This is a genomic window from Undibacterium sp. 14-3-2 (assembly GCF_016595265.1).
GTDB classification, from domain to species: Bacteria; Pseudomonadota; Gammaproteobacteria; order Burkholderiales; family Burkholderiaceae_D; genus Undibacterium; species Undibacterium aquatile.
Genome location: NZ_JAENGS010000008.1, coordinates 57,672 through 115,342, shown reverse-complemented (window position 1 = coordinate 115,342; position 57,671 = coordinate 57,672). Strand labels below are relative to the sequence as shown.

Sequence of the window (57,671 nt, the reverse complement as noted above, 5' to 3'; positions counted from 1 at the left end):
CCAGAATGGTTTCCGTTCAGTGTGAATGAAGATCAGTTGTCCGCAGTGACGGATTTCAGCGCAATGAATAACCCGCTGACGCACAGCGATCGTTTGTTTGTGAAACAGGCGCATTTTTATCGCATCGGTGCCGACAATAAAATCAACACCGCAGACGATCAGCGCATACGCCTGTTCGGTATCAGCCTCAGCGGTGCCGCGAATTTCCCGCCGGAAGAAGATGCCCCCAAAATCGCGCGGCGTTTGCGGCGTCTGGGTTTTAACGCAGTCAGATTACATCATCTCGATTCTGTGCTGAGTGACAGCGATGCACAGCCACAGGGCATATTAAATAGCGGCGCGTTTCCCAGCTTTAATCCAGTTGCTTTGCAACGCTTGCACACCCTGATCGAAGCGCTGAGGCAAGAAGGCATATACGTTAATTTGAATCTGCATGTTGGCTACACCTTTCGCTATGCGGTTGACCGGCTGACGCCGATGTTGCCGGGCGAGACCATGCCATACGCTAGCCACCCTCTGCATGTATTCGAGCCGCGCATGATTGCGCTGCAAGTTGAGTATGCGCAGCAGTTGATCCGGCGTTTGCAGCTCAATGATGACCCCGCGCTGGCCATGATAGAAATTAATAACGAATCCTCGCTGGCAGGCGCGTGGCAGCGCAAGGAACTTGATGGTTTATCCGGTGAATACGAACGTTTGTTGCAGCAGCAATGGCAGCACTGGATTACACGCCAGCACGGCAGTCTGAAGCAGGCATGCGAACTCTGGCGCAGTTGCGGCCTCACCAAACAAGGTGCCTTACTCGTCAAAACTGATGAAGCGCATGTTTTGGCGCATGGCGAAGGCTGGTTTGCGCGGTTCAAGTATTTTTTGCAGCGTGTTGCCAGCAAGTTAGGCTGGTCTTCTTCCGCGTTCTTTCAGCAAGAGTATGAAATGCATGAGCAGGGCGCTGGTCGTCGCGTTCTGGATTTCACCCGCTTTCTGGTCGAGATGGACAAGCAATATCTGGATACCATGCGTAAAGCGATACGCGCAGAAGTGGGCCCGAATCTGCCGCTGACCGGCACGCAAGTGTACTTTGGCGGATTGCTGAATACCGATGCCCAGCAGGAAATGAATTACGTCGATGAACATTTTTATGTTGATCATTACGATTTCCCGCATCAAGCGTGGGACAGAAATGACTGGCGCATCCGCGATCATTCTGCCTTGCGTGAAGGCTGGGAGCCCTTGTTGAAAAGGGCGTTTTATCGCGACGCCAGAAAACCATTTGTCGTCAGTGAATTTAATCAGGCGTATCCGAATCGCCAGAGCGCAGAAATTATTCCCGTCATGACCGCGATCGCCAGTGCGCAGGATTGGGATGGATTATTTTTCTTCCATTATGTCGACGGCAATAGCTGGCAAGCCTTGCCGGATAGCTTTGGCCTCAGCGGGCAAAGCGGGCAACTCGCCACGGTGGGCATGTCGGCCGCCATGTTCCGTTATTTTCAGATTCCCGTTTTGCGCGAACAGTTGCGCATTCCTATCAGCGCAGAACAGCGGCAATTGTTTGGCGCGCTGGGCGATGGCGTGTCGTCTGCGGCGTACACCGATTATTTGAAAAGCAAGCGCAACATCGATATCAAAGACGCTTTTTCCAAACGCATTACCGTCAGCGATGCGTCGCATAACAACGAACAAGCCTTGCAGTCGAAAGAAGAAACCCAGGCATCGTCAACGGATAATTCAGCAGTCTGGTCTGCCGCTGGTGGCGCTATGCAGTTTCATCCTGATGGCCCGAATTTGCGCGTTACGACGCCATACAGCGGCCTGTTTGCCGGGTTTGGCCCGGCAACGGATAAGCCCGTCGCAGAACAATGGATGTCGCCCGTTTTTGCTAAAAATACGCGACAGTTTGGTGTGATGCTGGCGATGAGCAGAGACGGCAAGCCTTTAAGCTCGTCGCGGCGCGTGTTGCTGAGCCTGAGCGGCGCAACGATGGGCAGCCAGCCGGATGAAATCCCAACCCGACCAAAGAAACTGGTGCCGTATGCCGGTGATCATCAATGGTGGACATTGGAGCCGGATAGCCGCAATGCAGGCAAACCATCTGGCCCCCGCGACGCAATCGGCCCGGTCTGGCAGGAACGAATCGCAGCAAGCATTTTTTATCCGACCAAGGCACATAAAGTCCAGATTTACCCACTCGACGGTCAGGGTCAGCGCCTGAGCGCGATTGTGGCAAACGACATTAGCCGTGTCGCAGGTGGCTTTCAGATCACGTTGAATAAGCCGACCGTGTGGTATGAGGTGTTGATTGAGGGGCGGTGATGTTGCTCTTGGAAGATGATAGCAGTGAAGTGTAAATTGCTCCTCTCCAGCGTGACTTTAGGTTCTTTTACTTGCGGATGCTTTTTGATTTCCATCGACAAACCAAATATCGGACGCTTTGCCAAGCTGTTTTATGAAATCAGTTCGCAACTTTTGAACTTCATCATATTTTCTTCCAATTCCACCGACATCAATAATTAGAAAAACGCCTGAATTTGTATCTTCAGCTTTCTTGTATATTTCTAGTTGTTTCTCATATCCATGAACTAAGGTGCCGTTAGTAGATAACTTAATTTCAACTACTAATTTTGAGTTGAAGCCTTGGGAAAGTTTGAAGTCTACAGGTCCATTTCCAGAATCTGCTTCAGGAGTTAAATCAATGTTATTCGCTTTGCAGTAACTATATGCAACTGCAAAGAAAAGCCTCTGGGAAGCTTTTTCTTTTCTGGGTTTTCCATTTTCATCCCAAAGCTCTTTCCATAGACCCTTATTTTCGATTAGATCTTGAAACTGATTTAATATTTTGTTTACTATTTCTATTACATCCGAAGGTAGTAACTTTCTTCCCGCGTACCTAGACAGATCGTAAGGATAGTCTTTTGAGATTTTGTTTAAGAGTTCCGTCCAAAATGACTCACCATTCCTGTCACTTTTAAAGTCATATGGTTTTGGCTCTACTTCACGAATCATGTCTATTACTTGCTGAAAAGCTTCTTTGCTCTCCAGTGCCGCTTTTTTCAGATTTTGCTTGTCCTTTTTAGTCATCGTAGCCCAAATTTCACCTACGTGGTCATTGACCCTTTCTCTAAGTTCTTCATTTTCTCTGACAACTCTTGATATATCACTCCAATCTGAGGCTATCGGCAGGTCGCGGACTATATCATTTGGTACAAAGATTAGAGGTTGGTCTGAATAGGGATTAACGACCAAATCATGTGTATTAACCCCAACCTTAAATTTTTTTGTCGGTATTTTTAGCGTCTGATTGATTTTATTTGAGAAGGAAATTAAATCTTCCAAAATAATATTGGTTGTCATGTCGCTTATTCGATCTGGCCCAATACCTTCTTCGAATAACGCTAGAGCCATGAAAAGGTCTATATCATTAACACCAAGAGCTACAATCTGTGAAGCAGTATTTAGGGTGCTAGATACTAAATCCTTTCCGAATCCAGATCCTTTAACGGTTGTGCCGTAACCCAAGCAGGTCCAGCTAATTTCTGAAAAATGGAAGAGTCTCCTAGCATTCCTCCAAGGAACATCATTCTCAGTTTTCGAAACAGCTAAGAGTTTAATGATTGTTTCAAATCTTGCTCTGTATGATTGATAGGCTCCAACACTAATTTCTTTGTGAGCACTACCTTCTAGAAGTAGTGGGTCAATGAAAACTAAGGTGTCTGTATTTAGCAATACGTTCACAATCCCAAGCTTGTCCAGATCAGCCAAATCGATACCAAATTCACTCGAAATTGTGGCTGGATTTTTTAGTTTTCCCATTTGCTAATCCTTAAGTATTGGGTGGTACAAGATATAACTTGTTTTAAAGTTAAAAATTCAAAGCTAACATGTTTGTGTAAAGTAAATAAATTAGTTTCAATTATTTCAAAAAACTGATGTTTATTGTTTTATTTTTTTCTATGTAAGATCACCTTACGCACTCTACTTCCTTGTACCCGTTTTAGTGTACAAATCGCCCTTTATAAATCGCTATTTTGATAAAAATAGGGAGTATGTGCCAAAAAACCATTATTCTCAGCGTATTCATTGGGCTTTTAAAAATACTCCCCCCCAGTATATTTTTGCCGTTAACAGGCAAAAAACGATGAAACCGGTGCCATTGGCAGGCTCCGCGGCTTTTCGGGCAGGTGTGTGGACTAGGGTGGCAAGCGCAGGCGTACTCAGAGTGTCGCCTCAACCATGCGCCTGATCTTTGCTGCTTTTTCAAAGTGATCTAGTTTGTTTTCCAGTATCCACCACCTTGCTGCCTCCATAAGCAGTTCAGGGTCATCGTTTTTGTTGGCAAAGAAAGCATAAAAGGACAGGCCAACGCTGTCGCCTTTAGTCTCGATTTTCTCATCACAGACTTGGATGATCTTTCTTTTCAGTGTGTCTCTCATGAGCTCAGTATTCCTGCGTGTGTTTGGTTGGCCGGCTTAGCGGTGAAGAGATCGACGTTAACATGCTTGTGTGAAATTGACAACGCAGTCCTCACTGATACAAAAGGCTGACATGCATTACTTGCTGTTATTTCGTTGAGCGCACGATCTTCAGCCCTAAAAAATACCGTGATATGAAATCAGCTTGCCGCATTATGAGAAATCCTGTTTCGGCGCATCAATCTGCTTTCTCATTTTAAGAAAAATACTTCCGCATCGCGAAATTAAAAATTTAAGCTATTGATTTTAAACAGTTAAATATCTGTTTTCTGTCTTATATAAGACATTGTTGCTGCGCAAAAAAACTCCTATGATTTATATCAATAGAAATCGAATTTAATTGATCAGCAGGGGATAGTATGAGTACACGCGAACAGCAAATCGCTGCTTTACAGGCAGACTGGGATGCCAATCCACGTTGGCAAGGCATTAAACGCAATTACACGGCAGCGGATGTGGTGCGGCTGCGCGGATCGGTGCAGGTGGAACACACGCTGGCGAAAAACGGCGCGCTCAAATTGTGGGATCTGCTGCACCGCGAGCCGTTTATTCACGCACTCGGCGCGATGACAGGCAATCAGGCGATGCAGCAGGTAAAGGCGGGGCTGAAAGCGATTTATCTATCTGGCTGGCAAGTGGCGGGCGATGCGAATGTCGCTGGCGAAATGTATCCGGATCAATCGCTGTATCCGGCCAATTCTGTGCCGCTGGTGGTGAAGCGCATCAATAACACCCTGACGCGCGCCGACCAGATTCAATGGGCGGAAGGCAAAGACGAGATTGACTATTTCGCGCCCATCGTTGCCGATGCGGAAGCCGGTTTTGGCGGCGTGCTGAATGCGTTTGAATTGATGAAGGCGATGATAGATGCAGGCGCGGCGGGCGTGCATTTTGAAGATCAGCTGGCGTCGGTGAAAAAATGCGGCCACATGGGCGGCAAAGTCCTGGTGCCGACGCGCGAAGCGCTTGAAAAGCTGAATGCAGCGCGTCTGGCGGCGGATGTGATGGGTGTGCCAACGCTGATACTGGCGCGCACCGATGCGGAAGCTGCCGATTTATTGACATCGGATATCGACCCCAACGACCAAACCTTTTGCACCGGCGAGCGCACGGTCGAGGGCTTTTATAAAACCCGGCCCGGATTACAACAGGCGATTTCCCGTGGTCTGGCGTATGCTGAATATGCCGATCTGATCTGGTGTGAAACCGGCAAACCTGATCTGGCTTTTGCAAGGGCGTTTGCCGAAGCGATACATGCGAAATTCCCCGGCAAATTACTCGCGTATAACTGCTCGCCATCGTTTAACTGGAAGAAAAATCTGGATGACATCACGATCGCCAAGTTTCAAAAAGAACTCGGTGCGATGGGTTATAAATTTCAGTTCATCACGCTGGCCGGATTCCATGCGCTGAATTACGGCATGTTCCATCTGGCGCATGGTTATGCGCGCCGCCACATGTCGGCCTTCGTCGAATTGCAGGAGCAGGAATTCGCCGCCGCAGCCAGAGGTTTTACTGCGGTCAAACATCAGCGCGAAGTGGGGACGGGTTATTTTGATGCGGTGACGCAGGCGATACAACAAGGCCAGTCGTCAACAACCGCTTTGCATGGCTCGACTGAAAATGAGCAATTTTTGGAGCCGCTGAAACAGATTGCCTGATTCATTACGGCAAAAGCTGAGGGCGATAAAATCTGGAAAATCTCAGGCTTGCATGAAAAAAAGACCGCACTGTGATGACTGTGCGGTCTTTTTTTTTTTGTGATGTCTGTTCAGGGCTGGTGTCGCTGCTCTTATTGCTGTCGTTGCTGTCGCTGCGCACGACGTTCCCGCAGCACGATGCCAAAAAATTTTGAGCCTTGCGTCGTGTAACGCTGCCACAAGCGACGCGGTTCGCTGGCGAGACGCCAGAACCATTCCATGCCGATTTTTTGCATCCACAGCGGCGCGCGTTTTTTCTGGCCGAGCGCAAATTCCATCGCAGCACCGACGCACAGCAACAGCGGTGCATTAAGAGTGGCTTGTTCGCGGCGATAGCGAAAGGCGAAGTATTCCTGTTTTGGCATACCGAGGCAGATGAAAACGATATTCGGTTGTGCCTGTTGTATCAGGCCAATGGCGGTATCGGCCTCGCTGCCATCGGGTGTGAATTGCATCGATGGGCAGAAAATCGAGACTTTCAATCCCGGGTAGGTCTGTGCAAACGACTGCAGCAGCATGTCTTCCTGCCCCGGCATGCCGCCGACAACAAAGATGGACATGTTTTTTTCAACGCAGCCCTTGCATAAAGAAACAAACAAATCAGCGCCGGTGACGCGCTCTGGCAGCGGGTTTGCCGACATTTTGCTGGCCCAGACGACAGGCATACCATCGGCAAAAATATAATCAGAGGTTGAATAAACCTGTTTGAATTCAGGCTGACTGTCGAGCCGTACCACGTGATCAACATTCGGTGTGACCACCACCCGCGCTGGATGCTGGCGATCGGCGGCAACATCTAACAAATGCTGATTTGCCTCTGCAAAAGACATATTGTGGATGTTGAGCCCGAACAGGCGTGTGCAGGAATTGCCGATGTGGGATTGCGATGCGGTGTTTGTCATAGTGCTGAGCCTGAAAAGATGGCCTGATTATCTCAGAACTCTGGTGCTTTGCCGCGTTATCGCGGGTGAAAAACATGAGCGAAAGAGTAAAATAAGTTTTCCTCCATTTTGCGGGCAGATGATGCAACACAGAACCAGAATAAAAATTTGCGGGCTGACTAATCTTGCGGACGTGAACACGGTCGTTGCCAGCGGCGCTGATGCGCTGGGATTTGTGTTTTATCCGCCCAGTCCGCGTTATGTCGAGCCTGATATGGCGACGACTCTGTTGCAGGCGTTGCCGCCGTTTGTGGTGTCGGTGGGTTTATTTGTGAACGTGACAGAACAGGATTTGCGGGCAACGATAAAGAAAGCGCCGTTGCAGCTATTGCAATTTCATGGCGATGAAACGCCGCAGCAGTGCGCCGCGCTGGCCGCCAGTGTGCAGCGTCCGTTTATCAAAGCTTTTCGCGTCAGACCTGACACGAGCGCAGATGATTTGTTAGAATGTGAGCGTTCATATCGTGACGCAAGTCCTTTATTTAACGGTTTGCTGCTGGATACTTTCGTCGAAAGTTACGGTGGTAGTGGAAAGGTTTTTGATTGGTCTCTCATCCCAAAAGAGCTCGCGCCTCGGGTCGTTTTAAGTGGTGGCTTGAGCGTTCAAAATGTGACTGGCGCAGTTAGTCAGGTGCGTCCGTTCGCGGTCGATATCAGCAGTGGTGTCGAGCTGTCGAAAGGGCGCAAGGATGAAATCAAAGTACAGGCGTTTATCGCCGCTGTGTATCGAGCTGACAAACCAAGCTGATAAGTCAGTTTGAAAGCGCAGCCTGATATGCAGCTAACATGCGGCTGATATGCGACTGACAATAAGCCCGAAAAATGGCTGATCAATAATCTGTAAGCGCCTTGCTGATGCAGCAATGGCGGCAAAACTACTAAAGAGTCCGGCGCTTCCGTTAATACGACGTGTTAGCGCAGAAACAGCGTTGGTCTCAGCAAAGGAATGATATGACAAATAAAATCCCCGGTTCTGCTAGTACCGAATATCCAGACGTCGCCCATCAGGCGATTTACCAATCTTCCGATTACCATTTACCCGATCAGCGCGGCCATTTCGGCCCGTATGGCGGTACTTTCGTTTCCGAAACGCTGACGCATGCCTTGAATGAGCTCAAGGATGCTTACGCCAAATACCATAACGACCCGGATTTCATAGAAGAATTTCGCAAAGAATTGAAATATTTTGTCGGTCGTCCATCGCCTGTGTATCACGCAAAACGCTGGTCTGATCTGATGGGCGGCGCGCAGATTTACTTTAAACGTGAAGACCTGAATCATACCGGCGCGCACAAAATCAATAACGTGATCGGTCAGGCCTTGCTTGCCAAGCGTATGGGAAAACCGCGCGTGATCGCCGAAACCGGTGCCGGCCAGCATGGTGTGGCGACTGCCACGATCTGCGCCCGCTTTGGCCTCGAATGTGTGGTGTATATGGGTTCGGAAGACGTTAAGCGGCAGGCGCAGAATGTGTATCGCATGAAGTTGCTGGGGGCGACGGTGGTGCCGGTGGAATCGGGCTCCAAAACTCTGAAAGATGCGCTGAATGAAGCGATGCGCGACTGGGTTGCGAATGTCGATAACACGTTTTACATCATCGGCACGGTGGCAGGCCCGCATCCTTATCCTATGATGGTGCGCGATTTCCAATCGGTGATTGGCGAGGAATGCTTGTGGCAAATGCCTGAGCAAACTGGCCGTCAGCCTGATTATGTTGTGGCATGCGTCGGTGGCGGCTCGAATGCGATGGGGATTTTTTATCCTTACATCGATCAGAAAGACACAAAGCTGATCGGTGTGGAAGCGGCGGGTGAGGGCGTTGACACCGGTAAGCATTCCGCTTCGCTGACTGCCGGTTCGCCTGGCGTCTTGCATGGCAACCGCACGTATCTGCTGCAGGATGAGAATGGTCAGGTCATCGAAACCCATTCGGTTTCCGCTGGGCTGGATTATCCGGGCGTTGGCCCCGAGCACGCATGGTTAAAAGACAGTGGTCGTGCCGAGTATGTGACGATTACGGATGACGAAGCATTAAAAGCGTTCCACGATTGTTGCCGCATCGAGGGCATCATTCCGGCGCTGGAATCGAGTCATGCGCTGGCGTATGGCGCGAAACTGGCGGCAACGTTGCCGAAAGATCAGATCGTGCTGGTGAATTTGTCAGGACGCGGCGATAAAGACATGCATACCGTGGCTGAACGTGCGGGGCTGAAGTTTTAACAGATTGTCTTTGTCATCAGGGTGCAAACCGGGCGCAAAAAAGGCTGAAATAAGGCCATAAATAAGGCCATAAACAAGGTTGAAATCAGATACTCCCCCATGAATTTGGGTTTTCCCGCTTGAAGTCAGCATAAATAAAGGGCTTCAAAATATACCCGGGGGAGTATCTGGATGCCTGATTTGAGTGCCCGGATTGCACTATCTTTTATCCGGGCGGCATTTGCTCAGTATCGTCATCACGTGATGCCGTCGTTCACTTTCTTACTTAATACTATGTCAAAAATTCAAGCTACTCTCGCCGCGCTCGCTGCGCAGCAAAAAAAAGGTCTGATTCCGTTTATTACTGCCGGTGATCCGGCGCCTGCTATGACCGTGCCGCTGATGCATGCGCTGGTCGAAGGCGGTGCCGACATCATCGAGCTGGGTGTGCCGTTTTCTGATCCTATGGCCGATGGCCCGGTGATTCAGCGTGCTTCTGAGCGGGCGCTGCAATTTGGAATTGGCTTGCGTGATGTATTACAATTCGTCCGCGAATTTCGCCTGAGCAATCAGACAACCCCAGTGGTGCTGATGGGATATGCCAATCCTATCGAACGTATGGGGCAGGATGCTTTCATTGCGCAGGCTGCCGAGGCCGGTGTCGATGGCGTGCTGGTGGTGGATTATCCGCCCGAAGAATGTGAAGATTTTGCTGCCAGAATGCAGCAACAAGGCATGGATACGATTTTCCTGCTGGCGCCGACGTCGACCGATGAACGCATCGCGCTGGTGGGTAAAATTGCCAGTGGCTATGTGTATTATGTGTCCCTCAAAGGGGTGACCGGTTCCGGTAATCTGGATCTGGATGCCGTGGCAGAGATGATTCCGCGCATCAAGAAACACGTCAAAGTACCGGTGGGCGTTGGTTTTGGTATCCGCGACGGTGCGACCGCCAGAGCGATTGCTTCGGTATCGGATGCCGTGGTGATCGGTTCGCGTATCATCCAGGAATTAGAGAATACGCCGCATGAAAACGGTGTTGCCGCAGTAAAAAGTTTTATTTCTGGTGTCAGACAGGCCTTGGACGAGTAAAATACGCGCCGAACGTACCTGAAAGTACACCATGGTTCCTGTATCAGAATGAACCAGATGCCGGTTTGCAGCGATTGCAGACTGGCTGTTACGAGGAGAAAACATGAGTTGGTTAGAAAAATTGTTACCACCGCGCATACAGCGCTCGGAATCTGCAAATCGCAAATCTATCCCCGAAGGTCTGTGGGTAAAATGCCCCTCTTGCGAGGCAGTGCTGTACAGATCAGATCTGGAAGCCAATGTTCATGTCTGTCCTAAATGTAGCCATCACATGCGTATCGGCGCACGTGAACGTCTCGATTCCCTGCTGGATGCTGGTGGTCGTTACGAAATCGGTCAGGAAGTCTTGCCTGTCGATACTCTGAAATTTAAAGATAGTAAGAAATACCCGGATCGTCTGAAAGACGCGCTCGAAACGACGGGTGAAACAGATGCGATGGTCGTTATGGGTGGCTCGATTATGTCGATTCCCGTTGTCACCGCTTGTTTTGAATTCCAGTTCATGGGCGGCTCTATGGGCTCCGTTGTCGGCGAGCGCTTTGTGCGCGGTGCGCAGGCAGCGTTAGAGCAAAAAGTGCCATTTATCTGCGTGACAGCCACAGGTGGCGCACGTATGCAGGAAGGTTTGCTGTCGCTGATGCAGATGGCGAAAACAACTTCGATGCTGACAAAATTATCTGAAAAGCGTTTGCCTTTCATTTCTGTGCTGACTGACCCGACGATGGGCGGCGTTTCCGCTTCATTTGCGTTCCTCGGTGACGTAGTGATCGCTGAGCCAAAAGCGCTGATCGGTTTTGCCGGCCCGCGCGTGATTGAAAATACCGTGCGCGAAAAATTGCCGGAAGGTTTCCAACGTTCTGAATTCCTGCTGCAAAAAGGCGCAATTGATATGATCGTTGACCGCCGTAAAATGCGCGAAGAAATCGCCCGTTTGCTCGCGTTGCTGCAAAATCAGTCGGCCGATGCAGTTGCTTAATTAATTTAAATTTTCTCTATAAGCCCGACATCATGTTGTTCGGGCTTTTTTTATCCTATGTCCAATTTGCCTGCGAGCTTGCCTGAATGGCTGGCTTTACTCGAAACGCGCCACTCCAAAGAAATCGATATGGGGTTGGAGCGCGTTGCGTCCGTTAAAAACCGTCTGGGTTTGCAGTTTTCCTGCCCGGTCATTATGGTCGGTGGTACCAACGGTAAAGGCTCCACTTGCGCGATGCTGGAAGCGGTGTATCTGCAGGCGGGTTATCGCGTCGGTTTATACAGTAAGCCACATTTTCTGGATTTCAACGAGCGCGCCCGGATCAATGGTGAAAACGTCGATGACGCCAGTCTGATCAAGGCTTTCACCGCCGTTGAAAACGCCCGCGAATCGACCTCGCTGACCTATTTTGAATTTACCACGCTGGCAATTTGCCAGTTACTCGCCGAAGCGCCGCTGGATGTCGTGATACTGGAAGTCGGTCTGGGCGGACGTCTGGACGCGGTGAATGTGATCGATGCCGATGTCGCGATTGTCACCAGTGTTGATATTGATCACACCGATTATCTGGGCGATACGCGTGAAAAAATCGGTTTTGAAAAAGCGGGCATTTTCCGCCCCGGCAAAGCGGCGATTTGCAGTGATCCGGTACCGCCGCAATCCTTAATCGATCATGCGAATGCGATAGGTGCAGATTTATGGCTGTTTGGGCGTGACTTTAATTACGCCGGCGATAAGCAACAATGGAATTTTGGTGGCCGTACCCAGCGTCGCAACTCTCTTGGTTATCCCAGCTTGCGTGGCGCGAATCAGTTGTTGAACGCATCCGGTGTGCTCGCGGCGTTAGAGGTGTTGCGCAATGAATTGCCGGTCGGGGCACAGGAAGTGCGTACCGGGTTGGTGATGGTGGAATTGCCCGGTCGTTTCCAGGTGATGCCGGGGCGTCCGGCGGTGGTGCTGGATGTCGCGCATAATCCGCACGCAGCGGCAACGCTGTCACAGAATCTCGATAACATGGGCTTTCACGCCTACACCTATGCCGTGTTTGGCTCCATGCTGGATAAGGATATTGACGGTGTGATCGCGCAATTGAAAGATAAAGTCGATCACTGGTACGTGACTGGCTTACCTTTGCCGCGCGCTGCGACTGCTGCACAACTGAAACAAAAATTGCTGGATGCCGATGTGTTAAGTGATCCTGAAAAAACCATCGTCGCTTTTGAATCGCCGGAAGCTGCCTATGCAGAAGCCATCAGCAAGGCGGGTGAAAATGATAGAATAGTGGTCTTCGGTTCTTTCCTGACGGTCGCCGGTGCAATGCGCGCCAGAAGGACTGCACTGCATTGATGTGATTTTTGTCGGTTTGCTCCGGATTTTCCGGGCAAACAACGCTAACTAACCAGATTATTTGCACATGGGTTTGCTCTCGCGCTTTAAACAGAAGCAAGAAACTTCCGACAGTCAGGACAGCGGTGAATTCCGTTCCCGTTCTGAGGAGGACAGTGTTCAGTCCCGGGCTCGCAGTAAAAAGACAGAGAGTGCCCGTAAAAATAAGATCAACGACCCGATACTTCCGGAAAAAAAACGTGCACGTCGCCGTCTGATCGGCGCGATGGCATTGGCGCTGGCGGCGATTATCGGCTTACCGATGATTCTGGATTCCGAGCCTAAGCCGCTGGCGGACGACGTTAATATCCGTATTCCTGCAAAAGATAAAGTGACAGATATTGCTGCGAATCAGGTCGCTGAGCCAGTGGCGCCGCGTAAATCGGCTGTCACCAACAGTGATGCTGTAGAAGAAATCATTGAGCCTGTCAGCAGCGCTAAAAGCAAGCCAGCAACTGACGTCGTCAGCAAGGTCGCGCCAGCGAAAACCGATGTGGCGACGGTAATTGCCAAATCCGACAAGCCAGTCGTTACAGAGCCACGGCCCGAGCGCAAAGTCGAAGCAAAAACGGAAGTTAAGCCAGAAACGAAGTCAGAAACTAAGCAGGAACCTAAGCAGGAACCTAAGCCAGTAGCGAAACCGGCAGAGAAAGATTCCGCCAAAGCTGAGCGCAAAGCAGAGCCTAAGCCTGAACACAAAGTGGATGTCAAACCGGAACCAAAAGCTGAAACCAAACTCGTGAAAACGAACGGTAACGATGACGATGCAGCGCGCGCATTAGCGATTCTCGAAGGCAAGGCGCCACCCAAAGTAGCGAAACCTGAAGCCGCTGATAAATCCTCCTTCGTCGTGCAGGTCGCGGTCTTGTCCACCCAGGAAAAAGTGGATGAATTGCAAGCCAAGCTCAAGAGCGGTGGCATCAAATCTTATACACAAAAGGTACCAACCGCCTCTGGCGATAAAACCCGTATCCGCGTCGGTCCGTTTGAATCCAGAGACGAAGCAGAAAAAATGCGCGCCAAACTGACGAAATTAGGTTTAAGTGGTTCACTGGTGCCGAACTAAGCGGGGCGCGGATCTTGACTCTGTTTGACTACGTCGTGCTGGTGATATTGATTTCCTCGATTGTGATCAGCACGATGCGTGGATTAATCAAGGAAATTTTGTCATTGGTCAGCTGGGTCGTCGCTTTTGTGGTCGCCAATGCGTACAGTGAAATGCTGGCAGGGTGGTTGCCCGCCGTGTTTCCGGGTCAGATTATTCGGCTGATCGTGGCTTTTCTGGTTTTGTTCATCGGCGTGCGCCTGCTGATGGCGCTGGTGATGATGGCGGTGGACGCGGTCATTAAAGCCAGCGGCTTATCGCTGGCGGACCGTGGACTCGGTGGTTTATTTGGTCTGGCGCGCGGTTGTGTGCTGGTGTTGGCAGCAGTGCTGGTGTGCGGGATGACGAGTATGCCGCAGCAGGCATTCTGGAAAAATGCCTTGTTCAGTCCTCTGGCAGAAACAGCGGCGCGTACGGTGATCCCGTTTCTGCCTGCGTCGGTTTCAGACCATGTCCGGTTTTAATTTGTCTTTTTAGGAGTCCACCATGTGTGGCATCGTAGGTGTAGTTTCAAATAGTCCTGTCAATCAGCTCATTTATGACGCGTTGCTGTTACTCCAGCATCGCGGTCAGGATGCGGCTGGTATTGCCACCAACCACGGCAATAAATTTGCCATGCACAAAGCGAATGGCCTGGTGCGCGACGTTTTCCGTACCCGCAATATGCGTTCCTTGCCGGGGAATGTCGGCATTGGTCAGGTGCGTTATCCGACCGCTGGCTCGACCAGCGAAGAAGAGGCGCAACCGTTTTATGTCAATGCGCCGTTCGGTATCGTGCTGGCACACAATGGTAATCTGACGAATGCGGTTGAACTGAAAATCGAATTATTCAAAAATGACCGTCGTCATCTGAATACCGATTCCGATTCGGAAGTGTTGCTGAACATTCTCGCGCATCAGATTCAGGAAGTGACCAGCGGTTATTCGCTCGACCCTGAAGGCTTATTCCGCGCGGTGTCCATGTTGCATCGCCGGGTGCGTGGCTCGTATGCTGTCGTGGCGCAAATTTCCGGCTACGGCTTGCTGGCTTTCCGCGACCCGCACGGCATTCGCCCTTTGTGCCTCGGTATTTCTGAAAATGCCGGTGGCACCGAATACATGATCGCCAGCGAATCCGTGGCGCTCGAAGGCTTGGGCTTTAAGTTTGTGCGCGATGTCGAGCCTGGCGAAGCCTTGTTCATCGACCTCGATGGCAAGCTGTATCAGCAGCAATGCGCAGATAATCCCAGCCTCAATCCTTGCGCGTTCGAATACGTGTATCTGGCGCGTCCGGACTCCATCATCGACGGTGCGTCGGTTTATCTGACCCGCCTGAAAATGGGTGAATATCTGGCGGAAAAAGTCCGCAAGCAATTCAACCTCGGCGACATCGATGTCGTGATGCCGATTCCGGATTCTTCGCGTCCATCGGCGATGGAGCTGGCGGAAAAACTGAATCTCGATTATCGCGAAGGCTTCATCAAAAATCGCTACATCGGTCGTACTTTCATGATGCCGGGACAAGCGGTGCGCCGTAAATCTGTGCGTCAGAAACTCAATGCGATCAGTTCCGAATTCAAAGGCAAGAGCGTGTTGCTGGTGGATGATTCCATCGTGCGCGGCACTACCAGTCGTGAGATCGTGCAGATGGCGCGTGAATCCGGCGCGAAGCGCGTGATCTTTGCATCCGCTGCGCCACCGGTACAATTCCCTAACGTCTACGGTATCGATATGCCGACTCGTAGCGAACTGATTGCCTTTGGTCGTTCCGAAGAAGAAGTCTGCCGCGAAATTACGGCGGATGCGCTGGTGTATCAGGATGTGGATGCGATGAAGCGTTCTATTTCTGACGTGAATCCTCTGCTGAAAAACATCGAAGCATCTTGCTTTGATGGTTTTTACATCACGGGCGACGTGACACCGGCGTATCTCGATAAACTGGAAGCCGCACGCAACAGCCCGCGTCCGGACACGGAAGATTTGCTGCGCTCACAACTCAATCTGAATCTGGCGGCGCGCGCAGACTGATCATCTGTTTGCTTCGTTGTGCCGTTTTAAAAAAGCCCGCCCGGGTGTTTCCGGCGGGCTTTTTTTATGTGATTTATCTGCTTTTCAGGGGAGTATGTGTCAAAAATGCCTTTATCTCCTTATAAATAAAGGGTGTGTAAATATACTGGGGGGAGTATATTTTGGCCGGAAAACGCTAAAAAATGTGCTTCTGTATGCTTACCGTGCGTCTGTCAGTTGCTGTTGGCGGAGGCCGGGCAGGGTGTGAAATTCGCTCCGGTACATTGCTTACGTATCGCAAAGTATCAGTGTCGGCGTTGGTGTTTCAATTCCATACAAAACTGGCCCGGCTGCGGGTGGCGTGCGAGGCGGTATAAAAATACAATGATCCCATCTCGTCAGTGTCTTGCGCAGCGTTGTGTCCTGATTTTTTTGCCGACCTTGTTGCCGACCTCGTACGTTCCGTTTTGCGCCAATTTACGCTCATTCACCCCCATTTTTGACATCATGCTGATACCTTTCCGTTTTTCTCCTGTTGCAATCGCGGTCGCTGCTGCTGTTGCGTCTATCGCATCGGTTGCATCTGTTCCTTCGGCTTATGCGCAAACAGAGGTAGTCAAGCCCGCCAGTGCTGAGGAAGCGGCAAAAACACCAAGCGTGCCACCGTCCAGAAAAGCGGATGCGCCGTCCAAAGAGAACGTGCAGAAAGTGACGATCAGTGGTGGCCGCTCCGATATCGATGAGCGCCGTCAATCAACAGCCGCAAAGTTGATTTTTGGTCGTGATGAGCTCGACAGAAATGGTGACACCAATATCGGTGATGTCCTGAAACGTTTGCCCGGCGTCACGATAGGCGGACGTCCCGGGCGTGGCGGCGATATCCGCATGCGCGGCATGGGCAATGGCTACACACAGATACTGATCAACGGTGAACGTGCGCCGCGCGGTTTTTCCATGGATTCATTGACGCCAGATCAGGTGGAACGCATAGAAATTGTTCGTGGTGCGGTGGCTGAATTCAGTACGCAGGCGATTGCCGGCACGATCAACATCGTTTTGCGTGAAGAATATAAGCAGAAAACGACGGACCTGAAATTTTCGCTCGGTTCTGAGCAAGGGCGGCTGGCACCGAATCTCTCGATCACCATGCCGGGTGAAATCGGGAATCTCAGTTACGCTTTCAGTGGCTCAGTTTTCCAGAATCGTCAGCATGATGAGAGCACAACCTACACCACTGAAAAAGACGTGAACGGGCAAGATGCCTTAATGCAGAATCAAGCTGATCAGACGAACCGGCAAACCACCGGAATCAATCTGGCGCCGCGTTTGAACTACCGTTTTGAGAATGGCGACACGCTGATGTTGCAACCGTTTTTAATGCACTCACGCAGCGATTCTGATAGTCGCAGTGAATTGGATCAGCTATTCCGTTCTGATACCTACAGAGGAACGACGCCATACGCGCTGGCAAATGCAAATGCGCACGCTGAAACGACTTTTTTACGTGGATTCGGTAACTGGCAGCATCGCTTTGAAAATAATGCCAAGCTCACTGTGCGTTTTGGCGGCGGCTTGGGAAAAATGGATAATTCATCCACCCGCACACAGTTTGACACCACGGGTAAGCAGATTGATCTGATTACCGATGTCAACAATACCCGCGATAGCAGCCTCAATACCGGCGGCAAATACATGCTGCCATACGGTGAAGGGCATACGCTGGCAGCCGGTTGGGATATGGAATTCGGCAGACGTGAACAGACGCGCGTGTCTTTGGATAATGGCCTACCGCAATTTGCTGAGTCTGGCGACAATCTGGATGCGCGCACCCGCCGTCTTGCCGCTTTTGTTCAGGATGAATTTGATATTAACCCGCAGTTCGCTGCGTATGCCGGTCTGCGCTGGGAAGGCATCCACACATCAAGCACGACCGCCAAAGGCGTAGTGACGAATGACAGCACGGTGGTGAGCCCGATTTTACAAGGCGTCTGGCGCATTCCTGATTCAAAAGATCAGATCCGCCTCGGTTTCAGCAGCACTTATCGCGCACCGGCATTGAATGATCTGATTGCCTTGCCCAGCATCTCAAATCTAAATACGCCGACACGCCCTGATCGCACCGGCAACCCGAATCTGAAGCCAGAATTATCGAAAGGCATCGATCTGGCTTTCGAGCATTATCTGAGCCGCGCGGGTATCGTCAGCGCCAATCTGTTTGTGCGAAATATTGATGATCTGATTCGCCGCACCACAGAACAAGTGGTGACAGCACAGGAAACGCGCTGGGTGTCGTCACCGAAAAATATCGGGCATGCAGTGACCAAGGGAATAGAATTCGAAGCGAAATTCCAGTTGCAGGAATTTTTCCCAGACGCACCATCGGTCGATTTCCGCAGTAATTACAGCCGTTTCTGGTCTAAGGTCGATGATATTCTGGGTTCCAATAACCGCCTCGATCAACAGCCGACCCAGACCGCGAATTTTGGCGTCGATTATCGCCTGAGTGGCATGCCGCTGACGCTGGGCGGTAATGTTAACTGGACGCCAGCGTATTACACCCAGACCACGAATGCGCAGTTAAATTACACCGGCATCAAACGCCAGCTGGATTTGTATGCGCTGTGGAAGTTCAATCCGAACCTGCAGGTGCGACTATCCGCAAATAATCTGACGGCGAATGATTCCATCAGTAATAGTCTGGTCACTACCGGCGGCATCAATCATATCGATTACAACGACGCTAAAACCTATAAAACCCTGACTTTGCGCGTGGAGATGAAGATTTAATTTGCCCGGGTATTTGCGTCATCAGGCGGGAATGCGCATATATTTTGCATCGCAGCAGTTTGCGTAAGCTGAGAGTACAATAAGACGATGATTACATCGGATGCTTCTTGTTACGCTGGCTGAATATTATGTCCATTCTTACTCTTAATGCTGATTTACACAGTCACTCCACAATATCGGACGGCGTGCTGACGCCTGCTGCCCTGGCCGAAAGAGCGAAAGCGAATGGCGTTGATGTCTGGGCGCTGACGGATCACGATGAAGTCAGCGGCATAGCAGCAGCCCGTGCAGCGGCACACGAGCTTGATATGGGCTTTATTTCGGGCGTTGAAATTTCCATCACCTGGGCTGGCAAGACCATCCATATCGTTGGCTTGAATATCGACGAAAATAATCCTGATTTAATTGCCGGGCTGGCGAAGACGCGTTCAGGACGTGAGCGCCGGGCGCAGGATATGGCCGCTGATCTGGCGAGTAAAGTCGGCATTACTGGCAGCTTTGAAGGGTCGCTGAAATACGTTGGCAATCCGGATCTGATTTCCCGTTCGCACTTTGCCCGCTATCTGGTGGAAATTGGTGCTGCACCTTCGGTTTCTGATGTGTTTAAGCTCTATCTGGCTGAAGGCAAGCCGGGTTATGTGCCACATCGCTGGGCAACGCTGGCAGAAGCCGTCAGCTGGATACGCGGCGCGGGCGGTGCTGCAGTCGTCGCACATCCGGGGCGTTATGATCTGAGCCCGCTTGCATTCGATAGTTTTTTCCGCGAATTTAAGGAATATGGCGGCATTGCGATTGAAACGGTGACGGGCAGTCATACGGTAGATCAGTATGATGAATACACCAAAATTGCGAATCAATATGGCTTTCTGGTATCGCGCGGCTCTGATTTTCATTCCCCGGAAGATGCGGAAGTGGATATCGGTAAATTGCCTTTGCTGCCGAAATTTTCCAAACCGGTATGGGAAAACTGGCTGAGCGCTTGAAATTGACAATATTGCCTATATCTTCCAAAAAGATTAACTTCTTTCCCCTGGCTGGAGATTCTGTATGAAACGTATCGTCTTATTTTTGCTGACTAATCTGGCGGTGATGGCCGTGATGTCTGTCGTTCTGTCTGCATTGGGCGTCAATCGCTATCTGACGGCAAACGGCCTGAATATGGGCATGCTGATGGTATTTTCTCTGGTGGTTGGTTTCACTGGTGCGATTTTCTCTCTGTTGATCAGTAAGCCAATGGCCAAATGGTCAACTGGTGCCCGCGTCATTGATGCGCCGTCTTCTTCAACTGAATTGTGGCTGGTGAATACCGTGAAAGCGCTGGCTGACAGAGCGGGTATTGCGATGCCTGAAGTTGCTATTTACGAAGGTGAGCCCAATGCGTTTGCAACCGGGGCATTTAAAAACTCTGCTTTGGTCGCGGTGTCGACAGGCTTGTTGCAAGGAATGACAAAAGAAGAGGTTGAGGCTGTTCTGGGGCATGAAATTGCCCACGTTGCCAATGGCGACATGGTGACGATGACGTTGATACAAGGCGTGGTGAATACCTTTGTGGTCTTTCTGGCGCGCGTGGTCGGTTACGCAATTGATAAAGCCGTGTTCCGCAATAATGACGACGACAGACCCGGCATTGGTTATATGATTACCGTCTTTGTTTGCGAAATTATTTTCGGCGTTGCCGCATCGATGATCGTGGCGTGGTTCTCGCGTCAGCGTGAATTCCGTGCGGATGCAGGTTCAGCGCAATTGTTAGGAAACCGCCAGCCTATGATTCATGCTCTGGCTCGCCTCGGAGGCATGGAGCCGGGCGAGTTGCCAAAGTCGATTGCAGCTGCTGGTATCAGTGATAAACCGGGATGGGGTGCTTTATTTTCCTCACATCCTCCGATGGAACAACGTATCGCTGCGTTGCAAAATCTGAAATAATGTTGCACTTATTTATATAGCGGTAGCGGTTGCTACCGCTTTCTTCTTTTTTATGACCCAATTTTTCCAGATTCATCCAGAAAACCCGCAATTGCGTTTGATTAAACAATCGGTGGAAGTGGTAGAGAAGGGCGGTATTGTCGCTATCCCTACCGATTCCTGTTATGCGCTGGTATGTCGGCTTGATGATAAAGACGCGGTAACGCGTTTGCGGCGCATCCGTGGTGTCGACGAAAAACACCATCTGACCCTGTTATGCCGCGATTTGTCTGAAATCGCCTTGTATGCGAAAGTCGATAATCGGCAATACCGCTTGTTGAAGGCGGCTACCCCGGGGCCGTACACGATGATATTGGAGGCGACTAAAGAAGTGCCGCGGCGTCTGAGTCACCCTTCCCGTAAAACCATAGGTTTGCGGGTGCCGGAAAACAATATCACGCAGGCTTTGCTGGAAGAGTTGGGACAACCTTTGCTGGCAACGACGCTGATTTTGCCAGACGAGGACGAACCATTGACTGATCCTGAGTTGATCCGTGAAAAGCTGGATAAAATAGTTGATCTTGTGATTGACGGCGGCGCATGTAGTCTGTCGCCAACCACGGTGATTGATATGACGGGCGAGATGCCGGAATTGGTCAGACAGGGCAGAGGCGATGCCAGCCTGTTTGGTTTGTAATTTTCATTCACGCGAACGCAGATGTAAGCTGAGTGACAGAATATTTAAAAGACTTCCATGAATGAATTAATACAGACGGTACTGATTTACGCTTTGCCCGTGATCTTCGCAATCACCTTGCATGAGGCCGCGCACGGCTATGCTGCCAAATATTTTGGTGACACGACTGCTTTTAGTCAGGGGCGTCTGAGTCTGAATCCCTTGGTGCATATCGATCCTATTGGTACGATTTTGATCCCGGTTGTTTTGTATTTTGCGACCGGCGGATCATTTTTGTTTGGTTACGCCAAACCGGTTCCGGTGAATTTTTCGCGACTGAAAAATCCTAAGCGGGATATGGCGTGGGTGGCGCTGGCAGGCCCGGCAGCCAACTTTGCGATGGCATTTGCCTGGATGTTGTTCGGCGCGGTGCTGCAGGCGGCAGATATTGATGAAGCCTATTTCAATAGCATGGCTAAAGCGGGTTTGCTGACGAATCTTGTGATGATGGCGTTTAACCTGTTTCCAGTCCCGCCATTAGATGGTGGCCGGATTTTGGTCAGTTTATTGCCTTACAAACTTGCCTATAAATTTGCTCAGATTGAACCCTATGGCTTTTTTATCGTCATGGGGCTGGTCGTTTTACACGTGCTGCAATTCTGGATGTTGCCAGTGATGGTGTTGACAAGCAGCTTCTTGTCTCTATTGCTGACGCCGTTTTCTTTCCTGCTGGGTTTGTGAGTTGATCGAAGCCGTGCTTATGTCGAATTCCATACTCGCAGAGCCATCACCCTGGGTCAAAAAATTTACATCGCTGATTCCTGCAGGTGAAGTGCTTGATCTGGCCTGCGGCGGCGGCAGAAATTCCCAGTTTTTACTGGCTGAGGGCTTTACCGTTACCTGCCTCGACAGGGACGACAGCTCTTTTGCTGATCTGGCGTCACGCGGAGCTAAAACTATTTTGCATGATCTGGAGCCTGATGCCGAAGAATGCGACTGGCCGTTTCCTCCAGCGTGTTTTGCGGCAATAGTTGTTTGTAATTATCTGCACCGACCTTTGTTTCCTCGCTTGCTGGAGAGCTTGCAGCAAGGTGGATTGCTGATCTATGAAACCTTTGCGATGGGGAATGAGCAATTTGGAAAACCATCTAGTCCGCGTTTTCTTTTGCAAGCCGGAGAACTGCTGCGGCAAGTAAATACAAACCCAGAATCGTGTATGCATGTGATCGCGTATGAAGAAGGTTTTATTGCGGAACCAAAGCCTGCAATGGTGCAGCGTATATGCGCCAGAAAAGCAGTTGGATCCACACCGGAAGATAAGCTCCCGTTTTAGTTGAATGAGGATGAAATCTAATTCCATCTATTTGCGCCCCGACTGTCGGTCTATCCGCTACAATCAGGGTTTTACTTTTTTCTTGCACTAACATGACAAAGATACAGGGTAGTCTGGTCGCGATTGTGACCCCTATGCATGAGGATGGCAGTCTTGATTTGCCATGCCTGCGCAAATTGATTGACTGGCATATTGCTGAAGGCACCGATGGTATCGTCATCGTCGGTACGACCGGTGAGTCGCCGACTGTCTCTGTTGAAGAGCATTGCGAACTGATCCGTGTCGCTGTAGAGCACACGAATAAACGTATCCCTATCATTGCCGGTTCTGGCGGTAATTCGACCGCAGAAGCGATAGAGTTGACCCGATTCGCGAAAGACATCGGTGCCGACGCCTCGTTGCAGGTGGTGCCGTACTACAACCGCCCAACGCAAGAAGGCATGTATCAGCATTTTAAGAAAATTGCCGAGTCGGTTGATATTCCAGTGATTTTATATAACGTTCCGGGTCGTACGGTTGCCGATATGTCGAATGACACGATTTTGCGACTGGCACAAATTCCAGGCATTATCGGCGTCAAAGATGCTACTGGTAATATTGGTCGTGGAACTGATTTGATTCGTCTGGCGCCATCTGATTTTGCTGTGTATTCAGGCGATGATCCGACAGCAATGGCGTTGATGTTCTGCGGTGGTAAAGGCAATATTTCTGTGACTGCTAACGTCGCGCCGAAAGCAATGAGCGAGTTGTGTGCTGCTGCGATGCGGGGCGACATTCAAGGAGCGATTGCGATTAACAATCGTATGCTGCCGTTGCATAATAAGTTATTTGTTGAGCCGAACCCACTGCCAGTAAAGTGGGCGATGGTTGAAATGGGATTGATTCCTGCCGGCATCAGATTACCTCTGGTACCGATGGCCGCCCCATATCATGAAGTGGTTCGGGCAGCTTTGCGCGAGTCAGGTGTATTACAATAAGCACCATTCTGAGCGGGTCAGTGACAGATCCGCTTGCTCCACGTAGTTTTTGATTGACGATAATGAGTAGGGACTTTCACATGGCAAAAAGCTTTGTTGCTAAAAATGGGATCATTGGCGCAGTAGCGTTAGTTGGATTGACTGGTTGCAGCTCTATTAGCAATATGATTGAGCCGAACAAGATTGATTACAAAAGTGCAGGTAAGGTAACAACCGCGTCCCTGGAAGTCCCTCCTGATCTGACTCAGATCCGCCGCGATAACCGCTTTGCCATTCCTGATGCAAATAAAAGCAGCGCGACTGCATCGGGCTACAATCTTGAAAAAGGTGTAAAAGCCTCCTCTGTTGCCGCGACGATTGCGCCAACGCAGATTAAAGGTATGCGAATCGTCCGCGACGGCTCGCAGCGCTGGTTGGTTGTTGGCCAGGCACCTGAAGTACTGTGGCCACAAATTAAAGATTTCTGGCAAGAATCAGGATTTTTGATTAATGTCGAAAATCAGGAAGCTGGCGTGATGGAAACTGATTGGGCTGAAAATCGCGCCAAAATTCCTCAGGATATTATCCGCAGTACTTTAGGTAAGGTGATTGACTCCTTGTATTCGACTGGTGAGCGCGATAAATTCCGTACCAGACTGGAGCGCGGAGCTAATGGCGAGGTAGAGATTTACATCAGTCACCGCGGCGCGCAGGAAGTGTTGACTGGGGCGCAAAAAGACAGCGCTACCTGGACATCCCGTCCTGCTGATCCTGATCTGGAAGCGGAGTTCTTATCCAGGCTGATGGCGCGTCTGGGTACTGACGCTGAAGTTGCTAAGGCGGCTGTCAAGGCACCGGCTGCGAATGTTAAACCGCGTGCTCAGCTGTTGAAGGCTGGTGAATCAAGTTATGTTGAGGTTGATGAAGGATTTGATCGCTCCTGGCGTCGTGTCGGACTGGCACTGGATCGCGTCGGCTTCACTGTGGAAGATCGTGATCGTTCGCAGGGATTGTATTTTGTTCGCTATATCGATCAGGATATTGATGCAAAAACCAAGGGTGCAAGCGAAGGTTTCTTCTCTAAATTATTCTCTTTTGGTTCCAGCGATAAATCAAACGATGCTAAAAAATATCGTATTCTGGTGAAGAACGCATCGAACGGAGCTGTCAGCCATATTTCTGTGCATAACAACGAAGGTAAAGTTGATTCGTCGCCCGTCGCAACCAAAATATTGCAGTTGTTAAACGACCAGTTAAAATAATTCTGTTCTTTATTCAACAAAAAAAAGCACAGGAAACCCTGTGCTTTTTTTATGCCTGTGAAAACATTTTAGGCACAAAAAAAGCCGACCCGAAGGTCGGCTTTATAAGTAATTAAAAATTACTTAGATGCTGGAGCTGCTGTAGCGGAAGCTGCTGGAGCTGCTGCTGCATCAGATGCTGCTGCTGGAGCTGGAGCTGCTGCTGGTGCTTCTACTGCTGGTGCAGATGCTGGAGCTGCTGCTTCAGTTGCTGCTGGAGCTGGAGCTGCTTCTTCTTTTTTGCCGCAAGCAGCCAAAGCGATTGCTAACAGGGATACGAGCAAGAGTGATTTTTTCATGTTTTACTTTCAAATAAGTAGATCAAAAATGAGATCAAAATTTTGCGATGAATAATTACCGGTAATTATCGCTCTATAGGCTTACCCGAAGGCTCCGAAATACTACTCGTTACCTTCGAAAGTTTCCTAACCCATGATTATAATGATTTTTCCGGCAATGGAATAGGTCTTGCTGTTGAATTGCACTTAATTTCCTGAATATTTGCAATAAAGAACTAAATTCAGCGATATTTTTTGACGAAATTTTCATTTCTCTGACTTTAGTCAACGCCGAAAAAGATCAGTTATCGTAATTTTAACCATCCGTCTTCATACCACAAGCAAAACGCTTCCATCACGTCTGCCGAAGCGGAAGATAACTCGTCGCCGTCAAGGAAGCGCTGATTCGCCAGTTTATTTAAAAGGATTTTGTCATCTTTGCTGACTGCAAATGACTCGCCGTTTATAAAAACATGCTTACCTTTGTATAACATCGATGACTTTAACGATAACTTAATTCCCTTTTTTTGCGCTGCCTGCTCAAAGCGCTTAGGAGATAAAGGTTTTTCCGGGGACGTGAAAAATACCGAAGGCTTTGGTTCGGATAAATATTCACCCAGAAAAATAGTGATATCGTCAGCGGTAAACTGAACTTTAGCGATTTGTTCTGCCACTGTTTCAAGTAATTCATTACCGATTTCGGCAGGTTTTGTTGTTGCTTTCAAATTCGGGTCGCTATAACGACCGGGTAAGTCTATCGATTCAGACATGAAGTGAAGGAAAGCTTCACCCAACTCCTGAAACGCCGGAGCACGGAAACCAACCGAATATGTCATGCACTCGCCGATGGCAACGCCGTCGTGCGCATATTGCGGCGGCAAGTACAACATATCTCCTGGTTCGAGAACAAATTCTTCTTCAGGTTTAAAGTTGCTAAGAATTTTAAGCGGCATTCCTTCGACAAGAGATAAATCTTGCTGCGCTCCGATTTTCCAGCGTCGCTGACCATGCGCTTGTAATAAAAAGACATCGTAGGAATCATAGTGCGGGCCGACGCCGCCACCATCTGCTGCATAGCTGATCATCAGATCATCAAGGCGCGCATCTGGTATGAAACGGAATTGTCGCAACAGTTCATCGGCTTGTTGATTGTGGAGATTGACTCCCTGAACTAATAGCGTCCAGTCTTTCTTTTCTTTGACCGGAACCTGTTTTATCGGGCCGGATTTCATTTCCCAGTGTTTCTTAAAGAAGGTAATTAATCTTGACTCGGTATCTTCTTGCGATGCGAGTTCAAATAATTCTTCCGGGGTCAGTAGGGCTTTAAATCCGGGGATCGCCTGGCGGATAAGTAATGGCTTTTTATGCCAGTAGTCACGCAGGAATTGTTCCGGGCTGATGTTGCCCAGCAGGGCGAGGGGGGAGGTGGTTTTTTTCATTCCGGCATTATAGGCTTGCCTGCGCCGCTGTTCCAGACAGGTATAATCGTGCATGAATATATTTTTTAAGGATATCGTATGAAGATTGTCAAAAATTCGGTTGTTACTGCGCGCTATACATTAAAAGACGCACAAGACAATCTGATCGAGGAAGGTCAGGAACCTATGGTTTACCTGCACGGCGGCTACGATAATATTTTCCCGAAAATCGAAGAGGCATTAGAAGGCAAGGAAGCTGGTTTCAGCACCATTATTCAATTAAATCCTGAAGATGCATTTGGGGACTATGATGCTGCACTGGTCAAAGTAGAACCGCGTAACCGCTTTCCATCGCCTTTGGAAGTGGGAATGCAGTTTGAAGGTATGCCCGAAGAGACTGAAGAAGACGAAGCACTCATTTTTACCGTGACTGATATTGCTGAAGATAAGGTCGTGCTGGATGGCAATCATCCGCTCGCAGGGATTGCGTTGCGATTTTCGCTGACAGTCGAGTCTGTGCGTGAGGCATCGGATGAAGAGGTCGCGCATGGTCACGTCCATGGCGCTCATGGGCATCATGACGACGAGGATGATGGTATGAGTGATGAATACCGTAGTCATCAGATACATTAATCATTACGTCTCGCTGGCACAGATTTTTCTGTTGGCGCATAAAAAAAACGCACCTGAGTGCGGTTTTTTTTACTTGGCTTGTATGATCAGTGATTTGAGTTCGTAGAGTGCGTCGAGCGCTTCTCTTGGCGTCATTCTGTCAGGGTCGATTGATTCTATCGTATCCTGTAACTTTTGCAGCGCCGGAGGAATCACCGCGACCTCTGTCTCCGTTTCGACTGAAACGGATGATGAGGAAAATAAATCAAATTGTGATGTCGATTGTATCGAGTGCGCTTCCAGTTCGCTCAGGTGTTTGCGGGCAGAGCGTATAACGCTTTGTGGAATTCCCGCTAACTGAGCGACTTGTAAGCCATAGCTTTGTGATGCAGGCCCCGGCTGTACCGCATGCAGAAAGACGATGTTCTCCTTATGCTCGACTGCAGATAAGTGAACATTCTCAGCACTTGGGTGAAGTTCCGGCAATTGAGTTAGCTCGAAATAATGCGTCGCAAACAAGGTGTAGCTTTTCGATACCTGGATTAAATGTTTCGAGATTGCCCAGGCGAGCGCCAGTCCGTCGAACGTCGATGTACCACGTCCGACTTCATCCATCAGCACCAGAGAATTTTCCGTCGCACCGTTCAGAATGGCGGCAGATTCCGTCATTTCCACCATGAACGTCGAGCGTCCGCCAGCGAGATCATCCGCCGCGCCTATGCGAGTGAAGATGCGGTCAATTGGCCCGATAACAGCGGAGCTCGCAGGTACATAGCTACCGATATAAGCGAGCAAAGTAATCAGTGCAACCTGCCGCATGAAAGTCGATTTACCGCCCATGTTCGGGCCGGTAATCAGCAACAGTTTTCGTTGTTCGGAAAGGTCGCAGTCATTCGCGATAAATCGCTCTATCTGATTTTCCACAACAGGATGGCGCCCCTGTTTAATTTGCAGAATGGGCTCATTGACAAGTTGAGGCGCACACCAGTTGTTTTTGCTTGCGTGTCCGGCGAGACTGACCATAGTGTCGAGTTGAGCGATGGCATGTGCGATTGCCTGGAGAGAGCTGATGTGTGGCAATAGCTCTTGTAACAATTTTTCATACAACATTTTTTCGCGTACTAAGGCACGCTCCTGGGCAGACAGCGCCTTGTCTTCGAATGCTTTGAGTTCTGGTGTGATGTAGCGCTCGGCATTTTTCAGCGTTTGACGACGGCGATAGTTCTCCGGCACTTTATCGCTCTGACCGTTCGTCACTTCAATGTAGAAGCCATGTACCCGGTTATATTCGACGCGCAGATTAGCAATGCCAGTGCGTTCTCTTTCTGAAGCTTCCAGCTGTACCAGAAACTGACCTGCATTTTCCGATAAGGCGCGTAATTCATCTAATTCGGTGTCAAAGCTATTCGCGATGACGCCGCCATCCCTGACCAAGGTGGATGGTAAGGGCATCAGACCCCGCTCTAATAAATCAAGGCAATCCACAGGGATCGCTAAATCTGACAATATCTTTGTCAGCACACTAGTCTGATTATCGGCAATGCACATGCTGACGTAATTGCGCAGATTTGGCAGATGTTGCAGACCATCTCTGAGTGCGGATAAGTCACGTGGACGTGCCGACTGCAATGCAATCCGCGTGGTGATCCGTTCTATATCCGGTATCGCATTCAGGGTTGTCGCGAGGCCATCAGTAGAGTCAGCCTGAATTAAGGCTTTGATAGAACTGTGTCGTCCCGCAGCAATAGCCTGGTCGCGTTTAGCGTGATGCAGCCAATGTCTGAGTAAACGTGACCCCATCGCGGTGCGGCAATGGTCTAACAGTGAAAACAGGGTTGGCGATTCCTGACCGCGTAAGGTTTCGGTCAGTTCAAGATTGCGCCGGGTTGCTGTATCCAGACCTATAAACTCATGTTCACTTTCGACACTGAGGCTATTAACGTGTTTCAAACCACGGCCTTGTGTGTTTTCAGCGTATCGCAATAATGCACCGGACGCACCGAGTGATGCGCTCAGATTGTCCGCACCGAAACCTGTCAGCGTTGTGGTGCCCATTTGATCTTGTAAGGCTTTTTGCCCTTGCTTGAGATCAAAGTGCCAGTCGGGAACTTCAGAGAATTTGCCTGGTAACTGTTCGTAGTGTTCATCCAGTAAAAGGGTGCCCGCAGAGAGCAAAATCTCAGCCGGAGAAATGCGTTCTAACTCTTGTTGCAGGCGCTGAAACAGTGATTTTTCATCAGTTGAAAATTCCATGAGTTTCAGCGAACCACTTGCTAAGGATAACCATGCAAGCCCAGCAGTGACGGTTTTCCGGTGTTGCAACAGGCAGAGCGAAAGCAGCGGTCGTTCTGATTTTTCGGGTAACAAATCCGTATCGGTCAGCGTGCCCGGCGTGATGATGCGCATGACCTTGCGCTCAACCGGTCCTTTGCTGGTTGCGGGGTCACCAATTTGTTCGCAAATTGCCGCAGATTCGCCCATTTTCACCAGTTTGGCGAGGTAGGGTTCTAAAGAGTGAAATGGCACACCCGCCATTTTGATAGGATTGCCTCCAGAGCTGCCGCGCTGGGTCAGCGTGATGCCAAGCAGGCGTGAGACTTTTTCAGCATCGTCAAAAAAAAGTTCATAAAAATCGCCCATGCGATAGAACACCAGCGTGTCTGGGTGATCAGCTTTGATGCCAAGATATTGCTGCATCATGGGAGTATGTTGCGTTTCTTTTGCGGTCATATTGCTTATTTTTATTCGATTTATTTTCTTAGTTTCGTCTGTCCGGATTTCCCGGATTTGTCAGATCAAATTCGTTGCGCACCTTATCATAGACGATGGCAGTGGTCTATGCTTGTGCCTGTATGCGCTTGATCCGGTTCGGAATACGAAAATTTTTTTCGTGAGTCGTGCATGTTTGCGCCGGAGTTGTTTGCAGGTGAGCCAGGATGTTGTTGACTTCGCTGTGCAGAATGCGGGTTGAAAGTTGGAATGGAAAGAGTGCATTGACTGGCATAAGTGCAGCAGGTAAGACGCGAGTGAAATGTATCGGGATGAGGAGTTCAGCAGCGACGAAGGGAGCAGGAAAATGTACGACATCTTCCTGCTCCCTTCGTTTTGCGATATGGGTTAAATAATTAACCGTTACCGCGACCTCCGGAGCGGCGAGGTGTAGATTGTTTTACTGCCGGACGGTTTCCTTGTGGACGAGGCTTCCCCGCGCCGTCACGGACCGGTGCCGCACCGGATGTTTTGCCTGGCGTGCGTGCCTGCGCCGGTTTGTTGCCTGCTGGCGAACGCGATCCCCTGTTTGCGGGCGCATTTCCGCGCCCCTCAAAACTACGCAATTGAATTGGCTGTGCTTTTGCGTGTGGATCAGGAATGAAGCCATCAATAATTTCTTGCGGAATCTGACGCTTGATGAACTTTTCAATATCAGCAAGTAATTTGAACTCGTCCACGCAAACCAGCGATACCGCTTCACCACTCGCACCGGCACGGCCAGTACGCCCAATGCGGTGTACGTAATCTTCGGGTACATTCGGCAGATCGTAGTTGACGACATGCGGCAATTGGTCGATATCAATACCGCGCGCAGCAATATCGGTAGCAACTAACACCGGCAGGCTGCCATCTTTGAATTCAGACAAAGCTTTGGTGCGTGCAGACTGACTTTTGTTGCCATGAATTGCCATGGCAGCGATACCGTCTTTGGCTAATTGCTCTACCAGCTTATTTGCGCCATGTTTAGTGCGCGTAAATACCAGCACCTGCGACCACGCATGTGTCTTGATGAGGTGTGCCAACAGTGGATGTTTCTTATCTCTGTCAACCGGATGCACTTTTTGCGCAATCACTTCGACCGTCGAATTACGACGCGCAACTTCTATCATGGCTGGATTGTTTAACAGCCGGTCAGCGAGTGCTTTGATGTCATCAGAAAAAGTCGCAGAGAACAGCAGGTTCTGGCGTTTTGGTGGCAGGATCGCTAACACTTTTTTGATATCGTGGATGAAACCCATATCCAGCATACGATCCGCTTCATCCAGTACCAGGATTTCGATGTTACGCAGATCGATCGTTCCTTGCTGATGATGATCCAGAAGTCGCCCCGGTGTCGCTACCAGAATATCGACGCCATGTTTTAATACTTTGATTTGCGGATTAATACCTACGCCACCGAAGATCACCGCCGATGTCAGTGGAAGAAATTTTCCGTAAAGCTCCACGCTCTCCTGCACCTGGGCTGCCAATTCTCGCGTTGGTGTCAGCACCAGCGCACGGATAGGGCGACGGCTTGTCTTGTCCTTAGGTGCATTGGCTGAGGTCGACAGGCGCTGCAAAATCGGCAGCGTAAAACCAGCTGTTTTACCAGTGCCGGTCTGCGCACCAGCCAGCAGATCCCCGCCTTGAATGACTGCTGGAATTGCTTGTTGTTGAATCGGTGTGGGGGATGTGTAACCTTGTTCGCTGACAGCGCGAAGAATGTCCTCGGATAATCCGAGTTCGTTGAATGAGGGCATGTGTTTCTGTAGATTTTCTTTAAAACCCAGACTGGTTATTGCCAGTCCGGTGACGATGGCACTCCGGCATCCGGAGCGTAAGAGATATTATTTTGTTGCCGATGCTGCAAATGGCTGCAATAAATTGACCATCTGTCCGAAAACTTTAGGTGTGCCTGCAAGCACATCACCTTTATACAGATAATCTGATTCGCCAGAGAATGTTCCGACAATACCACCGGCTTCAGTAATCAGCAAAGAGCCGGCAGCAACGTCCCACGGTGCCAGTCCCTTTTCAAAGAAGCCATCAAGGCGACCCATTGCAACATAGGCGAGATCCAGTGCAGCAGAGCCTGGTCTTCTCAGTCCCTGGCATTTACCTGTCATCACTTTGAACATCTCCATGTACTGATCCAGGCCAGACAAATCACGTGAAGGGAAACCAGTGCCGATCAGCGCGTCTGCAATCTTGTCGCAGCGGGTGACACGGATACGTTTTTCATTCAGGAAAGCACCTGCGCCTTTGCTGGCGGTGAATAATTCGTTGCGGGTAGGGTCGTAGACGACTGCTTGCGTAATGATGCCACGATGTTGCAAGGCAATCGAAACGCAGTATTGTGGAAAGCCGTGGATGAAATTGGTCGTTCCATCCAGAGGATCAATGATCCAGACATAATCATTTTCGTCGTGCAAATTAGCGGAGGCACCTGATTCTTCTGCGAGTATTGCGTGATCAGGGTAGGCTGTCTTCAACACCTCAATGATGGCAGCTTCTGCGGCCTGGTCGACTTCTGTGACAAAATCATTGAAATGTTTTTCAGTGACACTGACGCGGTCGAGGTCAAATGAAGCGCGGTTGATTAATGTCGCGCCGCGACGAGCGGCTTTAATCGCCGTATTGAGCATTGGGTGCATATAGTTTCCGATAAAATGACGGCAAACGAGAACTCTCATCTCAATATGAGAGAAACTGGTTTGCTACACAAAAATGATAAAGAGCGTGCGCAATTGTCTTTTGCCCGGCGAAAGCACGTAACCAAAAAATAATCAACGCTGAATGATGCTATTTTAAATGAACTTGACTGAAACTGACACATCTCTTTTTCAACGCCTGCGTTTTGTACTGGTGGAAACCAGTCATCCTGGCAATGTCGGTGCCGCGGCAAGGGCGCTGAAAACCATGGGTTTTACCAATCTGGTGCTGGTAAGACCACGATATCCGGACGTGCTGAGTCATCCTGAGGCAATCGCTTTTGCCAGCGGTGCGCAAGACATTCTTGAATCTGCCCGTATCGTTGATACTGTTGAGGAAGCACTTGCCGGTTGCGATCTCGTTGCGGCCGTCAGCGCCCGTTTGCGTGAGTTTTCCCCGCCTGTCGTTACACCAAGGGAATTGGCGGAGAGTGTCGCTCACCGTCAAGGTGGTGATGTTGCCTTTATTTTCGGTAGCGAACGTTATGGCTTGCCGAATGAAGTTGTCATGAATTGTCAGGCGTTAATTAGTATACCTGCGAATCCCGCTTACTCGTCTTTAAATCTGGCGCAGGCAATACAGTTGATGGCGTACGAATCCAGAGTCGCGATGCAACTGACTGTGACCGAACCCCAAATCGGATTTCAAGGGCAAACAGCGAGCAATGAAGCGGTTGAGGGCATGTATTCCCATCTTGAACAGGCATTGGTTGCGATTGATTTTATCGACCCGGCACACCCTAAAAAACTGATGCCACGTTTGAAGCGGCTTTTTTCCCGCGCTCGTTTAGAGTTGGAGGAAGTGAATATTTTGCGCGGGATCGCCAAGAAAATTCTGGATCAGCAGCAAAAGTAAGGCGATTAATGGAATAGGGGAAGCTTTCAGATCATTTGTTATTTAATTTGTTGTCTGAATTGATAAATATCATGAAATCACTTGCTTTAAAGCTAGTTTGTTTCCTGTTTAGTATTTTCAGTTGTAACTAGTTTTGTTATAACGACAGTAAGATTGTGATTTAAATATATCGTCAGAATGCTGTTCCATTTTCGTTGAGGAAATTATTATTTTTGCTCCCTTTCCAAGGTCGTCCCTTTCCTTGATATGTGCCAGCGTGATTGCGGCCAGTTCGACAGGGTCGGCTCATGCTCTTGGTGTTGGTGGCTTGCGGGTTCAATCGGGTTTAGGACAACCGCTGAAGGCGCAGTTAGATGTGACTGGTGCCGATGCGCAAGATGCAGATATCCATTGTTTTAAAGCGCTGGTTGAGACCACTGACGGCGACTTACTGTCCGTAGTTAACCTGGTAATGTCAACTCAGGGAAATAAGCGCATTCTCAGTTTATCGACACGAAAAAATCTGTTAGAGCCTGCGCTGAAGGTGGTTTTAAGTGTAGGCTGCGAAGTTCAGTTACACCGCGATTATCTGATATTGCTTGATCCGCCGGAATTTAGTTCTGTTGGCAAAAACTTCAATTTGCCTCTGCTAAGTCAGAATGATGGCTTGGCATCCAGCGCTGACGTCCCGACTGCTAAAGAGTCCAGACGAATCAGAAAAGAATCACAGCACCCCTCAGTTGCGGCAAATCCTGCACCTGAAACAAAAAAGAGCTCCCCTCAGGCTGTGCAGAAAGACCGTTCAGTACGCGCATCCAGTGCCACTCGGGATGCTTTAAAACTGTCTGATGAAGCGGATGTTCAACTGCTTCCTGCCGGACTGAAAATGGCGGACAGCTTGTCTGTTGTATCTGATGATCAGCGCAAGGCTGATGCTCCAAATATCGCGGAACTACGCCTCGCGCAGGCACAATTTGCCGCGATGTTGCGCGGAGAAAATCTGCCTGCCTCTGCAGAAAAAAATACTGTGGATCAGAAGAAAATACAAATTCTTCAGCAGGAAGCAATTCAGTTAAAGCACACGATTCAACAAGACAAAGCGGCACTCGAAAAAATAGAAGATGCAGCAGTCGCCAAACCCTGGTTCTACGTTTTCGGCGCGTTGATACTTGCCGGGCTGACGATTATTGGTTTGCTTTTTTTATATATTCAACGCTTACATAAACGTTATGCATCAACCTGGTGGGAGCAGGATGAACCTAAACATGGTCAGGATCAGAAGAAAAATATAGAAGAACTGGTGAATGACGTTCAGGCGAGTTATGGGCCAACGACGGTCAATGGTATGAATAGTTCGGCTCTGTTAAAAAACTTATCTGAGCAAGCTGGAGTTGCATCGGTTCCGGCATCAGTCAAAACAGGACCGGCTGACCATGCCGCGGCGCTCGGTGCCGTGTCGGAAACTGCCCGTGCTTTTACACCTTCTCTTGAAGATACCAATAGCAGCACCTTTAATTTCTTCTCTTCACGTGCCAGCTCGTTGAAAGTTGAAGAAATTTCGGATGTAACGCAGGAAGCGGAGTTCTGGATGTCGGTGAACGATCCTGAACGTGCGATTGAAATTCTGGAGCCGCAGGCAGAGCAGGAGCGTCCTGATTCTCCGGTGCCCTGGTTATATTTGCTGGATCTTTACCGCGTCACGAAAAATAAGGAAAAATACGACGCGTTGCGCGATCGCTTTATTGTTTTCTTTAACGCGAATGTCCCTGAGTTTGACGTTGATCCGCTGAGTTTGCCAACCCGTCATCTGGATGATTTTGAACATCTGATGAATAAAATATGCACCCTTTGGAATACTAGTAACATATTGCCGTTCCTCGAAAGTTTGCTGGTTGATGATCGCGACGGCAAGCGTATGGGATTTGAGTTGCCCGTGTACCGCGATATTTTGCTGTTGATATCCGTTGCCAATGAGTTGGATCGGATGAGACCCGACAAAGACACGTCAGGCTGGCAAAAAGTAACGAATGTCGAATTGCATGCGGATGCTGTTAAAACGGAACCGGATGCTGACACGAATGTGATTAATTTTGAGACTATCGATTTCAAAATAAATCCATAAAATCTATTTGGCGAAGCTGTCTTAGCTTCGCCGCCAACGCTATCAAAACGTATTAATCCGTATCAGTTACGAGGTCAGAAAATGATTAAGCTCTGTGGTTTTGCAGTCAGTAATTATTACAATAAAGTGAAACTGGCTTTACTCGAAAAAGATATCCCGTTTGAGGAAGTTCTTGTCTGGGCTGATCGCTCCCCGGACTTGCTACGAAAATCGCCTTTGGGCAAAGTTCCTTACATCGAAACTGAGCAGGGTGCGCTTTGCGAATCTCAGGTCATCCTTGATTATTTAGAACAAGCGTATCCAGAAAAACCTTTGTTGCCGGCAGATGCGTTTGCAGCGGCAAAAGTCAGGGAGCTGATCGTTTTTATGGAGCTGCATCTGGAGCTGCTCGCACGCGAATTGTATCCACAGGCGTTTTTTGGCGGACAGGTTTCTGATGAAGTGAAGACTCGCGTGGAGAAACAGCTGACACGACACGTTTCTGCATTTGCCCAATTGGCGAAATTCGAGCATTTCATCGCGGGAGAGCAATTCACCATGGCGGATTGCGTTGCGGTGTGCCATTTGCCATTGATTTCTCTGGCGACGAAAGCGATTTACGGACGTGATTTTTTGGCCGATTTACCCGTAAAGGATTATCTGGCAAGAATGAATGCGAGACCGCACATGCAAACCGTAAACGCTGATCGTAAAGTCAATCAGGCTTTATTTGCGAGTAAGAAAAAATAGAAGTTGGCCAGACTATGGCGATAAAAAAGGAAGCAACATTGCTTCCTTTTTTATTTGTAATTTTCAAGCTTATATCGCTCTGCGCATTTTCTGCACGGTATAGTTTTTGACCTCTGCAGGCGGCACAACTAATTTGACAATGGCAAATGTGCAGTTGTCGCCGCGTGGCGCGCCACGATCTCGGGCTTTCCTGATCAGTAATTCAGAAGCCTGTCTTGGTGAATTTGCGGCAACGGCGGCAGACAGCTCTGCATCATCGAAGTAATGCCAGAGGCCATCGGAGCACAGTAAAAAGCTGTCGTGCGCTTTTAAGCCATCGTATTGACCGAAAGTGATGTAAGGCGGCGTGGTGGTTGAGCCAAGCACATTCGTCAGTATGTTTGACAGCTTATGGGTTTTTGCTTCCTCTGGAAGAATTTTCCCTTCTTCGACGAGTTGTTCTACATAAGAGTGATCACGGGTCTTTTCGACAAAATTAGGGCCACTGAAACGATATAAACGTGAGTCGCCGGCATGTGCCCAAATCGCTTGTTGCTGTGGCGTGATGACCATGGCAACGAAGGTGCTGTGCGGTTCCTTTTCTGAAGATACAGCAGATAATTTGATGACGGTGTGTGCTTCGTTCAGAATGTTTTCGAGTAATGCACGGACATCATTGCCCGGATAAAAATCATCAAATAATTGTTTGGCCGTACGGACAACTTGCTCTGCTGCGAGTGCGCCGCCGCTTTTTCCGCCCATGCCGTCAGCAACCACGGCCATCATGTAGCCGGGTGCATTGGTGGCGGCAAATAAGCCGACACGGTCTTGTTGTTCCTGGCGGTCACCGATATGTTGTCCGGTGCCAGCTTCGATCTTATATTGGCTCATACGTCTCGGTAGATTACACTAACGGAATTCAGCCTGTGCTGATTTCCAAGAATTCATCCTATTTTACTTTAAGCTGAAGGCTATGAGCCATCCTGAACAAGTGCGACAACGAATAATTGAGTTAGAGGTTGAACATCGCGATCTCGACATGGTAATTAACACGTTGACCACAGATCCTGCACACGACGAATTGCAATTGCGTCGCCTGAAAAAACGTAAATTGCAACTCAAAGATCATATTACTCTGCTTAAAATGCAAATGATGCCCGATGTGCCTGCCTGAGTTATTTTTACCAATAATTTTACTGTTTTAGCTTCTGATTGCCGCATTTTGATTGAAAATACTCCCTCCAGTACGATAAATACCAACGTATCGCATGATGCCGAAGTCGAGCAGATTTTTGGCTCCACAGGGCCGCTCAGTAACAGCATTGCCGGCTATCGCCCGCGTCAGGCACAAACAGAAATGGCGAAATCCGTGGCGGCTGCGATCGCCGGTCAGAAAACCTTGCTCGCTGAGGCGGGAACGGGAACGGGTAAAACCTACGCCTATCTGACGCCGGCTTTGCTGTGGGGTGGGAAAGTAATTGTTTCAACTGGTACAAAAAACTTACAAGATCAGTTGTTTTTACGTGACATTCCCATGATCAAGAAGGTCTTGCGGGCACCGGTGTCGGTCGCTTTGCTCAAAGGCCGGGCGAATTATCTGTGCCATTATCATCTGGAGCGTACGCTGCAGAACGGTCGTCTCAGTTCACGTGAAGATGTCGGCTATCTGCGCGATATCGCGCGCTTCATCAAGACGACCAGCAGCGGTGATAAATCTGAACTGTCGCGCGTTCCTGAAAATGCCAGCGTCTGGAGTCTGGTGACATCGACTAAAGATACCTGCATGGGATCGGAATGTCAGTATTATCAGGATTGCTTCGTCATGAAAGCACGTAAGGAGGCGCAGCAGGCAGATGTGGTGGTGGTCAATCATCATTTGTTTTTCGCCGACGTCGCACTGAAAGACACTGGCATCGCTGAATTGCTGCCTTCGGCCAATACCGTGATTTTCGATGAGGCGCATCAGTTACCGGAAACTGCGACTCTCTTTTTTGGCGAAACGGTATCGACCTCGCAAGTGCTGGAGCTTTGCCGCGATGTTCTTGCGGAAGGCTTATCACATGCCCGCGATGGTGCGGAATGGGCGAAGCTGGTGGCACCTGTTGAACGTGCCGCACGTGATTTACGTCTGGCATTTCCGCAGGATATTGTGCGTCTTTCGATAGACCAGATCGCGCCTTCCAGCCCGTTTTTTGAAGCGCTCGATACGCTTAAAGCCAGCATGAGCGACATGATCGCTGTGCTGGAAAAACAGGCGGAACGTGCTGAAACGATAGAGCAATGCCGCACCCGCGCGATCATGTTGCAAGATCAGATCGACGACTGGAATGCCGAACCCAAAGGCAAAGAAAAGGAAGGCGATTACGTTTTGTGGGTCGAAGCATTTTCTGTTTCGCTACAACTGCATCGCACACCGCTGTCGATTGCACCGATATTCAATAAGCAGCGTGAAGGCGTTCCCCGCGCATGGATATTCACGTCGGCGACGATGGCGGTGAAAAATGATTTCAGCCATTTTGTCTCGCAAATGGGCTTGTGGAATGAACCCGCACATACCTGGCCGAGCCCGTTTAACTATCAGGAACAAGGTTTTTTATATGTGCCGAATGGCATGCCTGAGCCGAATTCGCGTGATTATGCAGAAGCCGTAGTGGAAGCTGCATTGCCTGTGATCGCTGCGGCAGGCGGACGAACGTTTTTGTTATGCACGACACTCAAAGCGGTGAAATTCAGCGCTGAGCGATTTAAAGAGGAATTTGAAAAACGCGGCTTGAATTTTCCCTTGTTTGTTCAGGGTGATGCCGGGCGTACAGAGTTACTCGATCGTTTCCGGGCGGCTGGCAATGGCGTGCTGATCGGCAGCCAGAGTTTCTGGGAAGGTGTGGATGTGCGCGGTGAAGCGCTGTCATTGGTGATTATCGATAAATTGCCATTTTCGCCGCCGGACGATCCTGTGCTTGCTGCACGTATCGCGGCGATGGAAAAGAAGGGGCTGAATGGCTTTGTTCATCACCAGTTACCCGAAGCGATCATTAATCTGAAACAGGGGGCAGGGCGTCTGATTCGTGATGAAACGGATCGCGGCGTGCTGATGATTTGTGACCCGCGTCTGATTTCCAAACCCTACGGCAAACGCATCTGGCAAAGCCTGCCTTCGTTTGCACGTACCCGTGCAGAGGCCGATGTGGTTAGCTTTTTTGAGAAACTGCATGTCGCCAGAACGACCACAGTCACGCCTGAAAAAGGCGTTCCACCTGATATGCCTGAACGAATTTAAAAGGATAAGTAATGTTTCTGACTCTGTTGCTGGTGACTTTTGCCGTTGCCATTGCTGTTGCCTTGCTCGTTTCCCGTATGTTCACGCAGCCGATAGACATGATACTGAAGCGCATCATCGCGGATGCGATCAGCGCGGCCTGGCTGAAATACATGAAGTTTGCGATTCTGGTTGTTGGCATTTCTTCTGGCGTGCGTATTTACGAGCTCGAAAAATACATCGTGCCAGCGAGATTTGATAAGGAAAACAAACTGCTGGAACTGACTTCCGAGCGCTGGATACTCGAAATATACCGCACCATCATCGCGACTTTACAAGGCATTGCGTGGATGCTGTTGCTGTTTTTTGTCTGCGCACTGATTGCGTATGTGATTGTTCGTGTCGCTGAAATGAAGCGTCGTCAGATTGACGGTGAATCAAAGTAAATTCGGCCGTATGTCGGAGTGACGTTGTGTACGACAGCATTGCTAACTTGTATGGCGGATGATGAGAGATAAAACAGATATTGGCAGGGTGAGATGAAGGCGATAGTCGGCGCAGAAATTCTGGATCAGGACAGGTTTGCCGCATGGCTGCCGTTATTACAGAGCTGGGGCGCTTGCCATGTCGAATTTGCGCAGCAAGTGGACGATGCGGCGTATTGGTACACCGAGCGCAGCAATGTCGGGATACTGGCGCAGGCGGCTTGGCGTTCGGGGCGGGTGGCACTGGAAGAATATCAGGCAAGAAAATCCCGTCAACATGGTCATATAACTAAAGAATGGCTGGGGCGCTGTGATTTGTGGATTTCGGATGAACAGGGCGGCGAACTCATCGAGGCCAAGCAGGAATATCTTGCACTGCGTTCACGTCAGGCTGTTTTTCTGGCGAATAAAATACTGGCAACGGCAGTCAAAGACGCCGGACATACGCGTAATGGCAATGATTCAGAGGCCTGTGGCATCGCATTTTTACCGGTCTATTTGCGAGCAAGCTGTGCGCCGACAGCCGAGCGACTTGAGGCGGATATTCTTGCGCTGATCGCCGCTTTGCGCACATCAGAGGCAGGTATGATGGCGTGGTGTTTTCCCGCTGAAACCCGTGAATATCTCGGTGCGGACGGGCGCAATCTGATTCCGGGAATTATCTTGCTGGGCGCTTCTGCACCAGCCTGAATCAGCCTGAATCAACCAGAAACCAAGCTGAAATCACCCTGAATTTCCCTGAAAAAATGCATTTTCAGGGGAGTATCTGTGTTTTTCGCCTTTATCTCCTTATAAACAAAGGGCTTTAAAATATACTCCCCCCAGTATTATTTAATCCTTATTTAGCCTTCGAAAGATGTCTAACAGACGTTGGGCGATGCTGCGATACTTTGCGCGCGATGTCTGCTGATAGGCAAATTCAGTACTTCAGACAAAAAAGCCGGGCATATTTCTATGCCCGGCTTTTTATATCGAACTACCGCTGTCGCTGTTATACGCCAGTAAAACGATCAGTTGACTGATTACCAGATCGTGACGCGTTCTGCTGGCGGCAGATACATCTTGTCGCCTTCTTTGACGCCGAACGACTGATAGAACGGTGTCATATTACGCAAGGAGCCGTTGGCGCGGAATTCGCCAGGCGAGTGCGGATCAGTCTTGATACGGATGATCGCTTCTTGTTCGCGCATTTTGCTACGCCAGACCTGACCGAAGCCGGTGAAGAAACGCTGATTGCCGGTTAATCCATTGATGACCGGTGCAGGTTTGCCACCGAGGGATAACTGATAGGCTTTGTAAGAAATCGCCAGACCTGAATTATCGGCAATATTTTCGCCCAGTGTCAGCTCACCATTAACGTTGTAGCCGGGAACAGGGCTGAACGCATTGTATTGCTTGACCAGCGCTGCTGTTTTGGCTGCGAACTTCACGTGATCTTCTTTCGTCCACCAATCGCGCAGATTACCCGCGCCATCATATTGCGCACCCTGATCATCGAAGCCGTGGCTGATTTCATGTCCGATCACGGTACCGATACCGCCGTAATTGACAGCATCGTCCGCTTTCGGGTTGAAGAACGGTGGTTGCAGAATGGCCGCCGGGAAGACGATTTCATTCATCTCCGGATTGTAATAAGCATTCACGGTTTGCGGCGTCATGCCCCATTCATCGCGGTCAATCGGTTTGCCGAGTTTATTGAGCTCGGTTTGCGCGGCAAAGCTGCGGATGGCACGCAGATTACCCACTGCATCGCCTTTGGTGATGTGAAGTGCGGAGTAATCTTTCCACTTATTCGGATAGCCGATTTTTGGCATGAAGGTTGCCAGTTTTGCCTGAGCTTCTTTCTTCGTTTCAGGGCTCATCCAGTCCAGCGTATCGATACTTTCCTTGTACGCTAACAACAGATTAGCAACCAGTTTTTCCATTTTCGCTTTGCTGTCAGCGGGGAAGTGTTTGGCAACATACAGTTTGCCTAAGCTTTCACCCATGCCGGAATCGACCAGACGTACGCCGCGTTTCCAGCGGATTTCCTGTTCAGGAACACCGCGCAGTGTTTTAGAAAAGAAAGCGAAGTTTTCGTCGCTGTATTGCTTAGGCAGTTGGCTGGCAACAGAGCTGAGTAAATGCCATTTGAAGTAGGCTTTGATGGTGTCGAGCGATGTTTCCTGCAACACCTTGTTCATGCCAACCAGATAGCTGGGTTGACCAACAATGACGTAATCGATTTTGCCGGTCACACCGAGTTCGTTCAGATACGCATTCCAGTCGTAGCCTGCGGTCAGTTCATTGATTTTGCTGATTTCAATTTTGTTGTAAGCCTTGATCGGGTCGCGCAAATCAACTTTGGTCCATTGCACTTTCGCGAGTTCTGTTTCAAATGCCAGAATCGCCGCCGCATTTTTTGCGGCTTCTTTGTCACCGGACATCGTCAACATGGTTTCGACGTGCTTCAGATATTTGCTGCGGGTGTCTTTCAGCTTGGCGTCGTCATCTTTCAGGTAGTAGTCGCGATCAGGCAGCGCCAGACCGGATTGACCGATGTCGAGCACGTATTTGGTCGAGTCTTTATTATCCTGATGGATCTGAATATCGTAAGGCGCGGTCACACTGATGCGATTGAGCCATGCCATCAACGCTGGAATTTGCTTCTTATCGGTCAGCGCATCGATTTTGGCAAAATCCGCTTGCAATGGTTTCAAGCCAGCGGCTTCTATGCTTTTCATATCCATGAAGCTGGCATACAGATCGCTGATTTTTTGTGCGTCAGAACCACTGGCGTTTTTGGATTTTGCCAGACCGTCGATGATGGCATGCAGGCGTGGTACGACCGCTTCACGCAAGTCCATAAAGGCCCCGGCAGACGAGCGATCCGATGGAATCTGCGCATTTTTTAACCAGCCGCCATTGACGTGACGGTAGAAGTCTTCCTGTGGTTTGACGGATTTGTCGTTGTACTGAACGTCAATACCAGACTGCAGGGCAGCGACTTTGGCAGGTTCTGCCGCAGATGCACTGGCAGCCCCAGCGATCAGTAATGCAATGGCGCTCAATACCTGCGCTTTGAATGTTGGTGTTTTAATTGCTTGAGTTTTCACTTTTGGTGATCTCCTGTCGGTGGGTGGAACGATAAAAATATCGTCGCCCTAAGGGCTGGGCGCGATAGAAATAAACAGATGATGCTTGAGTGATCGGTCTCATTATTGGCGTAAGGTACTGATCATTTTAACGGTGTGAGTATTTTCGATAGCCGGTCTGGAACCTGATTATTACGTACTAATGCCGGGTATTTTAATCCTTCAAAATAATCGAGCCTGATCGTGCGGTAGTATTCACCATGTCTGACGATCAGCTCTATTGCTTGCTTCTGCGTTTTGGCATTGGTGATCGCTGATTTCAGGGCGTCTGCTTTATAGCTTTTGCCATTAACGGCAATGATCAGGCTGCCGCTCAGGATATTCGCTTTGCCAGCCGGGCTGTTTAATAGCAGGCGAGTGATTTTGCCGGTTTTGTCCAGACTGAATCCGAGCGAATACAGAAAGTCATTATCCTGCGCAGCATCCTCGGTCGATTTGGCATACTCAGACGGCTTCTCGGTGTACACCAGCTTCCAGCCAGCCAGTTCCAGGCTCGCGGTCGGTGTTTTGCTTTGCAAACCTTCCAGCCGCTCTTGCAGGAAATGCCCCCAGTCAAATGGCTGTATCTCATTGAGGGTGCGGATCACATCGCTCAGTTGATAGCTGAGTGGGGTGGTACTGCCGTTGTTGACACCAAAAAACTTGCTGGCAAAATCATTCAGAGAATATTTTTCTGCAGACAGTGCGCGCAATTGTGCGTCAACTTCCAGCCAGAGTAGTGCGCCTTCTCTGTAATAATCTTCATCCCGCTGGAAATCGCTCCAGGCCTGACTGCGGCGACTCACAAATACCGGATTATTGGTAGTGTCTTGCAGATTGCGCCAGTTGCGCCCGCTCTGATGATCGAAATAGGCGGCCACGTTTGCCAGCACATCGCGGATGTGTTCCTGCTTCATTAATCCCGAACGTGCTGCCAATACATAGCCCCAATACTGGGTCTGGCCTTCATACACCCACAGCAGACTATCTTGCATGGGCGTGTTGAAATGCGGTGTCAGCAGATCTGCCGGGCGGCGGAATTTCCCGTTCCATGAATGGGTGTATTCATGTGCCAGTAAATCGCGCCCGCTGGATTTCTTTGCCCAATCGCTGAAATAACCAGGGCGAACGCCATTTTCGCTGGACTGGTGATGCTCAAGTCCTATGCCAGAAAATTCGTCACTGAGTGACAGCAAGAAATCGTAATGGCGATAATGTTGCGAGCCGAACAGAATAGTCGCCTGTTGCACCAGCGCCTGATGCGCGGCGATTCGCTCCGGCGTGGCGTTCAGCGATTCAGGTTTGTCCGCCACCACATTCAGATGCACAGGTACTTTTGCACCGGGATTGAGATCAAAACGTTTGAAATATTTTCCTGCAAATACCGGCGAATCAACCAGTTCTTCCAGCGTGACAGGCTTGAACTGAAACTCGTTTTGACTTTGGCTTTGCCCCTGATTTTGTCTCTGATTCTCACGTTTTTCAGCAAGCTCCAGTGCGCTGCCGAATTGGAACCCGGCCGGCAAAATCAGCGTCGGCTGAATCCGTATCTGGTCAGACGCTGCGCCCGCTGGATACAGAATCATGTTATTCCATTGCACACCAACGATGTCAGGCGTCATTGTAACGCGCCCGAATTTGTCATCAGTCGGCGACAAGAACTGATATTCCGCGTCAAGCTGGCTGACACCTGCAGGAATTTGCAAATGAAAGGCGTACATATTCAACGTGTCGCGTTTCCAGGCAATGGCTTGCTGGTTGCCACTGAAGTGCAGCCCCGCGAGCTGGTTTAACGCACTGTTGGTGCCATGTTTTCCTGGCAACCATTCGGGAAAATACAGTGTCAGCGGGCCAGCTTGCACCGGAATACTCGCCCGGATATTAAAAATTTTCCTGTCCAGATCGCTAGCATCAACGATCAGTTGCACTACGCCCGGATAGGCTTTGTTGACGTTACCGACAGATTCCCCTGCATTCACCTGATTATTGTCAGCGGCTGCGTTCGCCGTTGCCGCAAGAGCGCCACTCGCCATGACGAAACCGCTGAGTAACGATGCGATGAATGGCGCGATGAGTGGGAGCAGTGCGGTCGCTGATGATAAAGGTTTACTGGCAGGCAATCTCATGAAATTGGTTCTTTTCGTTTCTCAGGTCTTTTAGGATTTTTATGGTCTCTGACTTGGATAATATTGGCTACTGATCAATACATGGACTGCGTAAATGAAAATTAGTTTCCAAAACTAAGTTACTATTTAATTGAAAATTAGTCAAAACTTAGTCAAAACTGAATTAAACCTGAAACGATAGAAACATGACTTTCGTTGTCGATTTTCCCGCCGGTAGCGGCTCTTTTCCCGCAATCGTGATTGCCCCGGGCTTACGTTACGCCATGCACAGGGAGTTATTCAGCCTGCTGGCGGATAACGCGGTCACAGCAGGGTTTGCCGTATGTCGTTTTAACTGGCGTTTCTACGAAAGCGATCCGCTCGCTGGCCTGCCATCATCTGCGTTACAGGATGAGTTGGAGCAGCTCAAAGAAGTGATAGGGCAGTTACGGGCAGAATCACGCGTATTGCCAGCGCAAGTCCATGTCGTCGGAAAATCATTCGGTAGCATCGTTGCGTGGCAGGCACTGCGCGACGACGCAGAATTGAAAAGCGGCGTGCTGATGACACCCTTGTTCGATGAAATGCAAGATGAGCAGCCATGCGATGTTACCGACACATATTACCCGGGTCTGCTCGCAGAATCCAGCCCTTTGCAGATCGTCTGCGGCGACAATGATCCTCATTGCAGGGTTGCTAGCGTGCACCGTATTGCGGATCAGGTTGCAGCAAATACCACCTTAACACTGCTGCGCGGTGATTATCTGCTGCAAATTTACGCGCCCGATACGCAGTTACTTGCACATGCGTCTGCAGAAAACATGGCGCTGGCGGCGGATGCCGTCGTGCAGTTTCTGACGCGTCAGCATTCAATATGCTCGACCAATAACTGAACCCTGGTGACGCAGTTGTATTCATTGGCATCGAGCCGGAATGCGACATGCACATGTTCGCTCAGAGTGTCGGTATGGCCGAACCAGATGGCGTCATAACGAACACCTTTTTTCTCCAGCACCAGTTTTAAATGGCGTTCTTTCAGTATGCGTTGCGAGATCAGTTTAAAGTCATCGCAGAACACCGGTGGCGGAAAACCCTGGCCCCAGACCTGGCTATCCATTAAGGCGATAAAGTCGGTGGTGAAATAGGCTTCTTCCAGCGCGCCGTCGGTTTCGATGATGCGTTCTAACTGATGTTGTTGCAACCAGCTTTTTCCTACGGCTTCAAACGCTTGCTGAAATGCGGGTAAATCTTCATGGCGTAAGGTCAGCCCCGCAGCCATCGCATGCCCACCAAATTTTTGTATCAGCGTTGGCGCATGTTTTGAGACCAAATCGAGTGCATCACGCAGGTGAAAGCCCGGGATAGAACGGCCAGAGCCCTTGATTAAGCCATCGCTACCGGGTGCAAAAGTAATGGTGGGGCGATAAAATTTATCTTTGAGTCGCGAGGCGACGATGCCGATCACACCCTGATGCCAGCTTTCGTCGAAGACGGTAATGGTATGGCTGGTTGCGGGCTCGAATTGATCCAGATGGAGCAGTGCAATATCTTGCATGTCACGTTCAATATCTTTGCGGTCGGCGTTGATACCGTTGAGCTCCTGCGCGATTTGCCAGGCACGGCCTTCGTCGTCGGTCGTCAGGCATTCTATGCCCAGCGACATATCGGCAAGACGGCCAGCGGCATTTAAGCGCGGGCCGAGCGCAAAACCCAAATCAAACGGACTGGCATTACGTGGCTCGCGACCGGCGACTCTGAATAGCGCAGCAATGCCGGCACAAACACGTCCGGCCCGCATGCGTTTAAGCCCCTGTGCAACGAGGATGCGGTTATTAGCATCGAGCCGCACGACGTCGGCAACCGTGCCGAGGGCGACCAGATCAAGCAGGGTATCGAGCTTGGGCTGTTGTTGCTGGTCAAACACGCCGCGCTTGCGCAATTCAGCCCGCAACGCGAGTAACACATAAAACATCACGCCAACGCCAGCCAGATGTTTACTGCCGAAAGTGCAATCAGGCTGATTCGGATTGACGATCACTTCGGCATCTGGCAACTGCTCGCCGGGTAAATGATGATCGGTCACGAGTACCGCGATGCCCTGCGCTTGCGCTGCGGCGACGCCGTCAACACTGGCAATGCCGTTGTCAACGGTGACGATGATATCCGGCGATTTTTCGCGTATGGTCAGCGCGACGATTTCCGGTGTCAGACCATAGCCGTATTCAAAACGATTCGGTACGATGTAATCGACATTCGCACCCAGCATACGCAAGCCGCGAATGGCGACCGCGCAGGCCGTGGCGCCGTCACAGTCATAGTCGGCAACGATCACGAGCTTCTTACGTGCGGCGATCGCATCTGCCAGAAAGACGGCCGCTTTTTCTATTTGCAATAAGCCCGATGGCGGCAGCATTGCGCTTAGTTCTGTGCTCAGCTCGGTGTCGTTCAGCACCCCGCGTGCTGCATACAGGCGAGCCAACACCGGGTGCATGCCGTTTTGCCGCAACATTTCTGATTCGCGCAGGGAATAGGGACGGGTGGTAATGCGGGTCATGTTGGCTTCAGTGTGAAAAGTGCTTGCAGGCTGGGTTTGATCCAGAATTGACGCAGCGACCACGGCGTCAGCTTAAAGCTGGCAAGCCGATGTGCATCAGAGCAGTGCAGGGTGATACTGTCGAGCTGGCGGTTTTTTAATGACGCCAACACAGGCGCAAACCAGTCGCTTTCCAATGTCTGTATTTGCGTCAGCCATTGTCCCCAATCGCTATTGATCGCGGGCTCAGTTAAATGTTCAAGTAAGACGAAGGTCGTGTCTGTCGACGTTGTATTGTTTTGTGGATTCGGTACGTTTTGCAAATCCGGCGCAGACAGCAAATCGGCAAACGACTGTGCTGTATCGATTCGCTTTTCTTGTTTCATCAGTATGTCGGCACCACCAGAAAGCCAGACCGAGTTAATGGCTTTTTTTCCTTGTGCTTCACGCTCATCATTCAGCGTATGTGCGAACCACATCATCTGAATTTCATTTTGCAGCTTGCGCCATGCTCTTGCGTGCTCGCCATCCGGCATCCAGATATCGACATTATGGCCGCAGGCCGCATCAGCGCTGGCTGTTTTTAAACCAGTCCAGCCATCAGCGCGCAGAAACCAGGTCGATGCGTCGCCATACTGTAGCGTCATGCCTGCTTCGTCGGTCGCTGTTTTTGCAATCTCAAACAAGACGCGCGATTCTTGTTCTGAGATGTCGAGTCGTCGTTGGTCAGTCAGAACCAAATGATCACGGGCGATATGAATATGCACCGGTTGCAGTGTGAACCAGCGCCCATCGACTGGCTGCAAACCCATGTCCCGCATACGGTTTAACGTGACTGGCGGGTCGCAGTCGTGTGCACCTTGCAGTTCGTTTGCCAGAAAATATTCATGTACCAGTGCTTTGGAAAATGGATCAATGTTCCTGAGTGGTATGCGCTTTGCAGATGCAATCAAGCGAGCCAGCGCAGGCGTTTGCATCGCTTTGAGCAGATCATTTTCCAGTCCGGATGGGGGAATGCTGAACGGCAATATCAGTTCTAAATTTTTCATAGAGCGTATTGTATGGCAAACTTCTGTCTGCCTTAATTCCTTGAAACGACATTTGCAGTGAAAAATCTCTCTTTTGAATGGCTAGTGGGTCTGCGTTACACGCGCGCCGGACGTCGTAGTGGTCGTAACAGCTTCATTTCCTTCATTTCCATGATCTCCATGTTCGGCATTGCACTCGGTGTTGCCGCGCTGATTATCGTGCTGTCGGTGATGAATGGATTTCAGAAAGAAGTCCGCGACCGCATGTTATCGGTGCTATCGCATATTGAAGTATTTGATGCCGCCGGTTCTATGCCGGACTGGAAAAATACGGCACTGCAGGCGCAGAAAAATTCTTCTGTTGTCGCCAGTGCGCCTTACGTTGATGGGCAGGCGATGATTATCCGCGATGATGTGATGCGTGGTGTTATTTTGCGTGGTGTATTGCCTGATCAGGAACCGAAAGTGTCGGAAGTGGCGACAAAAATCAAAGTCGGAAGATGGGAAGACCTGAGACCGGGAGAGTTCAATATTATTCTGGGTACGGCGCTGGCGAGCAGTCTGCACGTCAGGGTTGGCGATAAGGTGACACTGGCAGCACCCGAAGGACAGATGACGCCTGCAGGCATGGTGCCGCGTCTGAAAGCATTTAATGTCGTTGGCATTTTTGACGCTGGACATTATGAGTTCGACTCAGGCATGGGGTTTATGCAGATCGAAGATGCGCAAAAATTTTTCCGCCTGTCTGCACCTTCTGGCTTGCGTCTGCGTATCAAGGATATGTTAAAAGCGCCGCAGGTCGCGCTGGAATTGTCGCAAACCTTGACCGGTGATTTGCTGATCCGCGATTGGTCGCAACAAAACCGTAACTATTTCTCTGCCGTCAAAACAGAAAAGACGATGATGTTCATCATTCTGGCGCTGATTGTGGCGGTGGCTGCGTTTAACCTGGTTTCCACGCTGGTGATGACTGTCACCGATAAACAGGCGGATATTGCCATCCTGCGTACACTTGGAGCTTCTCCAGGTTCGATCATGAAAATATTCATGATACAAGGCGGACTCGTTGGTCTGATCGGTACCGGTTTAGGCGTCGCGCTCGGCGTTCTGGTGGCGTTGAATATTGATGTGATTGTGCCAGCGATCGAACATCTGTTAGGTGTCAATTTCCTGCCGAAAGATCTGTATTTCATCAGTGCTTTGCCGTCTGATCTGCGTTGGGCAGACGTTTGGCAAATCAGCAGCATGGCGGTTGTATTGGCATTTGCCGCAACTATTTATCCCAGCTGGCGAGCAGCCTGCGTTAAACCGGCGGAGGCCTTGCGTTATGAGTAATTTCACAGAAAAAGCAATTTTAAGTTGTACCCAGCTTGGCAAAACCTTCAATGAAGGCGCGGAAGCGGTCAAGGTGTTGCAGGGAATTGATCTGACAGTCAACGCCGGAGAGCGGGTGGCGATTATCGGCGCATCTGGCTCAGGTAAATCGACGTTGTTGCATCTGTTAGGTGGCCTCGATACGCCGACGACAGGTCTGGTTCGTCTTCTGGGTGAAGATCTTGCAAACCTGAGCGAGTCTGTGCGTGGCGTGATGCGTAATCGTTCTTTGGGTTTTGTGTATCAGTTCCATCATTTACTGCCGGAATTTTCTGCGCTTGATAACGTCGCAATGCCCTTGCTGATTCGCCGTATTCCGCGTGCGGAGGCGCGCCAGCAGGCGCAGGCGATACTGGCCAAAGTTGGGCTGGAGCACAGAGTCACGCATGTGCCGGGTGAGTTATCTGGTGGCGAGCGACAACGGGTTGCTCTGGCACGTGCGTTGGTGACGCAGCCAGCATGTGTGCTGGCAGATGAACCAACGGGAAATCTCGACAGCGGTACTGCGCAACAAGTGTTTGCTTTGATGCTGGAATTATCCAGAACATTGGGTACCGCTTTTGTGATTGTGACCCATGATGCCGGGCTTGCCGGACGTTGCGATCGCGTGTTCCGTTTATCGGAACAGGGTCTGCTACAGCAATAAGGTTGCCGAGTCTATGAAGCGGACGGCGACGCAGTTCAATAGCAAGTACAAAAAAACGGGTGCAGCTTGTCTGTTGGTGCTGAGCTCATGGCCTGCGTTCGCGACCACGGAACTGGTGCTGCAATTAGAAACTTCACTGTCCCGGGATACTAATCCATTTCGCTTTTATGACGATCAGGTCGGGGGTGGGCGTAAGCAGGAACAGATACAGCGACTGACCGAGACTGTTAACGCAAGCGATATCCGCGCTGGCGCCATTATCCCTTTGTTGTCTGATCAGACGCGCCTGACTCTCAGCGGCTCTCTCGGAAATCGCCATTACAAGGAATACCGTCAGCTTGACCATCAACCAGGCGCGGCGGACGCTGCTTTTGATTGGCAGGCAGGTAAGTCTGTCAGTGGCAGGGTATATGCCGGTAAAGATAAACGTTTGTTTGAGTACATTAATGGCAGCCTGACGGAGCGGGATATCGCGCATTCGCGCCGTGCTGGTGCAGACGTCAGAATAAAACCAGATGACGACTGGATGCTTAGTGCGAGCCTGTTTCGGAATGCGCTGAACTACGATTTGGGCCTGAACCAGTTATATAACTTTGACGAACGTGGTCAGCAGCTAGGTTTGCGTTATATGTCGCTAACGGGTTCCAGTATCGAGGCAGGGACGCGTTTATCTGAGACCAGTTTTGCCGACAGAACGCCAGAGCAAGTGCGGGATCTGGATAAAAAATACAAAGAAACTGAGCTGTATCTGGATGGTGAGTGGCGCTATAGCATCAAGACCATCACCAGCGCCCATCTGGGGCTGATACGTCGTCGCTATGATGTGTTGCACGAACGTGATACTCGCTTATTTAATGCGATCTGGCGTGGTACTTATCATTACTCAACAATGTTAAGGTTGGATTTGCAGCTATTCGACAGACCATTTACGATCGTTGACCCCTCAATTCTGTATGTGGTCAGTAAAGGTGCGCGCGTTGACGCGTTGTGGAAGTGGTCGGATAAAACTAACGTCAATTTTTCAGCCTTGCTGCAGAATAGTGATCAGGAGCTGATTCCCAGATTGGTCAGACCCGACAATAATTCTTCCCGCAAAGAGAAATTACAACGTATCGGCATTGGTGCGAGTTACCAGTTTGAACGTGGTTTCCGGCTTTTATTCGACAGTTTTTACGAAAAAACAGATAGGGCTGCTGACGATATCAAACTCAGGCAAGGGGTCGTCCGTCTTGGCATAGAATATACGTTTGAGAATTTACCCGGCAGCGCAGCACGATTAGGTTTGCAGCGCTATCAACAATCTTTAAGCGCCACAGAGCCGATACGCGAATGATGTCCTTGTACAAAAAAGCCAGCCGCTTTGCCGCACGCCATCTCGCAGGGCGGTGGATTAATTTGCGCAAGCAACAAGGCGTCGTCAGTTTTTCATTTGATGATGTGCCGGCCAGCGCTTGTCATATTGGCGCAGAAATACTGGAACGCTATCAGGCGCGTGGCAGTTTTTATGTCTGCGGTAAACTAACTGACGGTACAGAACAAGGGCAGACCTGCCATAGCGTTAAAGATTTGCAGAAGCTGGTTGCGGATGGCCATGAAATTGGCTGCCACACTTATTCCCACATGAACTGCGCCAACAATGGTCTTTCTGCTCTGCGTCAGGATTGGCAGCGCAATCAGGCGTTTTTTGAGACGCATCAATTGCCGAATAGGGGATTTGCATTCCCGTTTGGCGCCTACGATTTGCCCAGCAAAATAGCCGCTTCGGAACGATTCTTGTACAACCGCATCACCGGTGGTGGCACACACATAGGAAAAGCGGATTTGTCTGCGTTGCGCGCACAAGCCTTGTATGCGGATAAGACTGATGCTGATACGGTATTACAACTGATTCAGCAAACTGCAAATGAAGGCGGCTGGCTGATTTTTTATTCGCATGAAGTCAGGAATGAGCCTGGTCCATGGGGCACAACCCCGGAACAACTGGAAATGGCATTGCGGATAGCAAGCCAGTCCTCTTGCCGTATTCTGACTGTAGAAAAAGCGATTGATTTTTTTCAATCGTAATTCCCGCTGGGATCGCCTTACTGCACGTCATTTCTTAGCTGCATCTCTAATCCTTGTTGCACATGACATGGAGACACCTGCTCATTGTTGCTGAATTTACAGATGCTTACTTATTTTGCAATCTTGTCAGTTACAATCTCACACTTCCTTTTCGCCTTTTTTAACGAGCAACTTTATGAGCAAACACAGTCAGTTCGCGCTGCTTACCCAACGACGTTTTGCCCCATTTTTTTGGACGCAATTCTTTGGTGCATTTAATGATAATTTTTTCAAAATAGCGCTGTTGACCATATTGACTTATGACGCGTTGAATTGGGCGAACATGGATGTCGATTTGCTGAACAATCTCATTCCGGGCTTATTCATTCTGCCGTTTGTTCTGTTTTCTGCGACATCGGGGCAGTTTGCCGATAAGTTTGAAAAAGGCGGCATGGCGCGGAAAATTAAGCTACTGGAAATTATTATTATGATAATCGCAGCATTCGGCTGGATGAGCCATAACCTGTGGGTGCTGATCGCTGCGGTGGCGGGTATGGGAATACATTCAACCTTGTTTGGCCCAGTGAAATATGCGTATTTGCCGCAGCATTTGCAAACAGACGAGTTGGTCGGCGGTAATGGCCTGATAGAAATGGGAACGTTTGTTGGTATTTTGCTGGGAGAGATTCTGGGCGCAATGCTGGTTACCCACAAACCATGGGGAGTAGAACTGGTTGCTGCTGGTGCGGTCATTGTTGCGGTGATTGGTTACCTGACGAGTCGCAGAATTCCATATTCACCCGCACCAGAACCGGAATTGAAGATTAACTGGAATGCCGCCACGGAAACGGTGCGCAATATCAGTTTCAGCAAACAGAACCGGCCTGTGTTTCTTTCCTTACTGGGAAATTCCTGGTTCTGGTTTTACGGCGCCATATTGCTGGCGCAATTTCCTTCATATGCCAAAAATTATCTGCATGGCGACCATAGTGTTTTCGTGCTGTTACTGACCTTTTTTTCGTTTGGGATAGGCGCAGGTTCCTTGCTATGCGAAAAACTGTCCGGTCATAAAGTTGAAATTGGTCTGGTGCCGTTTGGCTCTATTGGTTTATCGGTGTTTGGCTTTGATTTGTATTTATCCAGCGTCGCCTATATCAATACTTCCGGTGTTGATTTTTTGCAGTTTTTAGAACAGACAGGCAGTTTGCGCATCTTGTTTGACATCGTCATGATCGGTGTCTTTGGCGGCTTTTATATCGTTCCTTTGTTTGCATTAATTCAGACACGTTGCGACCCGAAACATCTGTCGCGGACTATTGCCGGCATGAATATTCTGAATGCGCTGTTCATGGTCGTTGCGTCCCTGTCGGCCATGCTGATGTTGAAGAATGGTTTTACTATTCCACAGATTTTCATGGCGACCGCGATTCTGAATGCGATTGTCGCCATTTATATATTCAGTCTGGTGCCTGAGTTCCTGATGCGTTTTGTGGCATGGTTGCTGATTCAGACTGTGCATAGGGTCAAAACCGTCAATACAGATAGGATTCCACTCGAAGGCGGCGCGGTGCTGGTCTGCAATCACGTGTCTTATATGGATGCGATTGTGATTGGGGCATCCAGTCCGCGCCCGATTCGCTTTGTGATGGATCACAGAATTTTTAAAATTCCGTTTTTGTCGTGGATATTCCGTACGGCGAAAGCGATTCCGATTGCACCGGCCAAAGAAGACCCGTGGCTGATGGAAAAATCGTATATCGATATTGCTCAGGCATTGCATGAAGGGGAGTTAGTTTGTATTTTCCCTGAGGGCAAGCTGACGCATACCGGCGATATGAATGAGTTCAAAGGCGGGATTATGAAAATTCTGGAGCGCTCACCGGTACCTGTTTATCCGATGGCGTTACGAGGATTATGGGGGAGTTTTTTCACACGCGACAAAGGCAACCCCTTTGAGCGTGCATTCCGGCGCGGGCCTTTTTCAAAACTGGAATTAGTGGTTGGAGAAGAAATGGCGGCGTCAGAAGTAACACCGTTGGTGCTGCAAGCAAAAGTAAAACAATTGCGTGGCGACTGGAGGTAAAAAGATGGCTGGCCTGATCAAATCAATATGCGCGTTTGCCACTTTGCTCGCCATCGGCAATCTGCCGGTTGCTGAAGCAGCAACGATAACGCGTTTTACGCCGCAAGGTGAGATTGCTCAGATCCGGCAAGTCAGAGCAACTTTCTCAGAAGCCGCCGTAGCATTTGGCGACCCGAAAGCCGGGGAGCCATTTAACATCAAATGCAGTGGCGATGCCTTCAGCGGCAGTGGTCGGTGGGCTGATGAGCGTAACTGGGTTTATGATTTCACTCAGGATTTGCCGGTCGGTAGCCAGTGCTCATTTACGCTGAAAACTGAGTTTAAAACGAAGTCGGGTGCGGTGCTGACAGGCAAAACCGGTTTTCAATTCAATACCGGTGGGCCGGCAGTGGTACGCACCAATCCGTATGCACAGTCGGATATTGAAGAAGACCAGATTTTCATTCTCCATCAGTCGGGCGTGGCCACTGAGGCTAGCCTGCGCCAGCATGTGTACTGCGAAATTGAGGGCATACACGAGCGGGTTCCGGTTAAATTCATGACTGGCGAGACACGTAATCTGCTGCTCAAAGAGTTTGCCCAGAAAGCGGATGCCAATAAAATTTCGACTATTCAATGCCAGCAAAAATTTCCCGCTGAAGCCGGAGTGAAAATTGTCTGGGATAAGGGAATCGTCAGCACCAGCGGCATCGTCTCTACGCGTGCACAAAGCTTCCAGTTTAAAGTGCGCCCTGCGTTCACCGCGAGTGTTTCTTGTGAACGTGAAAATGCCAACGCGGCGTGTACACCGATTTTGCCCGTACGGATGAATTTCAGTGCAGGCATACAGCGCAAGTTTGCTGAAAAAATCCTGTTAAAAAGTGCCAAGGGATCTGTAAAACCTGAATTGTCCAAAGAGAATGGTGAGGAACTGATCACGTATCTCAGTTTTAAACCACCTTTTGCTGAGAAATCTGAGCTGAGTATTGAGTTGCCTTCCGGTCTCAAGGACGATAGCGGTCGCAGTTTGTCAAATGCGGCACAGTTTCCATTAAAGCTGATGACTGCTGACTTCCCACCGCTGGCGAAATTCCCGGCGGCGCCGTTCGGTATCGTTGAACTCAATGCAGACGCGACCTTGCCTGTGACCTTGAGAAACGTCGAAGCGTCATTGATGGCGCGCTCGGCAAATGGAAAAGTCGCCCCCAGTCAACTGGCTAATCTGAAGGTGGATGAAGATGCCGCCATTATTGAATGGCTGAGCAAGCTGAATCGGTACCATGAGTCGACGATTAGTAAGAACAATCAATTGATAGAAACCCGCAGTATTGGATTGTTGAGTAAAGAAGCAAAAGCAAGCAAGTTGGAATTGCCGGCAACAAATACAGATAGTGTCCGGCCATTTGAAATTGTTGGCATTCCATTTAAAGCGCCGGGTTTTTATGTACTTGAACTTGAGTCGCAAAGATTAGGTGCCGCTCTGCTCGGTAAACCTGCACCGATGTTTGTGCGCACCAGTGCGTTGGTGACGAATCTGTCAGTACATCTGAAATCCGGCAGAGAAAATGCTGCGGTCTGGGTCACCCGGCTGGATAACGGCAAGCCAGTGGCGAATGCCGATATACAGATTTCCGATTGCTTTGGTCGTTCTATCTGGAAAGGGCGATCTGATGTCAATGGCATAGCGATGTTGGTAAAACCGCTCAGCGGATGTCAGAGCAATGAAGCGGGTGCTGAAGGTAAACGTGGCGAGTCAAAAATTAATGGCTATTTTGTGAGCGCGCGTAAGACGGATGAAAAAGGCCGTGCTGATATGGCCTTCGCATTATCGTCATGGAATAACGGTATCGAATCGTATCGCTTCAATTTGCCCACCGAGTTTAACGCTGCCGCGTCGGTGAAAGCGCATACGATATTGGATCGTAGTTTATTCCGGGCTGGTGAAACGGTATCAATGAAGCATTTGATCCGTGCCGAGACGATGCATGGCCTGGCTTTGGTCAAAACAGAGCAATTGCCTAACCGTTTGCGCATTGTGCACCAGGGCTCCAATCAGGAATTTCAGTTTCCTGTCGTCTGGAGAGGGCGTAACGCGGCCGAAAATACCTTCACCATTCCTGCGCAGGCCAAATTAGGCCGCTATGACATTATCCTTGACAAGGGAAACGTTAAACTTGCCGCGACCAATGATGAAGGCGGAAACGAGGACTACCGATATGGTGATCAGACATATTACACCGGTGGTTTCCGTGTCGAGGAATTCCGTCTGCCCTTGCTGCAAGGGCGTGTGATTCCGGCCAAAGGCCCGCACATTACGCCGAAAGAGTTGCCGCTGGGTCTGCAATTAAATTATCTGAACGGTGGCGGCGCATCTGGCTTATCTGTACAAGTGACCAGCCTGTTACGTAACCGTATACTGCACTTCCCAGATTATGAGCAGTTCTCTTTTTATACCAATGACGGTAACGAAGATGAACAAAAAATCGTTGCGAACAAGCTTCCTGTCACGCTGGATAAAAACGGCAGTGGCAAAACAGTATTGAGCGCTTTGCCAGAGATACGGCGTCCGCAAGAGTTACTCACTGAGATGACCTATGCCGATCCGAATGGCGAAATACAGACGATCAGTAGCGTGATTCCGGTGTGGCCAGCGGCTGTCGTCGCCGGTATCAAAAATGAAGACTGGGTATCGGTAAAAAACAAAACCCGCTTTACTGCGATTGCGCTCGATACCAATGGCAAGCCCATGTCTGACGTTCCGTTAGTCATTACAGGTATTGCG

Annotated in this window: 46 protein-coding genes (2 of these 46 cut by a window edge); 33 read left to right on the top strand and 13 right to left on the bottom strand. The window is 49.8% G+C overall.

The features are described from left to right. Nucleotides 1–2,313 carry the 3' portion of a cellulase family glycosylhydrolase gene (locus Undi14_RS16860; protein ID WP_200181732.1) on the top strand. The gene continues 111 nt to the left of window position 1, outside the view, so 2,313 of the gene's 2,424 nt are visible here — the last part of the coding sequence; its start codon lies beyond the left edge, outside the window; it ends in the stop codon at nt 2,311–2,313. Between the two features lie 57 nt (nt 2,314–2,370). On the opposite strand, the gene Undi14_RS16855 is transcribed toward Undi14_RS16860, so the two are convergent. Both Undi14_RS16855 and Undi14_RS16850 read right to left on the bottom strand, forming a co-directional pair. After that, the gene (locus Undi14_RS16855; protein ID WP_200181730.1) at nt 2,371–3,810 is read right to left on the bottom strand and encodes a hypothetical protein; all 1,440 of its coding nucleotides are present in this window, start codon (nt 3,808–3,810) and stop codon (nt 2,371–2,373) included. A gap of 401 nt (nt 3,811–4,211) precedes the next feature. Then, complete coding sequence (locus Undi14_RS16850; RefSeq protein WP_200181728.1) at nt 4,212–4,430, bottom strand: DUF6500 family protein; 219 nt, start codon at nt 4,428–4,430, stop codon at nt 4,212–4,214. Between the two features lie 398 nt (nt 4,431–4,828). Here Undi14_RS16850 and aceA point away from each other — a divergent pair, with 398 nt between their 5' ends. Next, nucleotides 4,829–6,130: an isocitrate lyase gene (gene aceA, locus Undi14_RS16845; protein ID WP_200181727.1), complete on the top strand. Its 1,302-nt coding sequence runs from the start codon at nt 4,829–4,831 to the stop codon at nt 6,128–6,130. Between the two features lie 131 nt (nt 6,131–6,261). Here aceA and Undi14_RS16840 read toward each other — a convergent pair whose 3' ends face one another. Continuing rightward, nucleotides 6,262–7,071 (bottom strand): WecB/TagA/CpsF family glycosyltransferase, encoded by an 810-nt coding sequence (locus Undi14_RS16840; protein WP_200181725.1) that lies wholly within the window; start codon nt 7,069–7,071, stop codon nt 6,262–6,264. Between the two features lie 121 nt (nt 7,072–7,192). On the opposite strand from Undi14_RS16840, the gene Undi14_RS16835 reads away from it, so the two are divergent. From Undi14_RS16835 to bamC, 16 genes are all read left to right on the top strand, one after another. Next, nucleotides 7,193–7,858, top strand: a complete 666-nt coding sequence (locus tag Undi14_RS16835) for a phosphoribosylanthranilate isomerase (protein WP_200181861.1) — start codon at nt 7,193–7,195, stop codon at nt 7,856–7,858. 203 nt (nt 7,859–8,061) lie between these two features. Beyond that, a complete protein-coding gene (gene trpB / locus Undi14_RS16830) occupies nt 8,062–9,330 on the top strand; it encodes a tryptophan synthase subunit beta (RefSeq protein ID WP_200181724.1) in 1,269 nt (422 codons plus the stop codon). A gap of 273 nt (nt 9,331–9,603) precedes the next feature. After that, nucleotides 9,604–10,401 carry a tryptophan synthase subunit alpha gene (gene trpA / locus Undi14_RS16825; RefSeq protein WP_190478244.1) on the top strand — a complete coding sequence of 266 codons (798 nt, stop codon included), beginning with the start codon at nt 9,604–9,606 and terminating at the stop codon, nt 10,399–10,401. 103 nt (nt 10,402–10,504) lie between these two features. Beyond that, nucleotides 10,505–11,377 carry an acetyl-CoA carboxylase, carboxyltransferase subunit beta gene (gene accD / locus Undi14_RS16820; RefSeq protein ID WP_186883457.1) on the top strand — a complete coding sequence of 291 codons (873 nt, stop codon included), beginning with the start codon at nt 10,505–10,507 and terminating at the stop codon, nt 11,375–11,377. Nucleotides 11,378–11,434: 57 nt separating this feature from the next. Beyond that, a complete protein-coding gene (folC, locus tag Undi14_RS16815; RefSeq protein ID WP_200181722.1) occupies nt 11,435–12,724 on the top strand; it encodes a bifunctional tetrahydrofolate synthase/dihydrofolate synthase in 1,290 nt (429 codons plus the stop codon). A gap of 67 nt (nt 12,725–12,791) precedes the next feature. After that, complete coding sequence (locus tag Undi14_RS16810; RefSeq protein ID WP_200181719.1) at nt 12,792–13,829, top strand: SPOR domain-containing protein; 1,038 nt, start codon at nt 12,792–12,794, stop codon at nt 13,827–13,829. A 14-nt stretch (nt 13,830–13,843) separates the two neighbouring features. Beyond that, nucleotides 13,844–14,332 (top strand): CvpA family protein, encoded by a 489-nt coding sequence (locus tag Undi14_RS16805; RefSeq protein ID WP_200181717.1) that lies wholly within the window; start codon nt 13,844–13,846, stop codon nt 14,330–14,332. A 22-nt stretch (nt 14,333–14,354) separates the two neighbouring features. Continuing rightward, complete coding sequence (gene purF / locus Undi14_RS16800) at nt 14,355–15,875, top strand: amidophosphoribosyltransferase (RefSeq protein ID WP_186883453.1); 1,521 nt, start codon at nt 14,355–14,357, stop codon at nt 15,873–15,875. 363 nt (nt 15,876–16,238) lie between these two features. Then, nucleotides 16,239–18,641, top strand: coding sequence for a TonB-dependent siderophore receptor (locus Undi14_RS16795; protein ID WP_234030655.1), 2,403 nt, complete (start codon nt 16,239–16,241; stop codon nt 18,639–18,641). Between the two features lie 128 nt (nt 18,642–18,769). After that, the gene (locus tag Undi14_RS16790) at nt 18,770–19,624 is read left to right on the top strand and encodes a 3',5'-nucleoside bisphosphate phosphatase (RefSeq protein ID WP_200181715.1); all 855 of its coding nucleotides are present in this window, start codon (nt 18,770–18,772) and stop codon (nt 19,622–19,624) included. A 64-nt stretch (nt 19,625–19,688) separates the two neighbouring features. Then, on the top strand, nt 19,689–20,564 hold the full coding sequence (gene htpX / locus Undi14_RS16785; protein ID WP_200181713.1) for a protease HtpX: 876 nt from the start codon (nt 19,689–19,691) through the stop codon (nt 20,562–20,564). A 52-nt stretch (nt 20,565–20,616) separates the two neighbouring features. Continuing rightward, complete coding sequence (locus Undi14_RS16780) at nt 20,617–21,240, top strand: L-threonylcarbamoyladenylate synthase (RefSeq protein ID WP_186883449.1); 624 nt, start codon at nt 20,617–20,619, stop codon at nt 21,238–21,240. A gap of 57 nt (nt 21,241–21,297) precedes the next feature. After that, on the top strand, nt 21,298–21,960 hold the full coding sequence (locus tag Undi14_RS16775; RefSeq protein WP_186883448.1) for a site-2 protease family protein: 663 nt from the start codon (nt 21,298–21,300) through the stop codon (nt 21,958–21,960). A 19-nt stretch (nt 21,961–21,979) separates the two neighbouring features. Next, nucleotides 21,980–22,552, top strand: coding sequence for a bifunctional 2-polyprenyl-6-hydroxyphenol methylase/3-demethylubiquinol 3-O-methyltransferase UbiG (locus Undi14_RS16770; protein WP_200181711.1), 573 nt, complete (start codon nt 21,980–21,982; stop codon nt 22,550–22,552). Nucleotides 22,553–22,644: 92 nt separating this feature from the next. Continuing rightward, the gene (gene dapA, locus Undi14_RS16765) at nt 22,645–23,529 is read left to right on the top strand and encodes a 4-hydroxy-tetrahydrodipicolinate synthase (RefSeq protein ID WP_186883446.1); all 885 of its coding nucleotides are present in this window, start codon (nt 22,645–22,647) and stop codon (nt 23,527–23,529) included. An 80-nt stretch (nt 23,530–23,609) separates the two neighbouring features. Then, nucleotides 23,610–24,770 (top strand): outer membrane protein assembly factor BamC, encoded by a 1,161-nt coding sequence (bamC, locus tag Undi14_RS16760; protein WP_200181709.1) that lies wholly within the window; start codon nt 23,610–23,612, stop codon nt 24,768–24,770. Nucleotides 24,771–24,889: 119 nt separating this feature from the next. Here bamC and Undi14_RS18550 read toward each other — a convergent pair whose 3' ends face one another. Together Undi14_RS18550 and Undi14_RS16750 are read right to left on the bottom strand one after the other, a co-directional pair. Beyond that, nucleotides 24,890–25,108, bottom strand: a complete 219-nt coding sequence (locus Undi14_RS18550; protein WP_370527162.1) for a hypothetical protein — start codon at nt 25,106–25,108, stop codon at nt 24,890–24,892. 284 nt (nt 25,109–25,392) lie between these two features. Further along, nucleotides 25,393–26,526 carry a cupin domain-containing protein gene (locus tag Undi14_RS16750; RefSeq protein ID WP_200181859.1) on the bottom strand — a complete coding sequence of 378 codons (1,134 nt, stop codon included), beginning with the start codon at nt 26,524–26,526 and terminating at the stop codon, nt 25,393–25,395. Nucleotides 26,527–26,604: 78 nt separating this feature from the next. Between Undi14_RS16750 and Undi14_RS16745 the strand changes: the two genes are divergently transcribed. Continuing rightward, nucleotides 26,605–27,138: a peptidylprolyl isomerase gene (locus Undi14_RS16745; RefSeq protein ID WP_200181707.1), complete on the top strand. Its 534-nt coding sequence runs from the start codon at nt 26,605–26,607 to the stop codon at nt 27,136–27,138. A gap of 69 nt (nt 27,139–27,207) precedes the next feature. On the opposite strand, the gene mutS is transcribed toward Undi14_RS16745, so the two are convergent. The 3 genes from mutS to Undi14_RS16730 form a co-directional block, all read right to left on the bottom strand. Then, complete coding sequence (mutS, locus tag Undi14_RS16740; protein WP_200181705.1) at nt 27,208–29,847, bottom strand: DNA mismatch repair protein MutS; 2,640 nt, start codon at nt 29,845–29,847, stop codon at nt 27,208–27,210. Nucleotides 29,848–30,242: 395 nt separating this feature from the next. After that, nucleotides 30,243–31,628 carry a DEAD/DEAH box helicase gene (locus Undi14_RS16735; protein ID WP_200181703.1) on the bottom strand — a complete coding sequence of 462 codons (1,386 nt, stop codon included), beginning with the start codon at nt 31,626–31,628 and terminating at the stop codon, nt 30,243–30,245. Between the two features lie 87 nt (nt 31,629–31,715). Continuing rightward, on the bottom strand, nt 31,716–32,522 hold the full coding sequence (locus Undi14_RS16730; RefSeq protein ID WP_222611449.1) for an inositol monophosphatase family protein: 807 nt from the start codon (nt 32,520–32,522) through the stop codon (nt 31,716–31,718). Nucleotides 32,523–32,679: 157 nt separating this feature from the next. Here Undi14_RS16730 and Undi14_RS16725 point away from each other — a divergent pair, with 157 nt between their 5' ends. The 3 genes from Undi14_RS16725 (at nt 32,680) to Undi14_RS16715 (ending at nt 36,265) form a co-directional block, all read left to right on the top strand. Next, complete coding sequence (locus Undi14_RS16725) at nt 32,680–33,435, top strand: RNA methyltransferase (RefSeq protein ID WP_200181701.1); 756 nt, start codon at nt 32,680–32,682, stop codon at nt 33,433–33,435. A 256-nt stretch (nt 33,436–33,691) separates the two neighbouring features. Next, nucleotides 33,692–35,536, top strand: a complete 1,845-nt coding sequence (locus tag Undi14_RS16720) for a FimV family protein (RefSeq protein ID WP_200181699.1) — start codon at nt 33,692–33,694, stop codon at nt 35,534–35,536. Between the two features lie 81 nt (nt 35,537–35,617). After that, on the top strand, nt 35,618–36,265 hold the full coding sequence (locus Undi14_RS16715; protein ID WP_200181697.1) for a glutathione S-transferase family protein: 648 nt from the start codon (nt 35,618–35,620) through the stop codon (nt 36,263–36,265). A gap of 69 nt (nt 36,266–36,334) precedes the next feature. Here Undi14_RS16715 and Undi14_RS16710 read toward each other — a convergent pair whose 3' ends face one another. Next, complete coding sequence (locus Undi14_RS16710) at nt 36,335–37,135, bottom strand: PP2C family serine/threonine-protein phosphatase (protein WP_200181695.1); 801 nt, start codon at nt 37,133–37,135, stop codon at nt 36,335–36,337. A gap of 82 nt (nt 37,136–37,217) precedes the next feature. Here Undi14_RS16710 and Undi14_RS16705 point away from each other — a divergent pair, with 82 nt between their 5' ends. From Undi14_RS16705 to Undi14_RS16690, 4 genes are all read left to right on the top strand, one after another. Then, complete coding sequence (locus Undi14_RS16705; RefSeq protein WP_186883437.1) at nt 37,218–37,418, top strand: YdcH family protein; 201 nt, start codon at nt 37,218–37,220, stop codon at nt 37,416–37,418. 48 nt (nt 37,419–37,466) lie between these two features. Further along, nucleotides 37,467–39,521 (top strand): ATP-dependent DNA helicase, encoded by a 2,055-nt coding sequence (locus Undi14_RS16700; protein ID WP_200181693.1) that lies wholly within the window; start codon nt 37,467–37,469, stop codon nt 39,519–39,521. 11 nt (nt 39,522–39,532) lie between these two features. Further along, on the top strand, nt 39,533–39,946 hold the full coding sequence (locus tag Undi14_RS16695; RefSeq protein ID WP_186897454.1) for a hypothetical protein: 414 nt from the start codon (nt 39,533–39,535) through the stop codon (nt 39,944–39,946). 93 nt (nt 39,947–40,039) lie between these two features. Continuing rightward, nucleotides 40,040–40,675: a hypothetical protein gene (locus tag Undi14_RS16690; protein ID WP_200181691.1), complete on the top strand. Its 636-nt coding sequence runs from the start codon at nt 40,040–40,042 to the stop codon at nt 40,673–40,675. Between the two features lie 332 nt (nt 40,676–41,007). Here the strand turns inward: Undi14_RS16690 and Undi14_RS16685 are convergent, their stop codons facing one another. Together Undi14_RS16685 and Undi14_RS16680 are read right to left on the bottom strand one after the other, a co-directional pair. Beyond that, a complete protein-coding gene (locus tag Undi14_RS16685) occupies nt 41,008–43,080 on the bottom strand; it encodes a M13 family metallopeptidase (protein ID WP_370589968.1) in 2,073 nt (690 codons plus the stop codon). Nucleotides 43,081–43,202: 122 nt separating this feature from the next. Continuing rightward, nucleotides 43,203–45,224, bottom strand: coding sequence for a M61 family metallopeptidase (locus Undi14_RS16680; protein WP_200181689.1), 2,022 nt, complete (start codon nt 45,222–45,224; stop codon nt 43,203–43,205). Between the two features lie 185 nt (nt 45,225–45,409). Between Undi14_RS16680 and Undi14_RS16675 the strand changes: the two genes are divergently transcribed. Continuing rightward, complete coding sequence (locus tag Undi14_RS16675) at nt 45,410–46,096, top strand: alpha/beta hydrolase (RefSeq protein WP_200181687.1); 687 nt, start codon at nt 45,410–45,412, stop codon at nt 46,094–46,096. Here the strand turns inward: Undi14_RS16675 and recJ are convergent. Beyond that, complete coding sequence (gene recJ, locus Undi14_RS16670; protein WP_200181685.1) at nt 46,066–47,757, bottom strand: single-stranded-DNA-specific exonuclease RecJ; 1,692 nt, start codon at nt 47,755–47,757, stop codon at nt 46,066–46,068. The genes Undi14_RS16675 and recJ overlap by 31 nt on opposite strands. Next, the gene (locus tag Undi14_RS16665; protein ID WP_200181684.1) at nt 47,754–48,785 is read right to left on the bottom strand and encodes a hypothetical protein; all 1,032 of its coding nucleotides are present in this window, start codon (nt 48,783–48,785) and stop codon (nt 47,754–47,756) included. The genes recJ and Undi14_RS16665 overlap by 4 nt, the downstream gene beginning before the upstream one ends. 57 nt (nt 48,786–48,842) lie before the next feature. Between Undi14_RS16665 and Undi14_RS16660 the strand changes: the two genes are divergently transcribed. The 6 genes from Undi14_RS16660 to Undi14_RS16635 form a co-directional block, all read left to right on the top strand. Continuing rightward, nucleotides 48,843–50,099 carry a lipoprotein-releasing ABC transporter permease subunit gene (locus Undi14_RS16660; protein ID WP_190478203.1) on the top strand — a complete coding sequence of 419 codons (1,257 nt, stop codon included), beginning with the start codon at nt 48,843–48,845 and terminating at the stop codon, nt 50,097–50,099. After that, on the top strand, nt 50,092–50,784 hold the full coding sequence (gene lolD / locus Undi14_RS16655) for a lipoprotein-releasing ABC transporter ATP-binding protein LolD (RefSeq protein ID WP_200181683.1): 693 nt from the start codon (nt 50,092–50,094) through the stop codon (nt 50,782–50,784). Before Undi14_RS16660 ends, lolD begins: the two co-directional genes overlap by 8 nt. 13 nt (nt 50,785–50,797) lie before the next feature. Next, the gene (locus Undi14_RS16650) at nt 50,798–52,117 is read left to right on the top strand and encodes a hypothetical protein (protein WP_200181682.1); all 1,320 of its coding nucleotides are present in this window, start codon (nt 50,798–50,800) and stop codon (nt 52,115–52,117) included. Further along, nucleotides 52,114–52,848 carry a polysaccharide deacetylase family protein gene (locus Undi14_RS16645; protein ID WP_200181681.1) on the top strand — a complete coding sequence of 245 codons (735 nt, stop codon included), beginning with the start codon at nt 52,114–52,116 and terminating at the stop codon, nt 52,846–52,848. Before Undi14_RS16650 ends, Undi14_RS16645 begins: the two co-directional genes overlap by 4 nt. A 175-nt stretch (nt 52,849–53,023) precedes the next feature. Then, nucleotides 53,024–54,910: an MFS transporter gene (locus Undi14_RS16640; protein WP_200181679.1), complete on the top strand. Its 1,887-nt coding sequence runs from the start codon at nt 53,024–53,026 to the stop codon at nt 54,908–54,910. 4 nt (nt 54,911–54,914) lie between these two features. Next, a protein-coding gene (locus tag Undi14_RS16635) for an alpha-2-macroglobulin (RefSeq protein ID WP_200181677.1) crosses the window boundary here: on the top strand, nt 54,915–57,671 show its 5' portion. It continues 3,036 nt past the right edge of the window; the window shows 2,757 of its 5,793 coding nt (coding positions 1–2,757); the start codon lies at nt 54,915–54,917; its stop codon lies off the right edge, out of view.

Coding starts and splice junctions, on each gene's coding strand:
- Undi14_RS16775 (WP_186883448.1), top strand. CDS start 21,298: ATGAATGAATTAATACAGACGGTACTGATTTACGCTTTGCCCGTGATC.
- purF (WP_186883453.1), top strand. CDS start 14,355: ATGTGTGGCATCGTAGGTGTAGTTTCAAATAGTCCTGTCAATCAGCTC.
- htpX (WP_200181713.1), top strand. CDS start 19,689: ATGAAACGTATCGTCTTATTTTTGCTGACTAATCTGGCGGTGATGGCC.
- recJ (WP_200181685.1), bottom strand. CDS start 47,757: ATGACCCGCATTACCACCCGTCCCTATTCCCTGCGCGAATCAGAAATG.
- Undi14_RS16795 (WP_234030655.1), top strand. CDS start 16,239: ATGATCCCATCTCGTCAGTGTCTTGCGCAGCGTTGTGTCCTGATTTTT.
- folC (WP_200181722.1), top strand. CDS start 11,435: ATGTCCAATTTGCCTGCGAGCTTGCCTGAATGGCTGGCTTTACTCGAA.
- lolD (WP_200181683.1), top strand. CDS start 50,092: ATGAGTAATTTCACAGAAAAAGCAATTTTAAGTTGTACCCAGCTTGGC.
- Undi14_RS16770 (WP_200181711.1), top strand. CDS start 21,980: ATGTCGAATTCCATACTCGCAGAGCCATCACCCTGGGTCAAAAAATTT.
- trpA (WP_190478244.1), top strand. CDS start 9,604: ATGTCAAAAATTCAAGCTACTCTCGCCGCGCTCGCTGCGCAGCAAAAA.
- Undi14_RS16850 (WP_200181728.1), bottom strand. CDS start 4,430: ATGAGAGACACACTGAAAAGAAAGATCATCCAAGTCTGTGATGAGAAA.
- Undi14_RS16695 (WP_186897454.1), top strand. CDS start 39,533: ATGTTTCTGACTCTGTTGCTGGTGACTTTTGCCGTTGCCATTGCTGTT.
- Undi14_RS18550 (WP_370527162.1), bottom strand. CDS start 25,108: ATGAAAAAATCACTCTTGCTCGTATCCCTGTTAGCAATCGCTTTGGCT.
- Undi14_RS16725 (WP_200181701.1), top strand. CDS start 32,680: ATGAACTTGACTGAAACTGACACATCTCTTTTTCAACGCCTGCGTTTT.
- mutS (WP_200181705.1), bottom strand. CDS start 29,847: ATGACCGCAAAAGAAACGCAACATACTCCCATGATGCAGCAATATCTT.
- bamC (WP_200181709.1), top strand. CDS start 23,610: ATGGCAAAAAGCTTTGTTGCTAAAAATGGGATCATTGGCGCAGTAGCG.
- accD (WP_186883457.1), top strand. CDS start 10,505: ATGAGTTGGTTAGAAAAATTGTTACCACCGCGCATACAGCGCTCGGAA.
- Undi14_RS16745 (WP_200181707.1), top strand. CDS start 26,605: ATGAAGATTGTCAAAAATTCGGTTGTTACTGCGCGCTATACATTAAAA.
- Undi14_RS16705 (WP_186883437.1), top strand. CDS start 37,218: ATGAGCCATCCTGAACAAGTGCGACAACGAATAATTGAGTTAGAGGTT.
- trpB (WP_200181724.1), top strand. CDS start 8,062: ATGACAAATAAAATCCCCGGTTCTGCTAGTACCGAATATCCAGACGTC.
- Undi14_RS16735 (WP_200181703.1), bottom strand. CDS start 31,628: ATGCCCTCATTCAACGAACTCGGATTATCCGAGGACATTCTTCGCGCT.
- Undi14_RS16715 (WP_200181697.1), top strand. CDS start 35,618: ATGATTAAGCTCTGTGGTTTTGCAGTCAGTAATTATTACAATAAAGTG.
- Undi14_RS16710 (WP_200181695.1), bottom strand. CDS start 37,135: ATGAGCCAATATAAGATCGAAGCTGGCACCGGACAACATATCGGTGAC.
- Undi14_RS16645 (WP_200181681.1), top strand. CDS start 52,114: ATGATGTCCTTGTACAAAAAAGCCAGCCGCTTTGCCGCACGCCATCTC.
- Undi14_RS16835 (WP_200181861.1), top strand. CDS start 7,193: ATGCAACACAGAACCAGAATAAAAATTTGCGGGCTGACTAATCTTGCG.
- dapA (WP_186883446.1), top strand. CDS start 22,645: ATGACAAAGATACAGGGTAGTCTGGTCGCGATTGTGACCCCTATGCAT.
- Undi14_RS16650 (WP_200181682.1), top strand. CDS start 50,798: ATGAAGCGGACGGCGACGCAGTTCAATAGCAAGTACAAAAAAACGGGT.
- Undi14_RS16750 (WP_200181859.1), bottom strand. CDS start 26,526: ATGAAAAAAACCACCTCCCCCCTCGCCCTGCTGGGCAACATCAGCCCG.
- Undi14_RS16680 (WP_200181689.1), bottom strand. CDS start 45,224: ATGAGATTGCCTGCCAGTAAACCTTTATCATCAGCGACCGCACTGCTC.
- Undi14_RS16675 (WP_200181687.1), top strand. CDS start 45,410: ATGACTTTCGTTGTCGATTTTCCCGCCGGTAGCGGCTCTTTTCCCGCA.
- aceA (WP_200181727.1), top strand. CDS start 4,829: ATGAGTACACGCGAACAGCAAATCGCTGCTTTACAGGCAGACTGGGAT.
- Undi14_RS16640 (WP_200181679.1), top strand. CDS start 53,024: ATGAGCAAACACAGTCAGTTCGCGCTGCTTACCCAACGACGTTTTGCC.
- Undi14_RS16790 (WP_200181715.1), top strand. CDS start 18,770: ATGTCCATTCTTACTCTTAATGCTGATTTACACAGTCACTCCACAATA.
- Undi14_RS16780 (WP_186883449.1), top strand. CDS start 20,617: ATGACCCAATTTTTCCAGATTCATCCAGAAAACCCGCAATTGCGTTTG.
- Undi14_RS16810 (WP_200181719.1), top strand. CDS start 12,792: ATGGGTTTGCTCTCGCGCTTTAAACAGAAGCAAGAAACTTCCGACAGT.
- Undi14_RS16855 (WP_200181730.1), bottom strand. CDS start 3,810: ATGGGAAAACTAAAAAATCCAGCCACAATTTCGAGTGAATTTGGTATC.
- Undi14_RS16730 (WP_222611449.1), bottom strand. CDS start 32,522: ATGCACCCAATGCTCAATACGGCGATTAAAGCCGCTCGTCGCGGCGCG.
- Undi14_RS16665 (WP_200181684.1), bottom strand. CDS start 48,785: ATGAAAAATTTAGAACTGATATTGCCGTTCAGCATTCCCCCATCCGGA.
- Undi14_RS16690 (WP_200181691.1), top strand. CDS start 40,040: ATGAAGGCGATAGTCGGCGCAGAAATTCTGGATCAGGACAGGTTTGCC.
- Undi14_RS16840 (WP_200181725.1), bottom strand. CDS start 7,071: ATGACAAACACCGCATCGCAATCCCACATCGGCAATTCCTGCACACGC.